Origin of the sequence: Flavobacterium sp. FlaQc-47 (genome assembly GCF_044006475.1) — a bacterium.
Taxonomy (GTDB): Bacteria; Bacteroidota; Bacteroidia; order Flavobacteriales; family Flavobacteriaceae; genus Flavobacterium.
This window is the reverse complement of sequence record NZ_JBIPCQ010000006.1, coordinates 115,343-173,013: the sequence shown is the minus strand read 5'-3', so window position 1 is coordinate 173,013 and position 57,671 is coordinate 115,343. Positions and strand designations below refer to the sequence as shown.

Annotated in this window: 34 protein-coding genes (2 of these 34 running past the window's edge); 30 read left to right on the top strand and 4 right to left on the bottom strand. The window is 35.4% G+C overall.

The annotated features are described in order from the left end of the window. Positions 1-810: the 3' end of a glycoside hydrolase family 3 N-terminal domain-containing protein gene (locus tag ACHRVX_RS19035; protein ID WP_395335092.1), read on the top strand. The gene continues 1,641 nt to the left of window position 1, outside the view; 810 of the gene's 2,451 nt are visible here — the last part of the coding sequence; the start codon falls outside the window, past its left edge; it ends in the stop codon at positions 808-810. Between the two features lie 379 nt (positions 811-1,189). Here the strand turns inward: ACHRVX_RS19035 and fucP are convergent, their stop codons facing one another. Continuing rightward, positions 1,190-2,491 (bottom strand): L-fucose:H+ symporter permease, encoded by a 1,302-nt coding sequence (gene fucP, locus ACHRVX_RS19030; protein WP_395335090.1) that lies wholly within the window; start codon positions 2,489-2,491, stop codon positions 1,190-1,192. Between the two features lie 477 nt (positions 2,492-2,968). Here fucP and ACHRVX_RS19025 point away from each other — a divergent pair, with 477 nt between their 5' ends. From ACHRVX_RS19025 to ACHRVX_RS19005, 5 genes are all read left to right on the top strand, one after another. Continuing rightward, entirely contained in the window at positions 2,969-3,733 is a 765-nt protein-coding gene (locus ACHRVX_RS19025; protein WP_395335088.1) for an SDR family NAD(P)-dependent oxidoreductase, read from the top strand. A gap of 182 nt (positions 3,734-3,915) precedes the next feature. Then, on the top strand, positions 3,916-4,770 hold the full coding sequence (locus ACHRVX_RS19020; RefSeq protein ID WP_395335086.1) for a fumarylacetoacetate hydrolase family protein: 855 nt from the start codon (positions 3,916-3,918) through the stop codon (positions 4,768-4,770). Between the two features lie 205 nt (positions 4,771-4,975). Beyond that, complete coding sequence (locus tag ACHRVX_RS19015) at positions 4,976-5,989, top strand: zinc-binding alcohol dehydrogenase family protein (protein WP_395335084.1); 1,014 nt, start codon at positions 4,976-4,978, stop codon at positions 5,987-5,989. 201 nt (positions 5,990-6,190) lie between these two features. Further along, positions 6,191-6,988, top strand: coding sequence for an SDR family oxidoreductase (locus ACHRVX_RS19010; RefSeq protein WP_395335081.1), 798 nt, complete (start codon positions 6,191-6,193; stop codon positions 6,986-6,988). Between the two features lie 3 nt (positions 6,989-6,991). Beyond that, entirely contained in the window at positions 6,992-7,822 is an 831-nt protein-coding gene (locus ACHRVX_RS19005; protein WP_395335079.1) for an amidohydrolase family protein, read from the top strand. Positions 7,823-8,094: 272 nt separating this feature from the next. Here the strand turns inward: ACHRVX_RS19005 and ACHRVX_RS19000 are convergent, their stop codons facing one another. Next, positions 8,095-9,783, bottom strand: a complete 1,689-nt coding sequence (locus tag ACHRVX_RS19000; RefSeq protein WP_395335077.1) for a glycoside hydrolase family 28 protein — start codon at positions 9,781-9,783, stop codon at positions 8,095-8,097. Positions 9,784-10,173: 390 nt separating this feature from the next. Between ACHRVX_RS19000 and ACHRVX_RS18995 the strand changes: the two genes are divergently transcribed. The 4 genes from ACHRVX_RS18995 (at position 10,174) to ACHRVX_RS18980 (ending at position 17,472) form a co-directional block, all read left to right on the top strand. Next, positions 10,174-12,690: an L-rhamnose mutarotase gene (locus tag ACHRVX_RS18995; RefSeq protein WP_395335074.1), complete on the top strand. Its 2,517-nt coding sequence runs from the start codon at positions 10,174-10,176 to the stop codon at positions 12,688-12,690. Between the two features lie 210 nt (positions 12,691-12,900). Further along, positions 12,901-13,965: a Gfo/Idh/MocA family protein gene (locus tag ACHRVX_RS18990; protein ID WP_395335071.1), complete on the top strand. Its 1,065-nt coding sequence runs from the start codon at positions 12,901-12,903 to the stop codon at positions 13,963-13,965. Then, complete coding sequence (locus ACHRVX_RS18985; RefSeq protein WP_395335068.1) at positions 13,962-15,542, top strand: sodium:solute symporter; 1,581 nt, start codon at positions 13,962-13,964, stop codon at positions 15,540-15,542. The genes ACHRVX_RS18990 and ACHRVX_RS18985 overlap by 4 nt, the downstream gene beginning before the upstream one ends. A 244-nt stretch (positions 15,543-15,786) precedes the next feature. Continuing rightward, positions 15,787-17,472, top strand: a complete 1,686-nt coding sequence (locus tag ACHRVX_RS18980) for a hypothetical protein (protein WP_395335066.1) — start codon at positions 15,787-15,789, stop codon at positions 17,470-17,472. A gap of 51 nt (positions 17,473-17,523) precedes the next feature. Here the strand turns inward: ACHRVX_RS18980 and ACHRVX_RS18975 are convergent, their stop codons facing one another. Then, complete coding sequence (locus tag ACHRVX_RS18975) at positions 17,524-17,730, bottom strand: helix-turn-helix transcriptional regulator (protein WP_194632539.1); 207 nt, start codon at positions 17,728-17,730, stop codon at positions 17,524-17,526. A gap of 162 nt (positions 17,731-17,892) precedes the next feature. Here ACHRVX_RS18975 and ACHRVX_RS18970 point away from each other — a divergent pair, with 162 nt between their 5' ends. Beyond that, positions 17,893-18,102: a SymE family type I addiction module toxin gene (locus tag ACHRVX_RS18970; RefSeq protein ID WP_395335064.1), complete on the top strand. Its 210-nt coding sequence runs from the start codon at positions 17,893-17,895 to the stop codon at positions 18,100-18,102. Beyond that, positions 18,074-18,367 (top strand): hypothetical protein, encoded by a 294-nt coding sequence (locus ACHRVX_RS18965; protein ID WP_395335062.1) that lies wholly within the window; start codon positions 18,074-18,076, stop codon positions 18,365-18,367. The genes ACHRVX_RS18970 and ACHRVX_RS18965 overlap by 29 nt, the downstream gene beginning before the upstream one ends. A 119-nt stretch (positions 18,368-18,486) precedes the next feature. Here the strand turns inward: ACHRVX_RS18965 and ACHRVX_RS18960 are convergent, their stop codons facing one another. After that, entirely contained in the window at positions 18,487-18,954 is a 468-nt protein-coding gene (locus ACHRVX_RS18960; protein WP_395335060.1) for an HAD domain-containing protein, read from the bottom strand. A 305-nt stretch (positions 18,955-19,259) separates the two neighbouring features. On the opposite strand from ACHRVX_RS18960, the gene ACHRVX_RS18955 reads away from it, so the two are divergent. From ACHRVX_RS18955 to ACHRVX_RS18870, 18 genes are all read left to right on the top strand, one after another. Beyond that, complete coding sequence (locus ACHRVX_RS18955) at positions 19,260-21,446, top strand: alpha-rhamnosidase (protein ID WP_395335058.1); 2,187 nt, start codon at positions 19,260-19,262, stop codon at positions 21,444-21,446. A gap of 208 nt (positions 21,447-21,654) precedes the next feature. Further along, a complete protein-coding gene (locus ACHRVX_RS18950) occupies positions 21,655-23,334 on the top strand; it encodes a hypothetical protein (RefSeq protein ID WP_395335056.1) in 1,680 nt (559 codons plus the stop codon). A 171-nt stretch (positions 23,335-23,505) separates the two neighbouring features. Further along, a complete protein-coding gene (locus ACHRVX_RS18945; RefSeq protein WP_395335053.1) occupies positions 23,506-24,627 on the top strand; it encodes a glycosylase in 1,122 nt (373 codons plus the stop codon). 425 nt (positions 24,628-25,052) lie between these two features. Continuing rightward, positions 25,053-28,397, top strand: a complete 3,345-nt coding sequence (locus ACHRVX_RS18940) for a glycoside hydrolase family 2 TIM barrel-domain containing protein (RefSeq protein WP_395335050.1) — start codon at positions 25,053-25,055, stop codon at positions 28,395-28,397. A gap of 136 nt (positions 28,398-28,533) precedes the next feature. Further along, entirely contained in the window at positions 28,534-31,947 is a 3,414-nt protein-coding gene (locus tag ACHRVX_RS18935) for a glycosyl hydrolase (protein ID WP_395335048.1), read from the top strand. Between the two features lie 182 nt (positions 31,948-32,129). Next, on the top strand, positions 32,130-33,563 hold the full coding sequence (locus ACHRVX_RS18930; RefSeq protein ID WP_395335046.1) for a sialate O-acetylesterase: 1,434 nt from the start codon (positions 32,130-32,132) through the stop codon (positions 33,561-33,563). Between the two features lie 255 nt (positions 33,564-33,818). Then, positions 33,819-36,149: a DUF5703 domain-containing protein gene (locus ACHRVX_RS18925; RefSeq protein ID WP_395335043.1), complete on the top strand. Its 2,331-nt coding sequence runs from the start codon at positions 33,819-33,821 to the stop codon at positions 36,147-36,149. 6 nt (positions 36,150-36,155) lie between these two features. Beyond that, positions 36,156-38,606 (top strand): polysaccharide lyase family 1 protein, encoded by a 2,451-nt coding sequence (locus tag ACHRVX_RS18920; protein WP_395335041.1) that lies wholly within the window; start codon positions 36,156-36,158, stop codon positions 38,604-38,606. Positions 38,607-38,932: 326 nt separating this feature from the next. Continuing rightward, positions 38,933-40,954: a glycoside hydrolase family 127 protein gene (locus ACHRVX_RS18915; RefSeq protein WP_395335039.1), complete on the top strand. Its 2,022-nt coding sequence runs from the start codon at positions 38,933-38,935 to the stop codon at positions 40,952-40,954. Between the two features lie 69 nt (positions 40,955-41,023). After that, positions 41,024-42,010 carry a pectinesterase family protein gene (locus ACHRVX_RS18910; protein ID WP_395335037.1) on the top strand — a complete coding sequence of 329 codons (987 nt, stop codon included), beginning with the start codon at positions 41,024-41,026 and terminating at the stop codon, positions 42,008-42,010. Positions 42,011-42,022: 12 nt separating this feature from the next. Further along, complete coding sequence (locus tag ACHRVX_RS18905) at positions 42,023-42,805, top strand: rhamnogalacturonan acetylesterase (RefSeq protein WP_395335035.1); 783 nt, start codon at positions 42,023-42,025, stop codon at positions 42,803-42,805. A gap of 647 nt (positions 42,806-43,452) precedes the next feature. Next, on the top strand, positions 43,453-46,836 hold the full coding sequence (locus ACHRVX_RS18900; RefSeq protein ID WP_395335033.1) for a SusC/RagA family TonB-linked outer membrane protein: 3,384 nt from the start codon (positions 43,453-43,455) through the stop codon (positions 46,834-46,836). A 19-nt stretch (positions 46,837-46,855) separates the two neighbouring features. Next, on the top strand, positions 46,856-48,841 hold the full coding sequence (locus ACHRVX_RS18895; protein ID WP_395335031.1) for a RagB/SusD family nutrient uptake outer membrane protein: 1,986 nt from the start codon (positions 46,856-46,858) through the stop codon (positions 48,839-48,841). An 89-nt stretch (positions 48,842-48,930) separates the two neighbouring features. Next, a complete protein-coding gene (locus ACHRVX_RS18890; protein ID WP_395335029.1) occupies positions 48,931-50,634 on the top strand; it encodes a polysaccharide lyase in 1,704 nt (567 codons plus the stop codon). Positions 50,635-50,739: 105 nt separating this feature from the next. After that, positions 50,740-51,411: a DUF3826 domain-containing protein gene (locus ACHRVX_RS18885; protein ID WP_395335027.1), complete on the top strand. Its 672-nt coding sequence runs from the start codon at positions 50,740-50,742 to the stop codon at positions 51,409-51,411. A gap of 112 nt (positions 51,412-51,523) precedes the next feature. Further along, entirely contained in the window at positions 51,524-53,224 is a 1,701-nt protein-coding gene (locus tag ACHRVX_RS18880; RefSeq protein WP_395335025.1) for a polysaccharide lyase, read from the top strand. Positions 53,225-53,617: 393 nt separating this feature from the next. Continuing rightward, the gene (locus tag ACHRVX_RS18875) at positions 53,618-56,722 is read left to right on the top strand and encodes a DUF6298 domain-containing protein (protein WP_395335023.1); all 3,105 of its coding nucleotides are present in this window, start codon (positions 53,618-53,620) and stop codon (positions 56,720-56,722) included. Between the two features lie 162 nt (positions 56,723-56,884). Further along, positions 56,885-57,671, top strand: partial view of a glycoside hydrolase family 140 protein gene (locus ACHRVX_RS18870; RefSeq protein ID WP_395335021.1) — the 5' portion only. 620 nt of this gene lie beyond the right edge of the window; only the first 787 of its 1,407 coding nucleotides appear in the window; its start codon is at positions 56,885-56,887; its stop codon lies off the right edge, out of view.

Below are 57,671 nucleotides of genomic sequence, written 5' to 3'. Positions count from 1 at the left end.
GAAGAAATCGAAATGCTGGATAAAATTTCGAACGCTTTTCACGCAAAAGGAAAAAAAGTTGTGGTGATTTTAAATATCGGCGGAGTAATCGAAACGGCATCCTGGAAAGATAAAGCAGATGCTATTTTGTTAGCATGGCAGCCTGGTCAGGAAGGCGGACATTCTGTTGCGGATGTTGTTTCCGGAAAAATTAATCCGTCAGGAAAACTGACAATGACTTTCCCTATGAAATATACTGATACACCATCGGCAAAAAACTTTCCGGGACTTCCCGCAGATAACCCAAAAGAGGTAACATACGAAGAAGGAATTTATGTAGGATACCGTTATTATAACACATTCAACGTAAAACCATCTTACGAATTTGGTTTCGGAAGTTCTTATACCACTTTTGATTATACAGCTGTAAAACTGAGTTCGCCCACTTTCAATGATAAACTGACAGTTACTGTAACAGTAAAAAATACCGGAAAAGCAGCCGGAAAAGAAGTAGTGGAGCTTTATCTTGCGGCACCATCAAAAACAATTGACAAACCAAAAGAAGAATTAAAAGCTTTCGCGAAAACAAAAGAATTAAAACCGGGTGAAAGTCAGACATTGCAATTGACTTTATCGCCTAAAGATCTTGCTTCGTTTTTAGAAAGTAAAAGTGCCTGGATTGCAGAAGCAGGAACTTATAAAGTTTTGGTTGGAGCATCATCTTTAGATATAAAAAAATCTGCTGAATTTTCTGTAGCAAAAGATATTACAGTCGAAAAAGTGAAGAAAGCTTTTGAATTAGATTCAAAGTTTACTGAGCTGAAACCATAAGTATTTTGTAATAATGTTGATTAATTATTGTTAGTGAAAAAGACAACTGAGATATTTTTTTCAGTTGGTTTTTTTGTTGTTAGGAAAGAATATAGAGGAAAGAATATAGAGGAAAGATTATAGAGGAAAGATTATAGAGAAAAGAATAAAGAAGAAAGAATAAAGAAGAAAGAAGAAAGATTATAGAAGAAAGATTATAGAAGATAGAATTATAGAGAAAAAATTATATCTGTGGGACAAAATCTATTGTTGATTATATTTTACTGACATTAATAAGTATCAGAAATAATCTTTTAGGAGTATATGTTGGTTGTATAAAAAAGGTTTGAATCAAAAATTATCTGATTCAAACCTTTTAATTTTTTATAATGATAAAATTTTATTTCACGGCTTTTACTTTGTGTCCGAAAACACCGAAATAAAGAATAATTACAAAACAAAGTAAAGGAATAATATATCCTGATTGTATATCATCGTGATTCATATCGATCAAAGTTCCCATTCCGTACGGAAGAATTGCGCCGCCCACAATAGCCATTACCAACCACGAAGATCCTGTTTCAGTATTCGATTTTAAACCCACTAATCCCAACGAAAAAATAGTAGGAAACATAATCGACATAAAAAATCCGATTCCGCCAAGAGCGTAAATCACATAAATTCCGGTTCCGTAAATCGCGACCAGACACAATAAAATACTGCAAACACAATAGATAGAAAGCAAAACATAATCTTTGACAAATTTCAAAAAGAAAGTCCCGATAAAACGTCCCGCCATAAACAAAAAACCGTAAATACCAAGGTAATATCCCGCTGTTTTCTCGTCTAATCCGGCGCCTTGCTGCGCAATTCTGATAAAGAAACTTGTAATGCAAACTTGCGCACCAACATAAAAAAACTGCGCTGCAACCGCCCAGGTTAAATGAGAGAATTTTAAAACAGAGAAAAAACCCGGTTTTACTTCAACCTCTTCATGTTGCGTTTTCATGGACGGTAAATGCATGAAATAAAATAAAATGGCTACTAAAACCAATACACTACCTAAAATAATATAAGGCAATTTTACTGATGAAGCTTCTTCTAATAAATACGACGCTCTTGTTGCATCAGGCATTGCAGCCATTTGTTCCGGAGTGTGATTTGTTCCCGAAAGTATAAATAAAGAACCCACAATAGGAGCAACCATTGCCGCTAAACCATTAAAAGATGACGCTAAATTCAATCGTTTTGAAGAGGATTCCGGAGGTCCTAAAATCGTAGCATACGGATTTGCACTGGTTTCCAAAATTGTTAATCCGCAGCCAATTACAAATAAAGCAAACAAAAATAACTCATAAGTTCTGGTATTCGCTGCAGGAACGAATAGAAATGCTCCCGTTGCAAAAACCAATAATCCGGTAATTATACTGTTTTTATAACCAAATCTTTTTATTAGCATGCCAGACGGAATTGCCATTATAAAGTAAGCAAAAAACACTGCCGTATCAATCAAAGTCGATTGACGATTGTTCAATTCGCAAGCCTTTTTTAAGTGTGGAATCAAAATAGAATCCAGATTGTGCGCCATTCCCCAAAGGAAAAATAAGCTGGTAACAAGTATAAATGGTAAAAGGTATTTTTTTGATGATCCTTTTTCTGTAACAATTTCGTGTTGGTCTACAGTTTGGTTGGTTGGTTGCATAGTTAGTATTTTGAGGTTCAAGGTTTTTTTAAAAAAGGTTCATAGGTTCAAAGGCGCATAGGTTCATAGGTTTTTTTTTAGATTTTCATAGAATTTAGGTCAAAGTCTCAAACCTTTTTTGCTTTGAGCCTTTGTCGCTTTGCACCTTTGTTGCTTTGTACCTTTGCCCCTTTGAACGAACCTTAAAAAAATAAATGTAAAATATACAATTACAAAAGTAGAAATAAGATTGAATTGAACAAGAAATGTAGCATTTATTAATAGTTAAAATTTACACTATATGAAATTACTGCTCGGTTTTTTTACAAAGGATATAAAAAATGTTATAATATTTTAAACTATGATTACTTTTAAGGGAATTAATTAAAATATTTCTCAGAATATTGAGATTAAAAATTATATTTGTAATTGTGTTTTTTACATTTATTAATTGAAAGAAACTCTAAACATACAATTAAGGACTAATACGAATAAAACATGTTTTCATTACAAAATAAAAAAGCGGTAGTAACCGGAGGCGGCAGCGGAATTGGCAGAGCAATCGCAACCCTTTTTGCCAAACAAGGCGCAGAAGTTCACATTATAGATTTAACACCAGAGAGTGCTCAGGAAGCTGTGGAGGATATCAAAAAACGAGGAGGAAATGTTTTTTCGCATGCGTGTAACGTAGCAAACCAAAAAGAGGTTGTTGCAACATTTGAAGCGATTGGAAATATTAATATCCTGATTAATAATGCCGGAATTGCGCATGTAGGTAAAGTAGATACAACACCGGAAGCTGATTTTGATCGTGTGATGGAAGTCAACGTAAAAGGAGTTTACAACTGTTTGTTTGCAGCGATTCCGCAATTAAGGCTTTCAAATGGAGGTGTAATTGTAAATATGGCATCAATTGCGGCCTGGGTAGGAATTCCGGATAGATTTGCCTATTCAACCGCGAAAGGAGCGGTTATGGCAATGACTTTATCTGTTGCAAAAGATTATATCAAAGAAAATATTCGTTGTAATTCTATTTCACCGGCGCGCGTTCATACGCCGTTTGTGGATGGTTTTATTTCGAAAAATTACGCAGGAAAAGAAGACGAGATGTTCGAAAAACTATCCCAGTCACAACCAATCGGCAGAATGGGAAAACCGGATGAAATCGCATCACTAGCGTTGTATTTATGCAGTGACGAAGCAGGTTTTATCACCGGAAGCGATTACCCAATTGACGGAGGATTTATTAAATTAAATAACTAGCACAAAGTTCCTAAGATGCTAAGATTCTGAGATACTAAGTTAAAAACTTAAAACCTCAAAATATGGGTGTCTTACCATCTTAAAAATAAATAATTAATTAACAAAGTTGATAAGTTTTCAGGTAGCTAGGATTAAAAAAACTTAGTATCTCAGAATCTTAGCAACTCAGCAACTTAAAAAAAATGAAATTAATACGTTTTGGAGAAATCGGAAAAGAAAAACCAGGTGTTTTAATAGGAGAAAAAAGATATGATGTTTCGGGAATTGTTTCAGATTATAACGAAAGTTTTTTTGAAGAAAACGGTTTGGAGAAATTACAAAAAGCATTAGACGGCAATCCAAATTTACCGGAAGTGGATGCGAATGTTCGTTTGGGATCGCCGGTGGCGAGACCTTCAAAAATAATTTGTATTGGATTAAATTATGTAGATCACTGCAAGGAAACCGGAGCGCCAATCCCAACAGAACCCATCATCTTTTTTAAATCTACGACTTCATTATGCGGTCCTGATGATGATGTGATTATCCCAAAAAACAGTGTAAAAACAGACTGGGAAGTTGAACTGGCATTTATTGTAGGCAAAAAAGCAAGTTATGTTGAAGAAGCTGAAGCTTTGGACTATGTTGCGGGATATGCTTTATTGAACGATTACAGCGAAAGAGAATTTCAGATCGAACGTGGCGGACAATGGGCAAAAGGAAAAGGCTGTGATACATTTGCGCCTCTTGGACCATTTTTAGCTACTAAAGACGAAGTAAAAGATGTCGATAATTTATCGATGTGGCTTACTGTAAACGGAAAAAAATATCAGGATAGCAATACGTTGAATCTGGTTTTCAAAATTCCGTATTTACTGCATTATTTAAGCCAGTTTATGACCTTGCTTCCTGGAGATATTATTAGTACAGGAACGCCTCCGGGAGTTGGATTGGGAATTAAACCAGAACCAATTTACCTAAAAGCTGGAGATGTTGTAGAATTAGGAATTGAAGGTTTGGGTACAAGTAAACAAACTGCAGTGGCTTACCAAAAGTAATTATAAACTTCGTTGAGCATAATTATTTTTAACACATAGAAATATAGATTTTGGATTCTCAAAAAAGGCGTTTCACTAGTTTTTAATACATATCTATGTGTGGAAACTAGTTTCTATTATCTTCTTTTTATAATAAAAAACTATGTTTCTATGTGTTTGAATTTTCATGAATTGTGCTCAATCAGGTTCGCTAAAAAAATCGAAGATGAAATTTATAGTATGTGAAAAACCACAGGAATTTATATTAAAAGAAAAGGAAATACCGGAACCAAAAGAAGGTGAAGTATTACTAAAGATAAAAAGAATAGGAATCTGCGGAACTGATATTCATGCTTTTGGAGGAACGCAGCCTTATTTTGAATACCCAAGAATCTTAGGTCATGAACTGGCAGCAGAATACGTAAAAGGAAATGCAAAAGGTTTTGAGGCCGGAGATAAAGTAACTTTTATTCCGTATTTCAATTGCGGAAAATGTGTGGCCTGCAGAAATGGTTTAACCAATTGTTGTGTGAATATCAAAGTTTTTGGAGTACATATTGATGGCGGAATGGCTGAATATGTGACCATTCCGGAACAATATTTATTGCACGGTCAGGGATTAGATTACGATCAATTGGCATTGGTTGAACCATTGGCAATTGCTGCCCATGGAGTCAGAAGAGCCAGTGTTGGACCAAATGATACCGTTTTAGTAATGGGAGCAGGGCCAATTGGGATTGGATTAATCCAGTTTGCTAAAATTGCAGGAGCAAAAGTTATCGTAATGGATATCAACGAATACCGATTGGGTTTTTGTAAAAATGAACTAAATGCCGATGCGACCATCAATCCGTTAAGTGAAAATGTAGCCGAAAAACTGGCTGAAATCACCAATGGCGATATGGCAAATGTGGTTATTGATGCCACAGGAAACAGAAATGTGATGAATGATGCTTTCAATTACATTTCGCATGGCGGAAGATTTGTTTTGGTTGGACTTCAAAAAGGCGAATTAACGTTCAGTCATCCTGATTTTCATAAAAGAGAATCGACCTTAATGAGCAGCAGAAATGCGACGATTCAGGATTTTGAATATGTAATGGAATGTCTGAAAACAGGAAAAATTGATCCAAAAAAATACATTACCCACAGAACCAGTTTTTCAGAAATGATTACCGATTTTGGACAATTAATTGATCCGAAAAACAATGTAATCAAAGCATTGATTGAGATAGATTAGCTCTTTACGTATAATTTTTTTAACACATAGGAACATAGATTTCATAGATTTAAAATTAAGAATTTTGGAGAAAATCAAGATTTTTTCACATAGTAAAAACTATGAGTTTTATTTGAAGTGAAACGACTTTTACAACTATACAAACTATGTTTCTATTTGTTTAAATATTATCTTTTGATTAACCTCAAATAACCACAAAAAATGGATTTACATTTAAAAAATAAGATAATTGTTGTTTCAGGTTCTGCCGGAAAGCAGGGAAGTATCGGCGAAACAATAATAAACAGGATTGCAGATGAAGGCGGTATTCCGGTTTTGATTGACAGAAATAGTAGAGGAGCAGATTATGCCTCAGGGTTTCAAAAACAAGGAATCGATTCATTATTTGTTCAGACAGATGTTACTGATCCCGTAGAAATAGAAAATGCAGTAAAAAAAATAATTGAAAAATATGGCAGAATTGATGCCGTAATAAACAATGTTGGTGTTAATGACGGAGCAGGTTTAGACGCTACTTATGAGCAATTTATGGATTCGCTAAAGCTGAATGTTGTAAGTTACTTTTTAGTGGTAAAATACGCACTTCCGTACTTAAAAGAATCTAAGGGAAATATCTTAAATATTGGTTCTAAAGTCGCTTTAACAGGACAAGGCGGAACTTCAGGTTATGCTGCGGCCAAAGGCGGTGTTTTAGGTTTAACAAGAGAATGGGCGGTTGATTTAGTTCAGTTTGGGATACGTTCGAACGCGATTATTATTGCAGAAAGTTACACTCCCGCATACGAAGACTGGATTAAAACCTTGCCGGACGGTGAAACTGTTTTAAAGAAAATCAACAAAAGCATTCCGTTTGAAAGCAGAATGACCGAAACAGAAGAAATTGCAGATACAGCACTTTTTATCATTTCAGATCGTTCCTCGCATACCACAGGACAATTTGTTTTTGTTGATGGCGGTTACGTGCATTTAGATCGTGCTTTGATTAGCGATGTAAATTAAAGCATGAATACGCGTATTGATTCACATCAGCATTTTTGGAAATTTGATCCCGTAAGAGACAGTTGGATTGATGATTCGATGCAAAAAATTCAGAGAGATTTTTTGCCCGAAGATCTTTTTCCATTGCTTCAACAAAATCAGTTTTCAGGGTGCGTAGCAGTTCAGGCAAGCCAGTCTGAAGAAGAGACTAATTTTCTTTTGAATTTAGCTTCAAAAAATGATTTCATAAAAGGAATTGTAGGCTGGGTTGATCTCCGGAATAAAAACATTACAGAACGATTAGAACATTTTTCAACTCATAAAAAGATAAAAGGTTTTCGTCATGTTGTTCAGGGCGAATCTGATAATTTTATGTTTAGAGAAGATTTCCGTAACGGAATTTCGGCTTTAAAACAATTCGATTATACGTATGATATTCTTATTTTTCATCGCCAATTACCTGCTGCGATAAGTTTGGTTCATGATTTTCATGATCAGCAATTTGTGATCGATCATATTGCAAAACCGGATATTAAATCGGGTGATATTGCAACCTGGAAAAAAGGAATTGAAACCATTTCAAAATATGAAAATGTAAGCTGTAAAATCTCAGGAATGGTAACAGAAGCGAATTGGAATACTTGGAAAACATTTGATTTAAAACCTTATCTGGATGTGATTTTTGAAAATTTCCCAACCAATAAATTAATGTTCGGGTCAGATTGGCCGGTTCTTAATGTAGCTTCAGATTATTCAGAAGTGGTGCAGACTTTAGAAGATTATATTTCGCAGCTTTCACTAGAAGATCAAAATAAGATTTGGTTTGAGAATGTAAATGCTGTTTATCAATTATAGATTTTATCGCCATTTTTTCATTGTGATTTCTACTATTAAACCTGACAGGTTTACGTCGCAGAATGAATTGCGAATAATTGATTACGTAAAATGTATTGCGTTGAATTAAAATCCATCCCTACAATATAATTCGTTCCTATGGAACTCTTTCTCGAAAGCGCAATCTTTGGTGATTATCGAGTGTGATCCTTTCTCCGTCATGATGACAAAACTGACAATAAAAAAGCAGGCTTTCCTATGGAAAGCCTGCTTTTTTATCAATTAGATTAAATCTAAAACTTCACTGCCCCTTTAGGAACAGTTTCCCCAATAGTAGTTCGTTTAGAAAAATTCAAACCATTAGAAGAAACAAATTCGATATTTTGAGAAGCTTCTCCATTAACAGAAATTGCTTTTGCCGATGTAGAATTAAACTCAACGTTTTTTAGGGATAAATCTTTAGCATTGTAAATTTCGAATACATTACTTGCTGCAATATCCAGTTTTGCATTACTGATTTTGATTCCTTTAGCATCAATGATAGAAAAACCTTTTTCGGCTGTAGCAATCAGGTTGGATATTTCGATATTCTCTAAATTCATTTCCGGCAAACCTTGTAAAAATACCGCTTGTTGCGCTCCTTTTATTGTTACATTTTTGATTGATATATTTTTAAATTGTGGCGTTTCTATCGTTACAGGCATTGCTTTATTGATGATTTTATCGCCGCCTTCTTCCAGAGTTTCCGCAATAGATTTTCCTCCATAATACAAATTAAAAGAAATTGCCTGAGATGGAATATCAGTCATAAAAATATCTGATATAAAAATATTTTCAACCACACCGCCACGTCCGCGATTACTTTTAAAACGAAGTCCAACATCAGTTCCCATAAAAGTACAGTTCGATACGTGCAGGTTTTTTACACCGCCGGACATTTCACTTCCTACCGTTACGCCGCCATGTCCGTGATACACGATATTGTTTTTTACGATAATATTTTCGCAGGGAACGCCACGATCACGACCATCTTTATCTTTTCCTGATTTGATACAAATGGCATCGTCACCAACATCAAAACTAGAATTTTCGATGATTACATTTTTGCAGGATTCCACATCAAGACCGTCTCCGTTTTGAGAATACCACGGGTTACGAACCGTTATATTACGAACAATTAAATCTTCAACCATTAAAGGATGAATGTTCCATGCCGGAGAATTCTGAAATACAGGACCGTCAAACAAAACTCTTTTACTATTCTGGATACTTACCAATACGGGACGTAAAAAGTCATGGATTTTTTCAAACTCTTCTTTCGTTTTTAAATCCGGACGTACATTTTGATCTGCACCTTTTGAGGCATTCATAAAAACTTCAGATGGGTACCAACTGTCTTTTTTATCGTTTAAAACACCTCCGGAAGCAACAAACTTTTTCCATTGGCTATCTGTTAATTTACTCTTTTTTACCTGTCTCCAAACTTCGCCTGAGCCATCCCAAACGCCATTTCCGGTAAAAGCGATATTTTCAAGATTTTTACCATAAATAGGAGAGATACAGCGCCATGTATTCAAACCTTCAAAACTTGTTTCAATAATGGGGTATAAACTTTTATCGGGTGAAAATTTAATTAAAGCTCCGGTTTCAGCATGAAGTTCAAGGTTGCTTTTTAGGATAATTGGACCCGTAAGCCAGATTCCCGGAGGAATAATTACTTTTCCGCCGCCTTTTTTGGAAATCGCATCAATAGCATCGGCGAAAGCCTTTGTATTCAGGATATAACCGCCATTTATAGCTCCAAAATCTTTAATATTTACACTATTTTTAGGAATTACAGGTTCTTTGACCTTTGCCATTTTAAATTCAATGTTTGCATAAGTGTCATACGGCTTAGAATTTTGGGCTATACTGCTTTGCGAAAAACTTGTAATCACAATTGCCAGAGCAATTCGAAAAAGATTGATTGGATTAGTTTTCATTGGTATTGTATTATGGTTAAAATTAGATAGTCAATTGAATCTCAGAATTATGAAATAAATTTTGAGCGAATTCTTTTTTACGAATCCGAAAAAAATGATCGAACATTAATAGCAAAACTTAAATGTAATCGATTACACAAATCTATAAAAAAATATTTTAAAAACTTCAATTACTTCAACCATTACCACAAAAGAAAAGTTAAAAGTTAGAAAATTGTATTTATTTTTTTCATTGTGCCAATAACAGGAAGGTACAGGATGCTTTTATTTTCTCGTTCTTTTAAATTGTGCGTCATATTTAAGATAAATGTTAAAATAGTTTAAGATGTAGAATATTTATTACTTTAAATTACATCCTTAATTATTTTACAACCAAAAAAGTTAAAAATAATGCGTTTAAATTCCTTTACTAAATTCCTGACCATTTTTCTGATTATTTGTACCATTTGCTCTATAAATGCTGCTGAAATTTGGGTTTCTCCAAACGGAAAAGATTCCAACATCGGGACAAAATCTAATCCGTTGGCAACCGTGCATATGGCAATGAGAAAAGCCAGAGAATTGCGCCGCCTCAAAGATCCAACTATAAAAGATGGTATTCATATTATAGTACAAAACGGAACGTATTATTTAAACGAACCCTTATTTGTAAGACCGGAAGATTCAGGAACTCCTGAAAGTCCAACCACAATTGAAGCCGATGTAAATGCAAAACCTATAATCAACGGCGGATTTGAAATAAAAAACTGGAAAAAAGGTGCCATTATAAACGGAATAAAAAAAGCAAATGTCTGGGTAGCCGATGCACCTCAAAAAGCAGGCGAATTAATCCATTACCGACAATTATGGGTAAATAATAAAAAAGCAGTTAGAGCCAAAAGCACCGCCGGAAACCAAATGGACAGAATTCTTTCGTGGGATGCCGCAACAGAAACGTGTTGGATTCCGTTCAAGGATAAATCTATAAAATACGAACCAGGAATGGAAATGTTTATCATTCAATGGTGGTCGACAGCTAATCTCCGTATCAAAAATATCGAAGTTAAAAAAGACAGCGCAAGACTTTCGTTTGAACAACCGGAAAGCCGTATTCAAAGTGAACATCCTTGGCCAGCGCCGTGGATTTCAAAAAATAACGGAAATTCTGCCTTCTTTTTAAACAACGGAATTTCGATGCTGAACGAAGCCGGAGAATGGTATTTGGATAAAAAAAATGCTAAAATTTATTATATTCCCAGAGAAGGTGAAGATTTAACTTCGGCAAAAGTAACGGTTCCGGTTTTAGAGAATTTAGTCGAAATTAAAGGAACAATCGATTCTCCCGTACACCACTTTAATTTTAAAGGAATTTCATTTCAATACAGCAATTGGCTTCGTCCTTCGCAACAAGGTCACGTTCCATTGCAGGCAGGAATGTATTTATTGGATGCTTATAAATTGAAAATTCCCGGAACCCCAAATCAGGCGAATCTGGAAAATCAAGGTTGGGTGGGTCGGCCAAGAGCCGCGGTTGAAGTTAATTATTCGAATAATATTCAGTTTGAATCGTGTCGTTTTGAACATTTATCCTCAACAGGATTAGATTTAAATAAAGGGACGAATCACAACAGCATCAAAGGAAATTTATTTAAAGACATTGGCGGAAACGCGATCACTATTGGAGTTTTCTCTGAAGAAGCTTTTGAAGCACATTTACCATTAGTTGTAAAAGATGAAAGAGAAATTTGTTCTTATGAATTAATTGCAGATAATTTAATCACAAATGTTGCCAATGAAGATTGGGGATGTTTAGGAATTGCAGCCGGATTTGTAAAAAATCTAACGATAGAACACAACGAAATTTCGGATGTTGCCTATAGCGGAATTTCAATGGGATGGGGTTGGACGCACACCAAAAATGTGATGGAAAACAACAAAATCATCGGAAATAGAATTCATCATTACGCCAAACACCTACACGATGTTTCCGGAATTTATACGCTTTCGTCACAACCAAATAGTAGCATCGAAGAAAATTATATAGATAAAGTATACAATAGTCCGTATGCGCACGATCCGTTTTTGTGGTTGTATTTGTATACAGATGAAGGAAGTCAGGGTTTTACCATCAAAAATAACTGGATTGCAACGGAGAAAATCTTAAAAAACAATAACGGTCCGGAAGGAAATATTTGGGAAAATAATAATCCGTACGTAAACACAAAAATTAAAGAGGCGTCAGGAATCAGAGCACCTTATAAAGATTTAACCAAAGAAGCTGTAATTGATGAAAAATGGGGATTGCAAGAATTACCAAAAGCGGTTGTTATCGAAATGATAGGTGCTGATTTTGATATCGAAAAAGTAAAATCAACCATAAAAGGTTTCAGAATTGTAGGCGAATCATTGTACCAATGGAAAAATCATTTGGTGATTTACGGAAAAATGAATCAGCCGGAAAGAACGAAAAAGAAGTTGGCTCTTGCTTATCCATCGGCACAAATAAAAATTTACGAAAACCCTATTTACGATTTCCAGAATTTTGAAAGATGCAAAGATTCCAAACCCGCATCAGAATGGGAAAATGTTGTTTTGACCGTCAATTTAGTCGATGATCCAAAATTGCAAAAAGAATATGTTGATTATCACACGACACAATTCGAAAAATGGCCCGAAATAGCAAAAGGATTCTGCAACGCCGATTTTCAGCAATTACAGGTTTTCAAAAACGAAAAACAATTAATGTTGATTATCAGTATTCCGAAAGGAGAAAATCTGGACAAACTAAATCCAAAAACAACTCAAAATAATACACGTGTAGACGAATGGAACGCCTTAATGAAAAAATACCAAACCGGAATTGAAGGCGCAAAACCCGATGAAACCTGGATATTTTTGAATAAAGTGAGTGAAGAAGAGAAGAAATAGAAGAGAAGAAATAGAAGAGAAGAAATAGAAGAGAAGAAATAGAAGAGAATAAATAGAAGAAAGAAACAAGAAGAAAGAATGGATAGGAGAATCAACAAGAAAGAAAATCTGCTAGATCTGCTTAATCTGCGTGAAAAATAAAACTAACCTCAAAGTAGGTTTCAGAAATAATCTAAAATCTAAAATCACAATCTAAAATAACCACAACCAATGTTAAAAATCGCCATTTTAGGACTCGGAGAAGGTCGAAGCACAATGTCGGCAGCTTTAGGAAGTTCAAAATTAGAACTCGTAAAAGTATGCGACAGAAACGAAGATTTGTGTAAACAAAGAGCAAAGGAATTTGATTTCCATTCGTATACAACCAATTATGATGATTTATTGAATGATGCGACAATCGATATCATTGCGATTTATACACCGGATCATTTACATGCCAATCATGTTAAACAAGCATTATTGCACGGAAAACATGTCGTTTGCACAAAACCTTTTATTGATGATCTTGCCGATGCAAAAGAGCTATTAGCCTTGAGCCAGAAAACAGGCAAAAAAGTTTTCATAGGTCAGAGTTCACGATTTTTTGAACCTGCAAAAAGACAGCGAAAAGATTATGAAGAAGGTTTAATAGGCGATTTAATTACAATCGAAGCCCAATATCACGCCGATCACAGATGGTTTTTAAAGAAAGAATGGTCGCTGTTGCAATCTTTTAAATGGTTGTACGGAGGTTTGAGTCATCCTGTAGATTTCATCAGATGGTATTTGCCGAATATAGAAGAAGTAATGGGTTACGGAATGATCAGCAGTAACGGAAGTGCCGCCGGATTAAAAAATGAAGATACGATGCATTTTATCTTCAAAGCGACTGATGGAAGAATTGCCAGAGTAAGCGGGGTTTATACATCACCAACGCAACCTGCGCAACGTGACAGCGGAATGAGCACAATTTTAAGAGCAACCGAAGGCGCAAGCCAGGCCGATTATCACGAATTGCGTTACGCTATAACAGATAAAACTGGAGAAGAAAAAGTAATAACCTGGGGAGATGCGACCATAAAACATTATTTCCGTTTTGAAGGGCAAAGCCATCATGCAGGAGAATATCAAAATTATCTGGAATATTTTGCAGACAGCATCGAACTCAATTTTACCGCGTATCCGGATATGGAAGAAGGAATAGGAACCGTAGCATTATTGCAGGCGATGGATAAAACTTTAAAAACCGGACTGCCAGTAAAGATTGCTGACGTTCTTAAAGAATACGGACTATGAACAGCATCTATGATAAATTAACAACGCTTGATTTTATAATTGTTGCCGTTTATCTGGTCGCATTATTAGTGATTGGCTGGGTTGTAAGTGTGAAACAAAGCAAGAAAAACGAAACACTTTTTCTGGCGGGAAATTCACTTAGTTGGTACAGCATTGGGTTTAATATGTGGGGAACAAATGTTGGTCCGTCATCGTTATTGGCGTTTGCGAGTATTGGTTACGCAACCGGAATTGTAGCAGGAAATTTTGAGTGGTACGCCTTTGTTTTTTTACTGCTTTTGGCAATGGTTTTCGCACCGCGTTATATTGCGAGTAAAGTAAGCACGATGCCGGAATATATGGGAAAACGTTATGGCGACAGCACCCAGAATATTTTAGCCTGGTACGCTTTGGTCAAAATATTAGTAAGCTGGTTATCTCTCGGATTATTTAGCGGAGGTGTTTTAGTACGTCAGATTCTGGGAATCCCGATGTGGCAAAGCGTTACCGTTTTAGTGATTTTTTCAGGAATTTTTACTTTCGCAGGCGGATTAAAAGCGATTGCAAAAGTCAATGTTTTTCAGATGATTTTATTGATTGTGGTTTCGCTGACGCTGTCTTATTTAGGTTTGCAAAAACTAGGCGGAATCGATGTTTTAATTGCAAAAACACCTTCTAATTTCTGGAATTTAGTGCAGCCCGCAAACGATGCACATTATCCGTGGCCGGCTATTTTATTAGGATATCCTGTTGCTGCTGTGGCATTCTTTTGTACCGATCAATCGATGGTACAAAGCGTTTTGGGGGCAAAAAATCTGGAACAGGGACAATTGGGCGTTAATTTCATAGGCTGGCTAAAAGTCATGGCTTTGCCTTTGTTTATTTTACCCGGAATTCTTTGTTATGCTTTATATCCAGAATTGGGTAAAAACTCTGATTTAGCTTATATGACAATGGTAACCAACTTATTCCCAAGCGGAATGAACGGTTTGGTTATTTGCGTTATGATTGCCGTTTTGGTCGGAACTATTGGTTCATCTTTAAACGCATTAAGTACCGTTTTTACGAATGACATTTATGTAAAGAAAATAAACCCAACAGCAACTATTAAAGAGCAAATTAAAATTGGACGTATCACCATTGCAGCCGGATGTTTACTGGCGATTCTTATTGCAATCGCGATTGATAATATAAAAGGACAAAATTTATTCAATATTTTTCAGGCCGTTTTAGGTTTCTTGGCGCCTTCATTATCGGTTGTTTTCCTGTTAAGTATTTTCTGGAAACGCACGACAAAAAAAGCCGTAAACGCAACTTTATCCTGGGGTTCAGCATTTAGTTTATTTGTGGGCGTTTTATATTTATGGATTTTTCCTGCCGATAAATATCCAGTCTGGCCACACTTTTTATTAATCTCATTTTACATTTTTGCTACGTTATTGGTATCGGCTATAATTATTTCTTTAGCAGATAAAAATCCCGAGATTAATTTTTCTGATGAAACTGATATTCCTAAAACTAGTAAACGTGTGAAGATTTTATTTGGGTTGTTGGGATTGGTGATTTTGAGTTTGTATTTTATTTTTAATGGGAATTAATAATTTAGAGCATACTGTTTGTTTCAACGTTTTCTTTGATAAGGAAGTATTTTTTGTATTAAAATATTTAAAAATTAATGATGTTGAAAATGGTTTTAATCAACTATATTTGAAATAAATAAACAGGAAAAACCTTCTGAATTATATTTGACTTTATACTGATCAAATTTTTAGTTATAAAAGGGAATTTGATTATTTAATTTTTAATTTAAATGTTTTACAAATAATTTTTAAATGTGTTAAAATGGTGAAAGTATTACAAAGATTGCAGTTTGAAAATGTTTTTCCAGATGAAAAACCTAAAGAAATATTAGATTATTTGAAAAATGTATCTAGAGAATCTTTATTAATGTCAATTGGATTTTGTAGTAAGAATCCAGATACGAATTTTGATAATTTTTTTTCTAATCCTGATTTGCATAATCAAGTTATTCAGAGAGTTATGGATTATTCAAAAGCAAATAATATAGTACAAAAACCTAGGGTAATTTCTAAGTACGCTGGTTTAAAATTAGCTGAACATATTTTATCTAATAAAGAAATTTTGAACAACAAGCGGATTTCAGTTGACGAAGACGAAATGAATTTGTTCAAAGCATTTCTTATTATTAATACTCAACTTAATGCTCATCAAAAATTGAATAATTTAAATGATGATAATTTTGAAAAGCTTGTTGATTTTAATTTAGTTCTTAAATTTCCTGAATCTGATTTAGCATTATTTGAAGAAGATGGAATAGAATTTTTAAAACTAGTTTTTTGTACAATTCACAAGGTTGAGGAATTATTTAAATTTTTGAATTCTAATCTAGATTTTGAAGAAATAAAAAATGAATTTTTGAATAGTTTTAGTGTAGGTTCAGAACAAGAATTTATTGTTCAAATGAAATATTTATTTGGTCAATTGTTAATGTCTATTATTTCAAAAGGATATGCTTTTGAAGTTCAAGATGAAGCTACATTGAAATTTTTACTTTCAATGACATCAGATAACATTATGCTAGATGAAGATTTTACACATTTGAAAAATAATCCCATTTATTTTTTAGGTGAGAATAGATTCTCAGTAGTAAATTATTTTTTTGTAGTTGATAAATTTTATAGAAGTACAAAATTTAAACTTAAAGAAATTTATGAGAGTAAGGATGTTATAAAGAAAAAGTATGGTAACTTTTTTGGTTTTTTCAATAAAGAGTTTTCTGAGAATTTTTTGATGAAGAATGTTCTAGATGATATTTTTGATAAAGAAGATTTTTATAAAAAAAGAGTTGCTGATCGTGAGATAGATAGGGAAACAGACTACTATATTCGTCATGGAAATACAGTATTTCTTTTTGAGAATAAAGATGTGTTGATTTCAAAGGCTGTAAAATCTTCAGCCAATATAGATGAAATTAATGCAGTATTGCATGAGAAGTTTGTTCATGACGGTAAAAAAGCTGTTGGCATTGGACAGTTAGTAAATTCTATTGAAGAAATTGTGAATAAAAGCTTCCAGCTAGATGAATACGTAAATTCAGAAAATGATCTAAGCATTTTTCCAGTTTTAATAATTCAAGATAGGATTTTTCAATCTCCGGGAATAAATTATAGATTAAATAGTTGGTATTTGAATATTGTAAGAGATAAACTTAAAGACAAGTATGACCCTAATATTATTAAAGGATTAACTATAATTGATATTGATACTTTAATTGTTTGGACACCATATTTGAAAGAAATAAACAATAGATTTGAAGAAATTATTACCGATCATTTATTTCGTATGCAAAGTCATAAAGAGATAAATGCGTCTACTTTTGAGGAAGCGAGAGATCAGACAAATAATAATTTATATGAACAAATTAGTCCTATTTCCACCCGAAATATTCCTTTCCAAATTTCAGTAGATTCATTAGCTCAAAAATTTAAAGAAATTATTGTTAACTAAAAACCAATATCACTATTAAGAAACGTTTTCCTTTAAAAGTGAAAACGTTTTTTATTTCGTAGAAACCAGCAACTCCCGAATATCAACCTTCAAAAATTTAGAAACCTCATAAAGCGTTTCAATAGAAGGCTGAGCTTCATTCGTACACCAACGCGAAACAGTTGATACAGTTTTACCTAAGTGATTAGCTAATTCCTTACTAGTTCTATTGTTTTCAACTAAAACAACTTTTATTCTATTTAATTTAAGTTTCGACACAATGTTGATTTATTGATATTTTATGCAAATATCTTATAAATTAAATATAAGAAAAAGAATATTTGAAACACTTATAATTGCCATAAAAATATAATTTAATATCTTTAAAGTATTCTTTGTAGTATTATTTTTACTATTTTTGTTGTTTAAAAAAATATTAAAATGAAACAATCAGGAAAACGACAATTAAAAATACAAAGCAAGCATATTACAAGGGCATATAGACGATATATAGTATTTCCTGAAATCCGACTTTCTGGAAGGTGGCTGTTTGATATGGGTTTTAGATGCGGAGAATCTGTGACAGTTTTACATGAGAAAAATAAAATAATAATTACGGCGAATGATGAAAGTATTGAAAACAAATTTTGACATAGAAAAAATAGTTCAAATGGGTATCATCACAAATGAATTAGATTATGAAAGATCGCTTATAGCCCATAGAAAACTTAGACTTCTTGCAAAAGAAAATCCTTGTTTTAAAAGTTTAAGGTTAAAATTACGTGATATAATTGAAAAGTATGAAAGTGCAGAATGGAGTGATATTGATAAAATAGATGATAATAAAATTTTAGAAAGTGACAACGCAGAACTTATAGCTGAATTAGAAAGATTAATGAATAAAGATGAAACATAACTGGATTAAGTTTAATGATGGTAGAGAAAGAAAAAGCTTTGAATAAATTTTTTAAAAAGAAATCTAAAACAAAAAAAGCCCCCAAATATGGAGACTTCAATTTATATTATAATTAATTTTTAAGCCGAAATAGATTCTTTTTTTCTTAAAATATCAATTGCAACTTCTGCCTGTTCACTAATTAAACCAACAGTTCCACTAGTAATAATAGTTTTATTTTTGATAAGTTCAGGTAAACCGTTTAGCGATTTATCATCATCAAGAATTACAAAACTTTCTAAAATAGTAGTTTTAGTAAACCAGTGCAGTATTTCTTCTTTTCTATTTAAATTATCGTTATTAGGTTCAAGAGAATCAATATTTGCGATAATTCCTCGGGTTTTAAATATTTTTTCCCATTCAGAGTTGCTATATCTTGACTTATGAGATGTGGTTAATAAAATATTTGCTCCAGTACTATTAATAATAGTTTGAAGAGTATTTACGGCTTTGATACTAAAGTTGGCAAACCCGTCAGATAATATTTCTGTTGGTTTCCAGGATGTAGTAGGAACCATAACGCCATCTATGTCTAATAATATTAACATTAAATAATTTTCTTTAAATTTTTCGTACGTAATTTAAATCATTCGGTAATATTATAAAAAGTTTTCAATCATATGTCTTAAAAAGTAGGATTATTTTTATTTAATATTCGTTTAAGAGGATTGTAAGTTTCATACTCCATTATCTATTTGAAAAATATTCAAACAAAATTTAATGAATTATATAAAATAATATCATTAAAATTATAGTCCCTATATTTTATTAGTTAAAAAAACCAAAGAAACAGGACACTACAGGTTGTGAAATGTAAAAATAACACTTATCTTTAGCTCCAAAAAAAAGATAAATGCAAAGCCGATTTTCCATTTTTAGATTTTTGTTTGTTTGTGTTATTTTATTCTCAACGACTTTTTTATTCGCTCAGGAAAAACCAAAAGAAGCGACATGGATTTGGTATCCAGGTGATTTCGAAGTTTGGTTAAGCAATAAAATGCAAGTAAAACGTACGGAACGCGAAGCAGTATTTCCGCCGCTTTGGCAATATTACAGTCCTTATGCTTTGGTAACTTTTCAAACAGAAGTAGATATTCCGGAACCAGACGAGGCAAAAATCTATTCCGAAGGATCTTTTCAATTACTTTTAGATGGTGTTCAGGTTTACGGACAGCCAAAATCAATAAAAATTCCTGCCGGAAAACACAAAATCTCCTTTAAAGTATACAATCAGGAAGTGTTGCCTGCCATTTATATAGATGGTAAATATGTTAAATCTGATCCATCATGGAAGGTCACCAATGAAGATAAACTTTGGATTGATGAAAATGGAAAAGCACAACAATCAGGAACGCCATGGGTACCTGTTGGTTCCTGGAATTTTGACGCACCGGAGAATAAACCTTCCGGATTTAAGCTAACAACCAAACCTTTAAGCGCAAAAAAAACAGAAAAAACAGGAACTGGTGAATTGGTAGATTTTGGCAAAGAAACTTTTGGTTATATTAAAATTCACGGTTTAAAAGGAAAAGGTAAAGTCGCACTTTATTATGGTGAATCTCGTGAGGAAGCGCTCGATTCTGCCAAATGCGAAACTTTAGATCATTTATCTTTTGATGGAAACCAGCCTGAAACCTACACACATGATGGATCAAAAGCATTCCGATATGTTCAGGTACAAGCAGATCCAACGGTAAAATACGATTCTATTTCGATGCTTTATGAATATTTGCCATTAGACTATCGTGGCGCATTTAAATCTTCAGACGAACAATTGAATCAAATTTGGGATGTGTCGGCTTACACGATGCATTTAACAACCCGCGAATTTTTTATAGACGGCATTAAACGCGACCGTTGGGTTTGGTCTGGTGATGCTTATCAAAGTTACTTAATGAATTATTATTTGTTCTTTGATTCGGCTTCGGTAGAACGCACGCTGTTGGCACTTCGTGGTAAAGAACCTGTAACGGCTCATATTAATATCATAATGGATTATTCGCTGTACTGGTTTGTAGGTGTTTACGATTACTATTTGCACACAGGCGATACCAAATTTATCAAAACTTTTTATCCAAGAATGAAATCACTTATGGAATTCTGCTTAAAAAGAAGAAACGCAAACGGATTTCTGGAACCGTTAGAAGGTGATTGGGTTTTTATTGATTGGGCAAACGGATTACCAAAAACCGGCGAGGTGAGTTTTGAGCAAATGCTTTTAGCAAGAAGTCTGGAAGCCATGGCAGTTAGTGCTAAAATTGCAGGTGAAAATGAAGACCAAAAACAATATCAAAAATTAGCGGATGATTTAAAAATAAAATTATTTGAGGTGTTTTGGGATAAAAAAGAAAACGTCATGAAGCATCAGCGTATAGACGGTAAAATGCAGGATATTGTAACGAGATACGCTAATATGTTCGGTATTTTTTTCAATTATTTTAATGAAGAACAAAAACAAAGTATAAAAAAGAAGGTATTGCTCAATGATAATATTCTTAAAATCACGACACCATACATGCGTTTTTACGAGTTGGAAGCGTTGTGCGCGATGGGCGAACAAAATTATGTGTTGAAAGAAATGAAAGACTATTGGGGCGGAATGTTAAAAGAAGGCGCAACATCTTTCTGGGAAGAATACAATCCAGCCAAAAAAGGAACAGAACATTTAGCAATGTACGGACGCCCGTATGGAAAAAGCCTTTGCCACGCTTGGGGCGCAAGTCCGATTTATTTATTAGGAAAATACTATTTAGGCATAAAACCAACTGCACCAGGATATTCAGAATATGAAATCAAACCAAATTTAGGTGGTTTACAATGGATGCAAGGAAAAGTACCAACACCAAACGGTGAAGTATCATTGTATTGCAATACCAAAGAAATCAAAGTAAAAGCAGCGGAAGGCGAAGGGAAATTGATTTTTGAAAGTTTAAGTAAACCAAAAACAAATTCAGGAACGATTACGGAATTATCGAAAAATAAATATCAATTGATTGTGAAACCAAATGTGGAATATAAAGTGAGTTATAAAGCGATTTGAGTTTTTAGTCCTTAGTAATTAGTCCTTAGTAATGGGCCCATAGTTTGTAACGTCTAGTTTGTCATTTCGAGGAACGAGAAATCCTCGCGAGAAGCTCGACAAAGATTGACCGCTTTTCTGTGCGGAGTTAGTTGCGAAGATTTCTCCTCCGTCGAAATGACAAGATTGTAGATATTCAGTTGCCATTAGAAATAAAATAAAAAAAATAATGTTTTCAAAAATTACAAAATACAATTTCAAATTAAATGCAGTTTTTTTCGCATTGTTTTCACTATGCTTTCAGTTTTCAGTTTCAGCTCAAAGCCAAGCTTGGAAACCCGCTTCTTTTGAAGTTGTAAACAATTACAAAACATTCAAAACAACACAATACGCACATGTTTTCTCAGGAAGCAAACACAATATTGTTCGTTTAGCTTCGGAATTGGAAGGATTACAAGGAATTGAACTTCTGCTAGAAAGTTATAAAAACGGAACAAATCAACCACTAAAATTAAAATTCAAAGAAAATGTTCAGGTTTTAATTGGCGTTTTTCAAGAAAAAGAAAACCCAGATTATCTTCAATTTAATAATTCGGCGAAAGCCAAATTAATCTTAGAAAACGCAGCAACAATTACAGGTTTGCCTCCGGTAAATGTGTATGCAATTTCATATTCAAAAGGAACTCAAACAATAAATCCCGGAAAGGGATTATTTGCCGTTTTAGGAATTGTAAAGCAAAATCAAAAACTGGCATCCAGAAACGCAGAACTTCCAGATGGAAAACTTTGGAATCCAACTTTCATAGTCGAAGGATTTTCGGATGAAAAACCACTTTTCGAAATTATAGGCGGAGAAAACAAAGCTGTTGTCGATGAAGGAATGTCTGGAACCGAAGAAATTCAGGGCGGTTTTGAAGGAGGTCGCGTAGTAAAAGTGGGAGATACCTATCATATGTTTCCAACGGAAAGAGCCGGAGAAAAAGGAGTAGATTATTATTACGATCGTGTAAAAACCCGAATCGGACATTGGACAAGTAAAGACGCGATTCACTGGAAAAGAGAATCAACGATCTATCAGGCAAGCGGAACTTACGCCATAACCGACGACGATAACCCAATGAATGATCGCCGTTCTGCCATTTGGTCGTATATGCCCGTTTTTAACGAAAAGGCAAACAAATGGTACGGCTATTATTTAGCGTATACAGTTAGTAAAACGATAGAACCAAATCATTCATTCGGTAGAATCTGGCGTTGCGAATCAACGGTTGATGGAATTGACGGAATTGGCGGTCCGTACAAAGATATGGGAATCATCATGGAACCGGGATTAGACTCAGAACCGTGGGAAGGACGTCAGGGCGTAGCATCATTTTTTCCGTATAAAGTTGGAGATAAATACTTCGGATTTTACAGCGGAGCATATCCCTTCAATTCTTGGGCAGATTATCCGAAGAAAACCTCAAAAGGCTGGTCTGTGGCTTTGGCCGAATCAAATAGTTTAGAAGGTCCGTGGAGTAGAATAAAAGATGGAAGTAATCCGATTAAAACAATGCATCCTTTTTTTGTAGAAAACCCAATTGTGAGCCAGTTACCAAACGGTTTATACATCGCCGTTTTTGATGGAGGCCCGGACGGTTGGGGACATCATTTACCGAATATGATAGGATATTCTCTATCAAAAGACGGGAAAAACTGGGGTGAAGCAAGATATCTTCCTATAGAAATAAAGGTCGATAAATGGTGGGATATTATGCGAACACCTTTGTGTTTAATCCCCGAAGGAAATGATGTTTACACAATAGTATACAACGCCATCGATCTGAAAAGAAGATTTCACCCAACAGGAATGGTAAAAGTAAAACTAAATAAAGACGTAATGGAATCTCGATTGAAAGAGTTGAAGTAGAGTTAAGAGTCAAGAAGCAAGATTAGAGATTATAGAAAAACTTGTGACTTTGTGCGATTATTTCACTAATTCAAATTCACAAAGAGAAAGAAAAAATCCGTTTTTATCCGCCACTTTACGAAGTAAATCCGTTTCATCCGCGTTCAAAAACGTACCAAAATTACATAAAGAATGAAAATTAAACACCTAATCATCGCGATTACAACGCTTTTCATAAGCAGTTGCACAGCTCAAAAATACAAGAAAAGAGAAATCAACGAAACCGTAATGCAGGAGATTTACAACGAAATAAAAACGCCTTACAAATACGGTTTGGTGATGGTGCCAACAGACAACTCATATAAAATGGATTGTCCGAGTGTATTCAGAAAAGACGGAAAATGGTTCATGACCTATTTAATTTACGGCGGAAGAGGTTACGAAACATGGCTGGCAGAAAGTGACGATTTATTGCATTGGAAACATTTAGGAAAAGTAATGTCTTTCTCAGAAAATGAACAACATTGGGATGTGAACCAAAAAGCAGGATATATTTCGCTGCAAGATCCAACCTGGGGCGGAAGTTACGAATGGGAAAAATACGATAATAAATATTGGATGAGTTATTTTGGCGGAGACAGCAAAGGTTATGAAGCCGGAGTTTTATCAATCGGAATGGCGTATACCAAAGAGTCGCCAACGAAAGCACATGAATTTGAGCGTTTAGAAAAACCGGTTTTATCTCCAAAAGACAAAGACGCTAAATGGTGGGATAATAGTACAATGTATAAAAATAGTGTGATTCGTGATAAAGATAAATTGACAGGACACAATTTTATCATGTATTACAATGCTCGTGGCGATAGTATAAATCCTGCTAAGGGTGCAGAGCGTATCGCTATGGCTGTTTCAAACGATATGAAAGAATGGAAACGTTATGGCAATAAACCGTTAATCAATCATCATAAAGGAATCTCAGGAGATGCCTATATTCAGCGAATTAATGATACTTGGGTGATGTTCTATTTTGGAGCTTTTTGGACGGGTTGGAATCAAGGTGCATTTAACCGTTTTGCAGTTTCAAATGATTTGCAAAACTGGACCGACTGGAAAGGCGAAGATTTAATTAAATCCTCTGAACCGTATGATAATTTATTTGCACACAAATCATTTGTCGTAAAATATAACGGAGTAGTATATCATTTTTATTGTGCTGTAAACAAAGCAGAACAAAGAGGAATTGCTATTGCAACTTCTAAAGATTTAGGGAAAAGTGAAATGAATTTTGTTGCACCGCCGGAGAAGAAGAAATAGTTTTTAGTTTTCAGTCGCAGTCTCAGTTTTTTCAGTGGTAGTGATAAAAATGTAGTCCCTATGGGACATTTTGACTAAAAAGGGACGCTTTGTGTTACCAACATTTAATTTCTGCGAGATATTCTGTTAGGAGTTTAATGTCGGTAAGAATCAATAATTAATCTCTAGGAGATATTCCGTTAGGAATTTAATATTGGAATTAAGGTTACGAATATTAATTTCTACGAGATATTCTGTAGGGATTTAATGTTGGTAAGAATCAATAATTAATCTCTAGGAGATATTCCGTTAGGAATTTAATATCGGTAGAAATCAACATTTAATCTCTGAAATATTCCGTTAGGAATTAAATGTTGGTAGCCAAAAAAAAATATTCGCAAAATCAATTTTGTCCCGTAGGGACTACACAATATAATAAGGTAATAATGAATAATATAAAAATAATGTCCATTCATATTCATCCATTTTTCAGGTTTCGATTTTCGAATCCCATTTTACATTTCACATTTCACATCTTACTTTCAACAATTAACATTCACGCCCAATCCGTAACCGGTGAACCTGCAGGAATTCCTGAGGTTCCAAAAAAATACGAATTTGCTCCGTGGGAAGATCCAACGGTAACAAGCATCAACAGACAACCTTCAAGAGCAACGGGATATTCGTACACTAATATTGAAGATGCGCTAAAAGGCGACAGATCAAAAAGCCGATTGCAAATGCTAACCGGCAATTGGGATTTTAAATATGCATCAAATCTTAAAGAAGCTTCAAAAGATTTCTATAAAGGAAGAGTTGCAGGTTGGGACAAAATCGAAGTGCCATCCAATTGGGAATTAAAAGGCTATGATATTCCCATTTATAAAAGTGCGGTTTATCCTTTCAGACCTATAAATCCGCCTTTTATTCCTAAAGATTATAATGGTGTTGGTTCGTATCAGCGTAGTTTTACAGTACCTGAAAATTGGAAAGATATGACGGTGACCTTACATTTTGGTGCCGTAAGTTCAGGGTTTCAGGTTTGGTTAAACGGCGAATTTCTGGGTTATGGCGAAGACAGTTTTCTTCCGTCAGAATTTGATATTACACCTTATTTGAAAGAAGGAGAAAATGTAGTTTCAGTTCAGGTAATTCGCTGGACTGACGGTTCGTATCTGGAAGATCAGGATCATTGGCGCGTAAGTGGAATCCAACGCGAAGTTTTCATCATGGCCGAGCCAAAACTGCGCATTCAGGATTTCTTTTATCAAACTAAATTAGACAAAGAATATAAAGATGCTTCTTTTCAATTGAGACCAAAAGTTGAAAATTTGACAGGCGAAAAAATCAAAGATTATACTTTTCAGGCACAATTGTACGATGCCAATAATGTAGCATTATTCAAAGAACCGCTTCAAAAACCGGTTATTGATATGATTAACGAAAGTTATCCTCGTCTGGATAATGTGCGTTTTGGGATGTTTAAAGAAAATATTACGAATCCAAAAAAATGGAGTTCAGAAGAGCCAAATTTATACACTTTGGTAATGTCCATTAAAGATGCAAAAGGAAATATTACAGAAGCAAAAAGCTGTAAAGTTGGTTTTCGATCTATCGAATTCTCTAAAGAAAACGGAAAAATGCTCATCAACGGAAAAGAAACGTATGTGTATGGCGTAAACCGTCACGATCAGCATCCCACAAAAGGAAAAGCGGTAAATCGCGACGATATCAAACAAGATATAACCACGATTAAAAAATTCAATTTTAATTTTATCAGAACCAGTCATTATCCAAACGATCCTTATTTTTATGAGTTATGCGATCAATACGGAATCATGGTGATGGACGAAGCCAATCAGGAAACACACGGAATTGGCGGGAAATTAGCTAATGATCCAAAATGGACAAATGCTTATTTAGAGCGCATGACCAGAATGGTAGAAAGAGATAAAAATCATCCATCGGTAGTTTTTTGGAGTTTAGGAAACGAAGGTGGAAAAGGACCAAATCACGCAGCAATGGCGGGTTGGGTTCATGATTTTGATATTACGCGTCCCGTACATTACGAACCGGCGCAGGGAAATCCGAGATTAGACGGATATATTGATCCGCTTGATCCGAGATATCCTAAAACGATCGATCACGCTTATCGATTTGAAAATCCACAAGACGAACCGTATGTAGATATGGTAAGCCGTTTTTACCCGGGCATTTTTACACCTAAATTTTTAGTAGATCAAAAGAAAGATACACGACCAATTATTTTTGTCGAATATTCTCATGCGATGGGAAATTCAGTTGGAAATCTAAAAGAATTATGGGATGAATTTCGTTCGCTTCCAAGAGTTATCGGCGGTTGTATTTGGGAATTTAAAGACCAGGGATTGTTGAAAAAAGATCCTGCAACAGGTCAGGAATTTTTTGCTCACGGAGGAGATTTTGGCGAAAAATACCACGATGGAAATTTCAATACAAAAGGAATTGTAGATTCTAACGGAAAACCAAAAGGATCAATTTTTGAAAATAAATGGATTTATCAGCCAGCGACAAGTACTTTAAAAGACAATTTTCAATTAGAAATAAAAAATCGTCAGGCGGTAAAATCTTTGGCGGAATATATTCCGGTTTTAAAAATATTGGAAAACGGAAACGTGATTAAAACTCAAGTTCTAAAACCGTTCAATATAGAAGCTGGACAATCTACCATTTTAGATGTAAAACAGTATTTACCAAAATTGAAAAAAGATGCCGAATATTTTCTGAATATCGAATTCCAGCTTTCAGAAGATAAACCTTGGGCTTCTAAAGGTTACGCTGTCGCGGAAGATCAATTTCTGTTGAAAAAATCAGAAGCAGTTTTAGATTTTACAAAAGATAATGTTGAGGTAAAAACTTCTGAAACCGATTCAGATTTTAAAATCAAAGGAAAAACTTTTGACATCAATATCAGCAAAACAAACGGTGCTTTGAATTCATATGTTTTCAATGGCGAAGAACAGGTTTTTGCTCCGTTGATGCCTAATTTTGTTAGACCACTTACCGATAATGATAAAAGAGGATGGAAATCGTTTAAAGTTTTAAAACCTTGGTACCAGGCGAAGCCAAAATTGGTAAATACTAAAATGGAAACAACAATTGCCGGAACAACAATTACAAGCGATTATGAAGTGATAAAAGACAGCGCACAAGTTCAGGTCGTTTATAAAATCAATAAAAACGGAATCATTAAAGTCGACTATAGTTTGAAAGCCACAAACAAATTACCAAACATTCCAAAAATCGGAATGCAAATGGGTGTTCAGAGAAAATTTGATCAGATTTCCTGGTACGGAAAAGGAGAATTGGAAAACTATATCGACAGAAGTTTTGGTTCTTTCGTAGGGAAATATTCGTTGCCAATAAATGATTTTCTGGAACACTATGTAAAACCTCAGGAAAATGCAAATAGAACAGAGGTAAGATGGATGGCTTTTACAACGCCTCAAAAAAATAAAGGTTTATTGGTTGTTGATGATGCAAAAGTTTTAAGCATGAGCGCATGGCCGTATACACAGGAAAATTTAAGCGCTGCCAAACATACTTTTGACTTAAAAGACCCGGGATTTTTAACCGTAAATATCGATTTGATTCAAATGGGAGTGGGAGGAAATGACAGCTGGACAGCAGTTGCGCAACCTTTAGAAAAATATCAGATTAAATCAGGAGATTATCAATATAGTTTTTATCTGGTTCCGTTTTCAGCAACGAAAAATGGATTGGAAGAAAGCTTAAAGAAATTTAAATATTAGACAAAGAATATCAAAAATAATCTGCCAAATCTGCTAAATCTGCGAGAAAAATTTACTCACGCAGATTTGGCAGATCAAGCAGATTAGAAAAGCATAATTAATGATGTTTCAAAAAAAACAATTTTTTCTTTTTAAAATGGACTTTCGACTTTCGGCTTTCCGACTTTTGACTGTATTGCTACTTATTGTGGGATTCGTTTCCGCACAGGAAATTCATAAAAAAGAAACAACCGAATTTCAACCCACAATCGAATCCTCAAAACCCTGGTTATATTGGTATTGGATGAAATCGGCCTATTCTAAAGCCGGAATTACTGCCGATTTAGAAGCCATGAAACAAGGCGGAATTGCAGGCGCGTATTTAATGACGATCAAAGGCCCGGCAAATCCGCCATTAATCGATCCTCCGGTTTTGCAATTGAGTCCTGAATTTTGGGATATGATTCATTGGGCTTTTCAGGAAGCCAACCGATTAGGTTTAAAAATCGCTTTTCACGGAGCTGATGGTTTTGCCGTTGCCGGCGGCCCTTGGATTACGCCCGAAATGTCGATGCAAAAAGTAGTTTGGTCTTCAATAGAAACTGAAGGAGGAAAATTAATTAATACAAAATTACCCGTTCCGGAACATTACAAAGAGTATTATAAAGACATTGCGACTTTTGCAATTCCCGTAAAAGAATTTCAAACCAACTCACAATTACAACTACCAAAAGTTACGACTTCAAATAATACAGACGCCTCATTTTTGGCAGATCCTAAAAAAGAGGAGAATTTTAAGTTTGCCGAAAAAGGCTGGATTCAATATGAATTTGAAAAGCCTTTTACTTGCAAATCTATTGTGATTGAAACAAAAGGAAGGGATTTTCAGGCACAGCGTTTAATTGTTGAAGTAAGCGATGACGGAATTCATTTTAAATTTCACGAAAGAATGGTTGCACCGCGTCACGGCTGGCAGGACATGGATTTCGCCCACACACATACCATTACACCCGTTACGGCAAAATATTTCAGATTTGTTTACGATCCTGTTGGTACAGAACCCGGTGCCGAAGATTTGGATTTTGCGAAATGGAAACAAAATTTAAAAGTGAGTAAAATTACACTTTCAAATCAGGCATTGGTTGACAATTTCGAAGGAAAATCTGGAGCAGTTTGGCGTTTGAGTCCGGAAACTTCTGCAAAACAAATTCCAAATTCGGAGTCTTTCAAAAAATCTGAAATTATCAATATTTCAAATTTAGTGGATGCCAACGGAAATTTGAACTGGAAAGCACCAAAAGGAAAATGGAAGATTATCCGAATGGGACATACTTCGACCGGACATGAAAATGCTACGGGCGGAGCCGGAAAAGGTTTAGAAGTTGATAAGTTTAATCCCGAGTTAATTCGTTTTCAGCTCGATCATTGGTTTGGAGAAATGGTTCGTACTATCGGACCTGATTTGGCTGCAAAAACGTTAGAAATTTTACATTTTGATAGCTGGGAATGCGGAAGCCAAAACTGGTCTTCGGTTTTTCAGGCCGAATTTCAAAAGAGACGCGGTTATAATTTGGTAGATTATTTGCCAGTTATGGCAGGAATTCCAATTGAAAGTGCTGATGTTTCAGAGAAAGTTTTATACGATGTACGCAAAACAATTGCCGAATTGGTTGCTGATAATTTCTACGGAACAGTTGCTCAAATTGCCAAAGAAAACAATGTCAAGTTAAGTTCAGAAAATGTGGCGCCAACAATGATGAGTGATGCATTACTGCATTTTAAATATGTCGATTATCCAGGTGGAGAATTTTGGCTAAAAAGCCCAACGCACGATAAACCTTTTGATATAATCGATGCCATTTCCGGCGGACATATTTACGGAAAAGATATTATTCAGGCAGAATCTTTTACCGCTTTACGAATGGATTGGGACGAGCATCCGGGAAATTTAAAAACGCTGGCAGACCGAAATTATGCTTTAGGAATAAACCGATTGTTTTACCACGTTTTTGTACATAATCCGTGGAAGGATAGAAAACCGGGAATGACTCTGGACGATATCGGAACTTTTTTCCAAAGAGACCAAACCTGGTGGAAACCCGGAAAAGCATGGTTTGAATATTGCGAAAGAGTGCAGTTTCAATTACAAAAAGGAAAACCGGTTATTGATTTAGCGGTTTTTATTGGCGAAGATTTTCCTTCACGCTCTTTTGTGCCGGATCGTTTAGTGCCTTTTATTCCGAATGTTTTTGGAAAGGAAAGAATCGAAAGCGAGAAATTACGTTTAGAAAATGAAGGTCAGCCAACGACAAAAATGCCTAAAGAAGTTACGTATTCTAAAAATAATACCGATTTGTCGCAATGGATAAATCCATTAAACGGTTATCAATACGATTCTTTTAACGCCGATGTTTTTGTCAATAATGCCAAAGTCGAAAACGGAAAAGTATCTTTTGGTGGCGGAATTGAATACGGCGCTTTATTGTTTCCCGGAAGTCATAAAATGGCACCCAATAAAATGATTTCTTTGGCTGCAGCCGAAAAAATATTTGAACTACTAAAAAACGGAGCCACTATTTTTATTGATGAAAAACCGGATTTACAACCGGGAATGCAATCTCTGGAAAATCACAAAAAATGGCAGAATGTGATTGATGAAATTTGGACAAATAATGCTAATTCATCAACCTGGAAAATCGGAAAAGGAATTGTAATTAAATTGCCGTATTTAGGAAATGATTTCACGTTAATCGGTATCGAACAAGATGTTTATCTTCCGAAATTAAACAGAGCCGATTCAGAAACAATTGCATGGACACACAGAAAATCTAATGAAGAAGAAATCTATTTTCTTTCGAATCAAAAAGAAGAAAAAAGAAATGTTGAGGTTTCCTTTCGCATAAGCGGAAAAATACCGGAATTGTATAATCCTGTAACCGACGAAACTAATGTTTTATCAGATTGGAAAATCGAAAACGGAAGAACTATTATTCCGATTACACTAGAGGCAAACGAATCTTGTTTTATCATTTTTAAAGAAGAAACTAAAGAAACTATTTCGGATAAAAAACAAAATTATGCTGAAGTAGAAACCGTTCAAACTTTAGATGAAAACTGGGAATTACAATTCAATCCTGAATTTCACGGACCAAAAGAAATTGTAAAAACAGATAAATTGTTTGATTGGAGTACTTCATCTGAAGAAAAAATTAAATATTATTCAGGAACAGTTATCTATAAAAAAGATTTTATCTGGAAAGGAAAAATTAATGAGAAATTGTGGCTTGATTTAGGAATAATTGCAAATATTGCAGAAGTTAGTATTAATGGAAAAAACTGCGGAACAATCTGGACATTTCCATACAAAACAGCTATTTCTGAAGCCTTAAAAAAAGGAAAAAACACGATAGAAATTAAAATCACAAATACCTGGGCAAACCGATTAATTGGTGATGATAAATTACCAAAAGAAGAAAGGTTAACTTGGACAACAGCACCGTTTAGATTACAAGAAGGGATTTTATTAAAAGCCGGATTGTTAGGGCCGGTTAAGATCGTTAAAGAAAAATAATGTGCCTTGTAGACTGGACTAAAGTCCAGCCCTACAATATGGTTCGAGCCGATGGTTCTTTTGCGTAACGTAAAAGTTCCGGAGGAACGATTCATATTGTAGCGTCGGGTTTTAACCCGATGAACGATTAGTATAGCAGCGTCGGGATTTCCCCGTTAGATATAGATTAAAAATAAAAAAGAATGAAAAATTTAAAAGAATATATAGTTGTGGTTTTCTTGTTTTTAGCAAGTTTCCAAATCAATGCAAAAATCAAATTGCCGGCTTTATTTACCGATAATATGATGCTGCAGCAAAAGTCGAATGCGCCAATGTGGGGTTGGGCAGAAAAGAATGCCAATGTTGTGATTAAAACGTCATGGGATTCTAAGATCTATAAAACCAAAGCAGATAATTCCGGAAAATGGAAAACAGATTTACAAACACCCTCTTTTGGCGGACCATTTACAATTGAAGTTGTTGAAGGAACAGAAAAAGTAATCGTAAAAAATGTCTTGATTGGCGAAGTTTGGTTGTGTTCAGGACAATCAAATATGGAAATGCCTTTGAAGGGTTTTCAGGGTCAGCCCGTGAAAAACGGAAACGAAATCATTGTAAGATCAACCAATAAAAACATTCGATTAATTACGATTCCGCGTGCAACGGTTTTAGAACCTTTAACTGATTTTGAAGGAAAATGGGAAATGGCTTCGCCAAAATCAACTTCAAATTTTAGTGCCACGGCCTGGTATTTTGGTTCGCTTTTACAGGAAGTTTTAGATGTTCCGGTTGGGTTGATTCATGTTTCGTATGGAGGTTCAAGCATGGAAGCGTGGATGAATCAGGAAATGCTGAAAGATTTTGCAAGTGCTAAAATTCCAACCACAAAAGAAGAATTGGCAAAAGATCCAAATCGTGTTCCGACAACTTTATTTAACGGAATGCTTTCGCCTGTAATTGGTTACGGAATCAAAGGTTGTATTTGGTATCAGGGAGAATCAAATTACGAGAGAGCTTCAGAATACGCAGCTTTAATGAAAAAGATGGTAAGCAGTTGGAGAACTTTGTGGAAACAAGGCGATTTCCCTTTTTATTACGCTCAGATTGCGCCGTTTAATTATGCATCATTTCATCCAAAAGATTATCTGGAAAAGTACAATTCGGCTTATTTAAGAGAAGCACAATTGAAAGCTTCAAAAGAAATTCCGAATTCAGGAATGGCAGTTTTGATGGATGTGGGCGAAGAAAACAGCATTCACCCAATGGACAAGGAAAAAGGCGGAAACCGATTGGCTTTTCAGGCTTTGGCAAGAACTTACGGAATTGAAGGTTTCGAATTCGAGAGCCCGAAATATAAATCAATGGAAATAAAAGACAGTTCGGTAACCGTTTCTTTTGATGATGTTGCCAACGGAATTACATCTTATGATAAAGAGGTTTTAGGTTTTGAATTAGCGGGAGAAGACAAAGTTTTTTATCCGGCGAAGACCGTAGTAAGAAGAAAATCGGTGGTTTTAACTTCTGATAAAGTAGCGAAACCAGTTGCAGTACGATATTTATGGAAAGACTTTGCTAAAGCAGAATTGTTTAGCGCGGGCGGTTTGCCGGTTTCGTCATTTAGAACGGATGAGTGGTAGGTTTTTTTACCATCTAAGTGATATAAGGTCATTTAAGCTTGGTGTTTGCTGAAGTCTTTAGAAGATATAAGTTTTAGGGATTTTAGACCTTACAGGTCTAACAATGTGGGGAGTTTTGTCATTTCGACGAAAGGAGAAATCTTCGCAAGAAACTCGACAAAGATTGGATTTTCGTTGCGGAGCTACTTGCGAAGATTTCTCCTCTGTCGAAATGACAAACTAGGTATTGAAAATGAAACAAACAAAATAATAAACTTGAAAAAAACAATTTACATATTATTTCTTTTCATTACGCTTTTCGCGAAAGCGCAAATCCCTGTGCTTGAAAATTACAATCAAATCTGGAATACACAAAGCAATAATGCATCAGAATCAATGCCGTTGGGTGGCGGCGATATTGGATTGAATGTTTGGGTAGAAAAAGGAGATTTGTATTTTTATTTTTCCAGAAGCGGCACTTTTGATGAACATAATACGTTAATGAAATTAGGCCGCGTAAAAGTTACCTTAACACCAAATCCGTTTAAGGATAACGAAGGTTTTAAACAGGAATTGGTTTTAAAAGACGGTTATATTTCGATTGCTCAAAATAATACCAAAATCAAACTTTGGGTGGATGTTTTTAAACCTGTAATTCATTTCGATTTAGAAAGTAAAACAGCTTTGAAAATGACAGCTTCTTATGAAAGTTGGCGTTATAAAAATCGGGATTCAAAAGGAAAAGCAAACAATGCCAATTCTTATAAATGGGCTCCGCAAGGTGAAATTATTACCTATAAAGATTCCGTTTCTTTTGAGAATAATGGAGTGAAATTCTATCATAGAAACAGAGAACAAACCGTTTTTGATGTTGCGGTAAAACAGCAAAAAATGGAATCGGTAAGTGATCAAATGCTAAATCCTTTGGCAAATTTGACTTTTGGAGGTTATATGCAGGGAACTAATATGAAATCTGATGGAACTTATGAAGGTAAATATCAAAATACTGATTTTAAAGGGCATTCAATTTCGAGTATAAAACCTTCAAAGAAACAATCTTTAGAAATCTATTTAAATACAGGTCAATCTGATGTAGAGGTTTGGAATAAAGATCTTAAAAATCAAATTGCATCAAATAAAAATACTTCAAAACAAGCAGAAAAAAATACCATAAAATGGTGGAATGATTTCTGGAACCGCAGTTTTATTTTTACGCAAAAAAATCAATCGATTGAGAAGGATTCGGTTTACCAAATCGGACAAAATTATCAATTGTTTCGTTATATGTTAGGCTGTAATGCGTACGGAAAATATCCAACAAAATTCAATGGCGGATTATTTACGGTTGATCCGGTTTTTACGAACCCCGATTTAAATTTTACACCCGATTTCAGGAATTGGGGTGGCGGAACAATGACGGCGCAAAACCAGCGATTGGTTTATTTTCCGATGGTCAAAAGCGGTGATTTTGATATGATGAAATCGCAATTGGATTATTATTTAAGTCTTCAGAAAAACGCCGAATTAAGAAGTAAAGTGTATTGGAATCACAACGGCGCATCATTTACAGAACAATTGGAAAATTTTGGTTTACCAAATCCTGCCGAATACGATTGGAAACGTCCCGCGGATTACGATCCGGGAATGGAATATAATGCATGGCTTGAATATCAATGGGACACGGTATTTGAATTCTGCCAAATGATGCTGCAACAGAAAGAATATGCCGGAGAAGACATTCAGAAATACAATCAATTCATTATTAGTTGTCTTCGTTTTTTTGATGAACATTATCAATATTTGGCAAAACAAAGAGGCAGAAAAGCGTTGGACGGAAATGGAAAATTAATTTTATTTCCGGGTTCAGGTGCCGAAACCTATAAAATGGCGAATAATTCTAATAGTACGATTTCGGCTTTAACTATAATTGCAAGAGATCTTTTAAACCTTTCTACGGAACAATTATCAAAAGAAGAACTGGAATATTTAAAAGGTTTTCAAACCAGAATTCCGCCTTTAAATTTTGGTACAATCGAGAATCGAAAAGTACTAGTTCCGGCAAAATCGTGGGAAAGAATTAATAATTCTGAAGTGCCGCAATTGTATCCGGTTTATCCGTGGGGAATTTTCGGCGTTGGAAAACCAGATTTAGAAACCGCTTTGAATACCTGGAAATACGATACGGATGCCATAAAATTCAGAAGTCATATTGGCTGGAAACAAGACAATATTTTTGCCGCAAGATTAGGTTTAACTGAAGAAGCCGCAAAATACAATTTATTAAAAATGAGTGATTCCGGACGACGATTTCCCGCATTTTGGGGTCCGGGTTTCGATTGGGTTCCGGATCATAATTGGGGAGGAGCAGGAATGATTGGTATGCAGGAAATGTTGTTACAGGAATCTGATGGTAAAATTTATCTTTTTCCCGCCTGGCCAAAAGACTGGAATGTACATTTTAAATTACATGCAAAACAGAATACAACTGTTGAAGCAGAACTTATAAATGGCGAATTGAAAATTTTGAAGGTAACTCCCGAAGAAAGAAAAAAAAATATAATCAATCTTCTGAATAGATCAGAAGAAGAAAAAATACAATTAAAATAAAAAAACATGACCAAAAAATTATTTAGTTCATTTGCTTTGGCATTACTTTTTGCCGCAAACGGACAAGCACAATCAACGGAAAAACAAATCGTAAAAGTTGATTTTGATTTTTTTCAAAGAAGATTAGAAGAAGTTCACGATCCTAATTACGATTCGTGGGTAATCAACGACGCAAAAGAAGCCGAGAAAACCTTCAATAATGTAACTTTTAAACTCAAAGGAAACTTTACTTCAAAATGGTATAAAGTTGGGATGAATGCGCCTTTTTATAACAGATTAGGAAGTGATGGTTTGGTTACAGCTGAAAATTTAGAACTAAAAATAAGCGGACTGAAAGCAGGAAAACATACGCTTTTAACTTTTCACAATGCTTTTGATGTTATTACAGGAAAAACATTTTCTCCCATAAAAATTTACATCAACGGAAAGTTGGCAGAAACCGTAAATGCAACTCAAAGAGCAAATGCTAAGATCGATGCAGCAATGGTGTATCTCAGTTTTAATGCCGTAAAAGGTAAAGATGTAGTTATTCGGTTTGAAATTGATCCAGTAACAAATCCTGATGTTGTAAAACAAATTGTGATTAACGGTTTCGAAATTGATACACCCAATTTAATGAATCAGGCGCGTTCACCGGAACCTAAAAATGGCGACGAACATTTTGTGACAGAGAAAAATTCAGTTTTAAAATGGGATGCTTCAAAAAATGCAGTAACGCATAAATTGTATTTTGGGGAAGATGCAGCAGCGGTTGGAAACGCAACGGAAGCTTCGAAAGAATTTAAAGGAAAATTGACAGAAAGATCATTTCCTCTTTCGGATTTATACAGCGGCTCAACCTATTACTGGCGTATTGACGAAGTTGATGCAAAAGGCGATGTGACTTTAGGAAATGTCTGGTCGTTTAAACCGGCGCAATTGGCTTTTCCAGGAGCTGAAGGTTACGGACGTTTTGCAGTTGGAGGACGTGGAGGAAAAGTTATTGAAGTAACAAATTTAAACGATGATGGTCCCGGGAGTTTGCGAGATGCTGTAAATCAGCAAATTGGTCCAAGAACGATTGTGTTTAATGTATCGGGAAATATTAAACTGGCATCAAGATTAGTGGTCAATCAGCCTTATATCACGATTGCCGGACAAACTGCTCCGGGAGAAGGAATTACATTGAGCAGAGCCCCAATTGGACTTACCGGAAATGATGGTGTGGTTCGGTTTTTAAAAGTAAGAATTGGCGGCGGAACTACTTTTGACGGAATGGGATTAACGGGAGCAAATTACAGCATAATCGATCATTGCTCGATAAGCTGGACAATCGATGAATCATTTAGTTCTCGTGGCGCGCATCATATCACGTTACAGCGCACTTTAATTTCTGAAGCTTTAAACGTGGCGGGACATGATAAGTACGAAGCAGGAAAAATGCACGGATATGCGGCAACAATTGGCGGTGATATTGGTAGTTTTCACCACAATTTACTGGCGCATAATTACGGTCGCAACTGGAGTATTGGCGGTGGTTTAAACGGAGACGGATTTTATTCCGGTAAAGTAGATATTACCAATAATGTAGTTTATAACTGGGGACATCGCACGACAGATGGCGGAGCTAATGAAGTAAATTTTGTCAATAATTTTTACAAACCGGGAGCTTCTACAGATATTTTTGTTGCCTTAAATGCACAACATGAAGGAGTTGGGAAAGGAATGCAGCGTTATTATTTTAACGGAAATGTAATGCCGGGTTATTTTGATGAAAAATCTCAGGAAAAAGGCAGAAAAATGACGGTTTCAAATAAGGAAATAGTGGAATATGAAACTTTTGTTGACAAACCATTTTTTGAATCATATGTTGAAACACAATCGGCGAAAGCGGCATATAAAAATGTACTTTCAGATGTTGGTGCCAATCAGCCTTTTTTTGATAAACACGATAATCGAATTGTCGATGAAACCTTAAAAGGAACTTTTACCTATAAAGGAAGCAAAAGCGGTTTAGGCGGAATGATCGATAACGAGCAAGACGCAGGCGGATGGCCTGATTTTGCCACAGAAACCCGTCCGGCAGATTTTGATACAGATCATGACGGATTACCAAACTGGTGGGAAAAAGCGTTTGGTTTAAATGAAAATTCTAAAGCAGGAGATTTCTCTGACGCCAATTCTGACACTGATAAAGATGGTTTTACGCAACTGGACAATTATTTAGACTGGATGGCACAGCCACATTTCTTTATTAATTCGGGAGATAAGGCGGTACTTTCGGCAGCTGATTATTTCAAAGGATATGAGAATAAACCGGTTTACAATTTCTCGGATCTTAAAAATGGAAAAGTAGTTTTAAAAGGAAAAGAGATTCAGTTTACAGCAATAGAACCAGGATTTGCATCCTTTGTACTAACAGTAAAAGATGCCGATGGAGATTCAATGAACCGAACCATAAATTTCTTTGTGAAGTAAAAAATTGCCCACAGATTATACGGGTTAAACTGATTAGCACAGATTTTATTATAAATAGTAATTCTTTGTCAGGTAAAAAAGGTTTGCCACGAATTGCACGAATCTTCGCGAATTATTTTTTTTTGGACTATTTCATCAAAAAAAAATTAGTGCAAATTTGTGAAATTCGTGGAAAGAAAAAATCTGCTCAGTCTGCAAAATCTGCGTGCTGATTTTTTCACGCAAATTGAGCAGATCAAGCAGATAAAAAATCCGCGATAATCCGCGTTTTGCTTTAGCAATCCTCGTCATCCTCGTACAAATCATCACAACAAAAAATCATCAAAATGAAAAAGCAAGTCATACTATTATCAACGATACTTTTTTCAACTGTGATTATGGCACAGAATAAAGGTTTAGTAGCCAATTCAAACAGTCCCTATTCTAAATTGCAAAGTGTAGGTCTTGAAGATGTAAAATGGACAAATGGTTTCTGGAAAGAACAATTTGATGTTGAAACCAAAAACACACTTCCGTATATGTGGGATTTGTATCATAACGATACCATTTCGCACGCTTATAAAAATTTCGAAATTGCAGCAGGTTTGATGAAAGGAAAATTTAGCGGACCTTCTTTCCATGATGGCGATTTTTACAAAATTTTTGAAGGAATGGCAGCAACTTATGCCGTAACAAAAGACAAAAAACTAGATGTCGAAATGGATAAAGCTATCGCACTTTTTGCGAAAGTACAACGCAAAGACGGTTATATTCATACGCCGGTTTTAATCGACGAACGCTGGGGAACTTTGGGACCGGAAGAAGTAAAAAAACAATTGGGTTTTGAGAAATACAATATGGGACATTTGATGACCGCTGCCTGCGTACATTATCGTGCCACCGGAAAAACCAATTTTCTGGATATTGCAAAAGGAGTTGCCGATTATTTGTATGATTTTTATAAAAAAGCTTCACCTGAACTGGCTCGAAATGCTATTTGTCCATCCCATTATATGGGAATTGTTGAAATGTACCGAACCACCAAGAATCCAAAATACTTAGAATTAGCCAATAATCTTATTGATATTAGAGGAACCACAAACGACGGAACAGATGATAATCAGGACAGAATTCCGTTTAGACAGCAAACCACGGCAATGGGTCACGCTGTTAGAGCAAATTACTTATACGCCGGAGTTGCAGATTTATATGAAGAAACCGGAGAAAAGAAATTACTGGACAATCTTGAATCGATTTGGGAGGATGTAACATACCGCAAAATGTACATTACCGGAGCTTGCGGTGCTTTGTACGATGGTGTTTCGCCAGACGGAACTTCTTACGACCCAACTGTGGTTCAGAAAATTCATCAGGCTTACGGACGTCCTTTTCAATTGCCGAATGCGACGGCTCACACCGAAACCTGCGCCAATATTGGAAATGTTTTATGGAATTGGAGAATGCTGCAAATTACCGGAGACGCCAAATATGCAGATATTGTAGAACTAGCTTTGTACAACAGCGTTTTATCAGGCGTTAACCTTCAGGGAGATAAATTTTGTTACAACAATCCGTTGAATGTTTCTGATGATTTGCCTTTTCAACAACGATGGGGAAATGAGCGTGAGGGTTATATAAAATTATCGAATTGCTGTGCGCCAAATGTCACCAGAACCGTAGCTGAAATTGGAAATTATGCTTATAATCTTTCCAAAGAAGGATTGTATGTCAATTTATACGGAAGCAATACTTTAAAAACTAAAACATTAAACGGAGAAGTTCTTGAAGTTGAGCAACAAACCAATTATCCGTGGGACGGGAAAATTGTATTAAAAATTGTAAAAGCCCCAAAACAAGATCAGGCATTTTTTTTAAGAATTCCGGGATGGAGTGAAAACGCAACAGTTACAATCAATACAAAAAAAATTAATGATAAGGTTGAAGCTTCTTCTTATTTGAAAATAAACCGGAAATGGAAAAAAGGAGATGTTATAGAATTGGATATTCCGATGAAAATCGAATTAATGCAAGCCAATCCGTTAGTGGAAGAAGTGAAAAATCAGGTTGCCGTAAAAAGAGGTCCAATCGTATATTGCTTAGAATCGAATGAACTTCCGGCAAATACAAGTGTAAATGATGTTATTTTAAATGTCAATTCTATATTCACAACAGCTTTTATTGAATTAGATAGTAGAAAATTATTGAGTATTACTGCAACTTCATTTATTAGTGATGATAATGCCTGGAATAAAAAATTATACAAACCATTATCAGATAAAAAAACAAAAGAATACAGCGTAAAACTAATTCCGTATTTTGCATGGGGAAATAAAGGCAAAGGTGAAATGACCGTTTGGATGTCGCATTAAAAAGGGAATAAGTTAGTTTCTCCTTCGTCAAGATGACAAAAAAAAGGCAATAATTAAAATTAAAAAATAATGAAATATATTCTAAGCTTATTTTTATTGGCAACGACATTTTTGTCCGCGCAAACTATTGATAATAAGTTCGAATTAACGGTTGCGCAAGACGGTTCCGGTAATTTTAAAACGATTCAGGAGGCGGTAAACAATGTAAAAGATAACTCAGATAAACGTGTCATCATTACCATTAAACCCGGAATTTATGTGGAAAAACTAGTGATTCCTTCATCAAAAACCAACATTACACTGAAGGGAATTGACAGAGATAAAACAATAATTTCTTATGATGATTATTCCGGAAAACCGTTAAGAGAAGCTGATCCGGCTGGCAAAACAGCTTTTGGAACTTCGACTTCTTATTCATTTTTAATTGAGGGAGATAATTGTACTTTAGAAAATCTTACAGTACAAAATACTGCCGGAAGAGTAGGACAGGCAGTGGCTTTGAACATTAAAGCCGATCGTATTATCGTGAAAAATTGTGCTATTTTAGGCAATCAGGATACGCTTTATTTGTCAAAAGATAGTGTCAGGGCTTATTTTGAAAACTGTTTTATCAACGGGACAACTGATTTTATTTTTGGCTCGTCGATCGCTTATTTTTATAAATGTACGATCGAAAGTTTAACCAATTCCTATATTACTGCCGCTTCGACGGTGCAGGCAGATAAATATGGTTTTGTATTTGTGGATTGCAAATTGACTGCAAAAGACAGCACAGTTGATAAAGTTTTTCTAGGCAGACCATGGCGACCATATGCTCAGACTGTTTTTATCAATACTGAAATGGGTTCGCATATCATACCAGAAGGATGGAACGCATGGATTGATACCAGATTTCCTGATAAAGACAAAACGGCTTATTATGCAGAATACGGAAGCAAAGGCCCAGGTGCCAAAAATATATCTCAAAGAGTGGCCTGGTCGCATCAATTAAAAAAAGATGACCTGAAAAAATATAAAATAGAATTGGTTCTTAATGGCTGGAATCCAAATAAATAAAATCTAAATGCTATGAATAAATATAAAATTTTCTCACTCACTTTAATTTCAATATTGGTTTTAAGTGCTTTTAGTTTTAAATCAAAAGTGACCACAATTTATCTGATTGGTGATTCGACAGTTGCAGATTATTCGTTAGAGGAAAATTATCCAACTAAAAAGTTTCCGCAAGTGGGCTGGGGGCAAATGTTTCCCTCTTTTTTTAAGAAGGACAGTTTGAAACAGGTCGCATCTATTTTAGGAAATGCTACTGAAGTTAAAATTGATGACAGGGCGAAAGGAGGAAGAAGTACCAGAACTTTTTTTCAGGAAGGACGTTGGGCTTCGGTTTATAATTCGCTTAAAAAAGGTGATATCGTAATGATGCAATTTGGACATAACGATGCATCGGTAGAAAAAACGGAGCGTTATGTAAACATTGAAGGTTACAAAGAATTTTTGCGTCTTTTTAGCAATCAAACCAAAGAAAAAGGTGCAATACCAATCTTGATGACTCCGGTGGCGAGAAATTATCCATGGAAAGAGGGCAAACTATCAAATGTTCATGGCGAATATCCGCAAGCGGTTAAAGATGTAGCAAAGGAATTAAACGTAAAATTGATCGATTTAAACGAATTATCTATGGAATTCTTTTCCTTAAAAGGACAGGATTTTGTTACCACAAATTACTTTATGAATTTTGAAGCAGGCAAATTTGAGGCTTATCCTGATGGACAAAAAGATAATACACATTTTCAAACCGCCGGAGGAACTGAAGTAGCAAGGTTAGTGTTTAATGCCATGAAAAAATTGTAGTTTCTTAGTTTATTTTTATTCTTTTAATAATTAAAAAACTTTTTACCATTAAACAAAATACAAGAATTTAGTTTCAAGGTTTAGGAAAAAAAACATTTGGTCAGAATTTACGTTTAAAAAAATATATTTTTTTTAAAATGTTTCGTAAGCTTTTATCTTTAGTTTTAAGATATGTTGTGCGTATTTTATGAATTAATAAGTGTAGTTTTTACATCAAAAAGTAAATCTTGTCAACTTACGGCATCATCTTTAAATGATTATGTATCAATATACAACTTGAACATTTTGCGAATAAAACAGTGTAGAATTGGTTTTACTTATTTTTTATCTTTTTTTTATAAAAAAGCACTTTTGTATTGGATTATACTCAATGTTATTCTTCATTTTTTCTGATACATATATTTTTTCTTTCATATTTTTATTAATATTGTTTTTTTAAGTGTAATTTTTTAGCATAATACTATTGAAGCAGGATAGCACAGGACGGTTGTAATACGCAATCGTTATATTTTTGGATCAAGATTAATAAATGTGTATTTAACATTTAATAAATAATTTAAGTTTACTTTAAATTTTGTTGATGTTTTAGAACCACATTAAACATGACTAACACTTATATTACTAACCTAACCAAAACAAAAACATTTATGAAACAAGCACTTATAAAAAGATGTAGTTTTCTTTTGTTTGCATTAATGACTGTTATGAGTTATGCTCAGAACTCAACCACTCAAACTATTGTGTCAGTATCAGGAACTGTAACGGATAATTTTGGAAGTCCATTACCAGGTGTAAACGTAACGGAGAAATCCAGCAAAAATGGTGTTACAACAGATTTCAACGGAAAGTATCAAATTAAAGTAAAAAGTGGAGCAACTTTAGTATTTTCTTTTATCGGAATGAAAAAAAGTGAACTTCCATTAAACGGTCGTAACGTTGTTGATGCAAAATTAGCCGAAGATTCAAATCAACTGGATAATATCGTAGTTGTAGGTTATGGAACTCAGAGAAAAAGAGAACTTACAGGTGCAATTGCTACTATTAAGCCAGATGATTTAATGGATCTGCCTGTAACTAATTTATCCGATGCCTTAAAAGGATTAGTTCCGGGGCTTTCTGTTTCTGGAGGTTCAGGACGTCCTGGAGAAGCTTCAAATATTCAAATTCGTCAATCTTTTGGTTTTTCAAAAGATGGAAATTCAACAATACCTTTAGTTATTATTGACGATATGATTCAGGTGGATCCTACGAATGGAAAACCTACATTGGAACAGTTTAACAGATTAGATCCTTCAGAAATTGAAAGTATAACTGTACTAAAAGATGCTTCTGCTGCAATTTACGGAGCTCGTGCTTCGCAAGGTGCAATCGTTGTAAAAACAAAAAGAGGAAAAACGGGTAAAGCAAAGTTTTCTTATAACAGTCAATTTGCAGTAAATGATGCTGTTAGCCATAGTAAAGTAATGAATGCTTACGAGTTTGGCGTTTTCAGTAATAGATTCTTGCTCAATCAAACTCCTACTATTGATCCAATTAAATTGTATTCTGCTGCAGAATTGGAACAAATGAAAGGACTCAATAACGATTGGTTAGAGGAAGCCTGGAAACCGGCTATTCAGCAAAAACATTCATTTAATATAAGTGGAGGTAGTGAAGATATAACCTATTTTGCAGGAGCAACTTACCTTACTCAGGATGCGAATTTAGGATATCAAAAATATGATAAATGGAATTATCGTACCGGACTTAATGCTAAAATCGCAAAAAATTTAGAGTTATCTGCTTCCATTTCTGGAACTTCAGGCACTATCGATAAAACTTTTAGTAAGGCATCGGCAAATATTAGTGATGGTAGTTTTGCCTCTGCTTCTGGTGGAGAACAGGCTGATTATGGGTTCCTATTACATATGCCGCAACATGTGCCTTGGCAAACAACTATTGGAGGTCAGCAATATTATGTATCGCCATTTCCTAATTCAAATAAAAACTTAGGAAGTGCAAATGCAAATAATACAATCGCAGGATGGAACTATTTTGCCAATTTAAATAATGGTTCACATCAAATTAGTGATGACAATTCGACTAACGTAAATGCTTCGTTGAACTATAAAGTAGCTGCTGTAAAAGGACTTTCTGCTAAAGTTACCTATTCAAGAACACAAAGTTCTAATTATACAGAGCAAATTCAATTGCCTTATGACTTGGTAAGAATCAGAAATTATGAAACACAGGACAATCACCTTGCAAGCGCAGCTGATCCAAGTTTTTATAATCTGAATACAAATCCTCAGGGGGATTATCTTTTAGAAACTAACGTAAGAAACTCAAGAGTTTATTATAATAATAGTGACAGTAAAAGTACCCAGGGTGACTTTATGATCAATTACGACAGAACTTTTGGGAATCATCAAATTGGTGCAATGGTTGGTGGTGAGGCATCTGAAATCTACAATACGACTACACGTCTGGCTTTTGAAAACACATCAAAAGATTATTTAGGAAGTGCTGCTACAGCTGGAACTTTAAATCAGGCTAACAGTCTGGCATCTAAAGTAGAGGGAGGAACACTTTCCTATTTCGGACGTATTAATTATAGTTATAAATCAAAATATCTGGCACAATTTCTTTTCCGTAGTGATGCATCTACAAAGTTTGCTCCGGAGCATTACTGGGGCTATTTTCCATCGCTTCAATTGGGTTGGGTAGTATCTAAAGAAGAATGGTTTTCAAGAAATGTATCATGGGTTGATTTCTTTAAAGTTCGTTATTCTATTGGTAAAACCGGAAAAGATAACCTTCAGCCTTGGAAATGGGTTCAGTTTTATGATGTCATCGTTGACAAAGGCTTCCAATTTGGTTCAAATGGAGGAACCAATGCTTCGGGTTTGACGCCCAGAGTTAACCCAAACCGAGATGCAACATGGGATACAACGGTTAAAAACAACCTTGGTTTTGACTTAAATGTGCTTAAAAACAGATTGAACTTTACAGCAGATTTCTATTATGATAAAACTACAAATATGTTAACAGATATGAGTAGTGCTGCAGGTGTGCCAATTTCTATTGGAGGTGCTTTTGCAGAACAAAATTATGCTGCAGTAGATGCATGGGGAGCTGAGTTTAGCTTAAACTGGAGTGATAAAATAAAAAGTGACGTTAGTTATGATATAGGAATTAACTTTAGCTATGCTGATAATGAAGTTAAAAAATATCCAACACAGGCCATTGTCGCTCCCTCTAATAATGCAACAAGAGAAGGACAGTCAGTAGGATTTAATCCGGTATGGGGATTTGCCACCTGGAAAGGAACTTCTACAGGTGATGGTATTTTACGTACAGATGCAGATATTGCTAACTATTGGGCGTATTTAACAGAGCGTGCAACAGCCGCAGGAACTGTACCAAGATATTTTGACATCAATGCTCCATCAGGAATTTCAAAAGGATCTTTAGCGTATCAGGATGTTGCAGGACAACTTAATCCTGACGGAACTTTAGGAGCACCAGACGGTCAGATTATGAAAGAGAATGATTATATAAAATTAGCCAATAGCAGCAGAACGTATGGGTTTACAACAAATTTAGGTTTTAAAGCAAAAGGATTTTATTTAAGAACTCAAATTTCAACTTCATGGGGTGGTGCAACTTTTGTAGATTTAGTACAACAAGGAACTTCGTCTGCGGCAAGTATGTGGTCGCATGAAACATTCTGGAATGATATGTACGGAGCTGATAATCCTAACGGAAAATATCCTAACCTGGCACAATGGTCGAATATATCAAGCCCTTCTGATTTTTGGCAATTGAACACTTTTAGATGCTTTGTCAGAAATTTAAGTATAGGATATGATATCCCTAAAAAAGTTTTTGCAGATACTAAAATAGCAAGCATAACATTAGGATTAACAGGTAATAATCTTTGGGATTTATACAACCCATATCCGGATCATTATCGCAATATGTATGACAATTCTTCTGTGGGATATCCTACACTTAGAACGTGGTCGTTTAATTTCAACATATCATTCTAATTAAAATTCGATGACAATTATGAAAACAAAAATTAACAGATATATAGCCCTGACACTTTTAATTGTTTTAGGTGCTTCATGTAGTGACGACTTTCTGGAAGATAAAAAAAATTACGGTTCGTATGATGATACTTTCTACCAAAGTCAGGAACGTACACAAGCGTATGTAGACAATCAGTATTATGAATTTTTTAGTGCTTATAAATCTCCTGTAGCAACATTAGTGGGATTGTATACAGATACAAATTCCAGACTTACTGAAGAGTTGGGAGGAACACAGGACTATATTAATCCTAACAAAACCCTTGTCAATGCGGCAGATGCAAATGCGTATTATGGTGCAAAAATAGGAACTGGTATTGTCAATAGTCCTTATAACAGAATAAGAGAATGTAATAATTTACTCGAAGATATTGATATAAAAGGAGCAACTCTTGATAAAACATTTCGAGATCAGGCAAAAGGGCAAATGTATTATTTACGTGCTATTCAGTATTTTGATTTAATGCGTACTTATGGAGGCGTTCCTATTGTAACAACAGTTCAGGATGCTGCTGCAGATAACCCTGCAATCCAGCTTCCAAGAGCAAAAGTTGCTGAAGTTGTAGATCAAATCGTAAAAGATCTGGACATGGCAGCAAGTTTATTACCGGGTAACTGGGCTGCTGCAGGTTCAAATTACGGTCGTGTTACAAAAGGTGCAGCTATGGCGCAAAAATCCCGTGTTCTATTAACCTTTGCCAGCCCTTTGTTCAACAAAAACTGGGACGGATCAAATGATCGCTGGAATGCCGCTTTAAAAGCAGGATTAGAAGCAGAAGCGCAATTAACAGCAGATGGTTACGGATTAGTGGGAAGTAATGCCAAACAATGGGAACAAATGTTTCTTGTAGACAATGCTTTTTGTCCGGAAGCAATCACAGTGCAATTTTGTGGTCCGGGTAATACAGCTCAAACTACAAATAATTCCTGGGAAAAAGCAATTCGTTTGCAGGGTCAGGGTGGATCTGGCGGAGGAACACCAGCTCCAAAAGAAATGATCGATTTATTCCCGCTGGCAGATGGCAGAAGACCAACCGCTGCTAACGGATATAATGATTTCACCTTTTTTGTAAATCGTGATCCAAGATTTTACAGAACATTTGCTTTCTCAGGTGTGAGATGGGCATACAAAGAAAATGCTACAGCTGCATTATGGACGTACCGCTGGGTAGATGGTGCAAGTAAAATAGGATTTGCTGATGGAAATAGCTCAGCTTCAAGTCCTGCTTTTGTTCGAAAAATGACAAATCTTACCGCTACTAATGCAACAAATTTCCAGTATTCAGGAACTGATATCTTTGAATATCGCTATGCCGAATTATTATTGAATATTGCAGAATGTTATGCCGCTTTAGGACAAACAGGTAATACTTTAGCGTATTTGGGGAGAATTAGAAACCGTGTTGGAATTCCATCTGCAAATAATTACGGAATTGGCACATTAACAGATAAATATACTGCTATCGAAGCCGTATTATATGAGCGCAGAGTAGAACTTGCCTACGAAGGAAAACGCTATTGGGATGTTCAGCGATGGATGCTTTATGACAATGAAACACTTCCGGGCGTAACAGGCGGTACAGTTAGTAAATTAGGTTTAGCACCAATAAACGGAACTCAGCGTACAGGAAACTTTTTGCAATATAAAAATACAGCTGCTTCAGAAAAAACAGATCCTATTTCAGCCGCCGCCCGTACAGCGGTTGTAGCAGATCCGGATGCTGCAAATTTCACAGCGCAATTAGCAACTTTGGCTACTTTTTATAACAATAACTTTATACGCACATCTTTAGTTACACCAATGGATAACTTCAATGGTGCTGCCGTTAAAATTAAATTTAATCCTAATTATTATATAAGCGGATTAAATAATACAGCCTTAACCCAAAATACATGGTTATTGCAAACGATAGGGTGGAATGACGCAACCGGTGGTAGCGGAACTTTAAATTATCAGGAATAAAAAAATATCAAAACATATAAAAACGATCACCTGTATTGCTAAAATACAGGTGATTTGTTTAAAAAGAATTACCAAAATTAAAAATTAACATGAAAAATTCCGTATTATTTATTCTATTTCTCTTTATCGTGGGAAATTTCGAGTGTTTTGCCCAATATCCAAAACTAAGTAAAGAAGTTCAGGAACAGGAAAAGGCAATAAAAGACGAAGCTTCAAAACTTTCTGACGAAGCCTGGGAAAAAGCACTTGTAATTATCGAAGAAGAAGCCAAACACGGCAAACCTTATATCCCATGGGCATCAAGACCAAATGATTTACCACAAGCAGAAATTCCTGCTTTTCCTGGAGCAGAAGGAGGAGGAATGTTTACTTACGGAGGTCGTGGTGGTAATGTTTACACCGTTACAAGTCTTGAAGATCGCGGACCTGGAACTTTACGTGAAGCCTGCGAAAAAGGCGGAGCCAGAATCATTGTATTCAACGTTGCCGGAATTATCAAAATCAAAAGTCCGCTAATTATACGAGCGCCTTATATTACAATTGCAGGTCAAACTGCACCCGGAGACGGAATTTGTATTGCCGGAGAATCCGTTTGGATTGATACTCATGATGTAATTATCAGACATATGCGTTTCCGCAGAGGAGAAACTTTCGTAGGCCGTCGAGATGATGCTATTGGAGGAAATCCTGTTGGGAATATCATGATCGATCACGTTTCTGCAACTTGGGGATTAGACGAAAATATGTCCATTTACAGACATATGTACAGCCCGGGCGCAGGTTATCCGGACGAAAAGAAACCAACTGTAAATATCACAATCCAAAACAGTTTATTTGGTGAAGCCTTAGACACTTATAATCATGCTTTCGGAAGTACTCTAGGGGGAGAAAATTGCGCTTTTGTTAGAAATATGTGGGCAAATAATGCCGGTAGAAATCCGTCAATTGGATGGAACGGAATTTTTAATTTTGCAAACAATGTGGTTTTCAACTGGTACAACAGATCGACAGATGGAGGTGATTATACAGCCAACTACAACATCATCAATAACTTTTACAAACCAGGACCGGTTACAGATTTAACGCAACCCATTAGTTACAGAATTTTAAAACCGGAATCAGGAAGAAGCAAATTATCTTATATGGTTTTTGGAAGAGCGTATGTAAACGGAAATATTGTGAACAACAACGAAAAAGTAACAAAAGACAACTGGGATGGTGGAATTCAGATCGAAAACAAAAAAGGCGAGTTAATGACGTATGACGAATCCAAAGATTTTTTTGCTAAAATGAAATCAGACAGACCTTTCCCAATGCCTTGGTTTCATCCTTTCATGAAAGCTGATGAAGCATATGAATATGTATTGAAAAATGTTGGAGCAACTTTACCAATCAGGGATAAAGTAGACGAAAGAATTGTAAGAACCGTAAAAACAGGAGTTCCTGAATATGCAAAAGGATTAGAGAAAAAAGAATTCTACCAATTCGAACACAGACGTTTACCGATGGATTCTTATAAAAAAGGAATCATTACAGATATCTCTCAAGTGGGCGGATATCCGGAATACAAAGGAAAACCTTATGTTGATACAGATAAGGATGGTATGCCAGACAAATGGGAGAAAAAACACGGTTTGAATCCAAATGATCCATCTGATGCAAAAGGAGATTTAAATGGAGACGGATATACAAACATAGAAGATTATATCAACGGAATTGATCCAACTAAAAAAGTAGACTGGAAAGATTTAAAAAATAACAACGAGACTTTAACAAAGTCTCTACAAGATTAAAAAAGAAAAAGTCTCCTAAATTTGCCCAATCTGCGTGAGAAAATTTAGCACGCAGATTGAGCAGATCAAGCAGATTTAGTGATGGTAATTTATAATTTATTAAAAATGAAATCAATTAAAAAAATAAGCTTGTTGATCATGGTATTGGTTTTCTTTACCAGCATCGCACAACAACATTTAGATCCCGAATACATAAAAGTAACCAACGAAAGAGCTTCAAAAATTGTAGTAAAACTAGAGTTGGCAAACCCTGCAAAAGAAAAAGCAGTAACCGAAATTATTGCGCAGCAATTTAGAGATCTTAGCGAAATTCAGGATGGAAGAGACGCCGAAATCAAAAAAATAAAAGAGAATTCCGCTTTAGCGAAAGAAAAACAAACCGAAAAGATTGATAAACTAAAATCAAAAGCAGACGAATCAATTGCCAAATTGCACAAATCTTACCTTAAAAAATTAGGCAAAGAATTATCAGAAGACAAAATCACCGAAGTGAAAGACGGAATGACGTATGGTGTTTTACCAATTACAGTTGCAGGTTACAACGACATGTTACCCAATTTAACTGAAGCACAAAAAGAGTATATCTATAAAGCTTTGGTTGAAGCCAGAGAACATGCAATGGACGGAGGATCATCTAAAGAAAAACACGGTTGGTTTGGAAAATACAAAGGAAGAATCAATAATTATTTGTCTAAAGAAAGCTATGATTTAAACAAAGAAAGTGCCGATTGGCATAAACGCCTTGAAGAACGAGAAAAGGAAAAAGCAAATAAATAGTCAGGGAGTTTTCAGTCGCAGTAACAGTTTTCAGTCTCAGTTTTAATTGTCTACTGAGACTGAAAACTGAAAACGGAAACTGAATACCATAAAACTTTACATACCAACTCTCATGCAAAATATTTCCCCAAATAGAATTCTAAAAAGAACAATGATGATGATTTCATTTTGTTCCTTCTTCACTTCAGCATATGCACAATATCCGCAAATTCCAAAACCGCTTCAGGATAAAACTGATGCAATTTTGGCTGATGAGGAAAAAAGATTAGCTGAAATCTGGAATGCCAATTATAACACTATTCAGGCTGAAGCCAAATTAGGCCGACCTTATTTACCGTGGGCTTCTTATCCCAAAGATTTTGTGCATGCCGATATTCCTGCTTTTCCGGGAGCCGAAGGCGGTGGCGCTTTTACACCCGGAGGAAGAGGCGGAAAAATATTCGTTGTTACTAGTCTGGAAGACAGCGGAAAAGGAACTTTCAGAGAAGCTTGTGAAGCCGTTGGAGCAAGAACAATTGTATTCAACGTTTCCGGAATTATTCAGTTAAAAAACAGAATTAGCATGCGTGCGCCTTACGTGACTATTGCAGGACAAACTGCTCCCGGTGACGGAATTTGCATTGCAGGAGAAACCTTAGAAATCGATACACACGACATAATTATCAGACATATGCGTTTTCGCAGAGGTTCTACAGATGTTACCCGCAGAGACGATGCGCTTGGCGGAAACCCAATTGGCAATATTATTGTAGATCACTGTTCTGTAAGTTGGGGATTAGACGAAAATATCTCCTTATACAGACATCAGTTTGCGGCAAATGATAAATCGAAATTAGAAAAATTGCCAGCTTGTAATATTACCATTCAAAACACTATTTCGTCTGAAGGTTTAGATACTTATAATCACGCTTTCGGAAGCACAATTGGCGGATTAAACAGCACTTTTATGCGTAACTTGTGGGCAGATAATATTTCAAGAAATGCTTCTATCGGAATGTATGGTGATTTTAATTTTGTGAATAATGTGATTTTCAATTGGTGGAATCGTTCTTTGGACGGAGGTGATTATCGTTCGATGTTTAACATCATCAATAATTATTTCAAACCGGGACCAATAACGCCAACAGATCAGCCAATTCGTTACAGAATTTTAAAACCGGAATCTGGATACATGAAACCTAAAACATATGGAAGAGCTTATGTTGACGGAAATTATATCGTAGGTTCTCCAGAAGTAACAAAAGACAACTGGAATGGCGGAGTACAATTAGAAGATCAGTCGGCAGAAGAAACAAAAGAATATTTGGAACTGATCAAACAGCCAAAACCGTTCTCGATGCCTGATATTAAAATTATGAAAGCAGAAGAAGCGTATGAATTTGTCTTGAATAATGCCGGAGCAACGCTCCCAAAAAGAGATGCCGTTGATGAAAGAGTAATCAAACAAGTTCGCACAGGTAAAATTGAAGTAAAAGATGGTTTGGAAAATGCAATTGGTAAGGAATTTATTAAAAGAAGATTACCTGCTGATTCGTATAAAAGAGGAATTATCACCAATCCAAATCAGGTTGGAGGATATCCGGATTATAAAGGAAAAGCCTATAAAGATGCTGATAATGATGGAATTCCGGATGCCTGGGAAAAGAAATTTGGTTTAAATCCAAATGATGCTTCAGACGCCAATAAGGATTCAAACGGTGACGGTTATACAAATATTGAAAAATATTTTAACGGAATCGATCCAAAAGGAAAAATAGATTGGACAAAATTTGAAAATAATACCGATACGTTGTTGAAAGCATTATTGCAGTAAATTTAGAAGATAGAATAAAGAATATAGAGAATAGAATAAAGAGTAAAGATTCTCAAAAAGAGAAACTAGCTTCAAAAAATCTAAAGTCTAAACTCTGAAATCTAAAATTAATAAGTTCAAAGTTTGTCATTTCGACGGAGGGGACTCGAGCGATAGCGACTGGCGAAGCAAATCTCCGCGAGATGCTCGACAAAGATTGGAATTTCGTTGCGGAGTTACTTACGAGGATTTCTCCTTCGTCGAAATGACAAGATTGTGGGAATTAGGAATGAAATGATAAGCCTGAAAAGCATAGAACTGATAAGGTGTAATTTTAAAGTCTAAAAAAATAAAATTAAGGTGAATTTTAACCAACTGAAAAATATAATCCCTCTTCAAAAAAACAATCTCTTTTTGTTATGTTCCGCCTTGTTTTTAATAGCAAACATCGGAACAGCACAAACCAATTTCCCAGACATCATAAAAAGCAAAGAAGGAAAACTTTCTTTTACAGCAGACGCAAAAGGAAACCAAATTCCTGATTTTTCATACGCAGGATATATGGCATCGGAAAAAGCGATTCCGAATGTAGAAAATAAAATTTTTGTTCCGAAACAAGAAGAAGATGCAACTCAAAAAATTCAGGCTGCGATTGATTATGTGAGTAATCTAAAACCAAATAAATCAGGTTTTCGCGGAGCCGTACTTTTAGACAAAGGAACATTTAAAATCAGCGGAACCTTATTCATCAAAAAATCAGGAGTTGTTTTACGCGGAAGCGGAAACAATGAAAACGGAACGATCCTGTTAGGAACCGGATTAAAAAGAGAAGCTGTCATTACAATTTTGGGAATTGATGATAAAAAACTGGGTGAAACTTTAGAATTCAATATCAATTATACACCACTCGGAACAAAAACAATTCAGCTAAAAAATGCCTCAAAACTAAAGCCATCCGATGAAATTATCATTACCAAACCTTTAACAGATAATTGGATTAAAGAGTTAAAAATGGATGATTTTGGTGCAGAAACCGGATGGATTGGCTGGAAAAAAAATGATTGGAATATTACCTGGAACAGAGTGGTAACCAAAATCAATGGGAATGCAGTGACATTAAACGCACCATTAACTATGACTTTGGATGACGTTTACGGAACTGCAAAAGTAACAGCATATTCCTGGCAAGGAAGAATTGAGCAAATCGGAATCGAAAATATTTTGATGAAATCAACTTATCATACTTCAAAACCAAAAGACGAAGAACACAGATGGTTGGGAATCAGCATCGAAAACACAAAAAATGCCTGGGTAAAACAAGTTAGTTTTAAACATTTTGCCGGCGGTGCCGTTTCGGTACTAAAATCGGCACAGCAAATTACAGTTGAAGATTGTATCGCAACCGAACCCGTTTCTGAAATTGCCGGTTTTAGACGCCACACTTTTTATACAGAAGGGCAACAGACTTTGTTTCAGCGTTGTTACTCCCAATACGGTTACCACGATTTTGCAGTAGGCGGATTTGGAACAACAGGTCCAAATGCGTTTATTCAATGCGAATCGTATTTGCCTTTCAACAATAGCGGAGCCATTGGAAGTTGGGCAACAGGAGTTTTATTTGATGTTTCTTATGTAGACGGACACGCTTTGAGTTATAACAACCGAGAACAAAACGGAAGAGGCGCAGGCTGGACGGCCGCAAATAGCGTTATTTGGGAAACTTCAGCATCAAAAATAGAATGTTACAATCCGCCAACGGCACAAAATTGGGCTTTTGGAACTTGGGGAGGAATAATGGCCGGAGACGGACATTGGAAAGAGGTAAACGGACATATCAGTCCAAGAAGTTTATTTTATGCACAGTTAGAAACTCGTCTTGGAGAACTTCCTTTAAAACCATTTATTTATGATTTAGGTTCAGAACCTTCATCAAGTCCCGCTGTTGAAGTGGCTGAGGAATTAACTAAAAATTCAGTTTCACCAAAAGAAAGTTTATTAGAATGGATTGCAGAAGTTTCAAAAGCAAATTCAACTGACACGAATAATTCAGGTCTTAAAAATGCGAATGATTTAAAAATAAATTCGGCACAAAATAATAGTTCAGACCATAAAGTAATCACAAAAAACGGCTGGCTTACTTATGATAATAAAGTAATTGCCGGAAACAGATTAAGCGTGCCGTGGTGGCGAGGAAGTCTTAGAGACAGCGATATTTCGAAATCAGTGCCGGATGTTACCAGATTCGTTCCCGGCAGAACAGGAACAGGATTTACAGATAATATCAGCGAAGTTTCAGACTATTTGACGACCAATAATATGATCGCGTTAGAACATAATTACGGATTATGGTACGAAAGAAGAATGGACGATCACGAACGCGTTCGCCGTTTTGATGCCGATGTCTGGCCGCCGTTTTACGAACAGCCATTCTCCAGAAGCGGACAGGATTTTGCCTGGGATCAATTAAGTAAATACGATTTAACAAAATTCAATGATTGGTACTGGGATCGTTTATCACTTTTTGCTGATTTAGCAGAATCGAAAGGACAATTGTTAGTCAACCAGCAATATTTTCAGCACAATATTATCGAAGCCGGAGCACATTGGTCAAGTTCACCATGGCGTTCTGCAAACAATATAAACAGCACAGGTTTTCCGGAACCACCGCCGTATGCAGGAGACAAACGTATCTTTATGGCAGAACAGTTTTATGATGTTAACAATCCTGCGAGACGAAAATTACACCAAGGTTTCATCAGAAAATCATTGGAAAATTTTGCAGAAAACAGCAACGTAATTCAGTTAACAAGTGCCGAATATACTGGACCGCTGCACTTTATGGAATTCTGGCTGGATGAAGTTCAAAAATGGAAAGAAGAAACCGGTAAAAAAGCAATAATCGGTTTAAGCGCTACAAAAGATGTTCAGGATGCCATTTTAAATGATGCCAAAAGAGCAAAAACTGTAGACGCAATAGATATTAGGTATTGGTATTATAAAGAAGATGGTTCAGCATATGCACCAGAAGGCGGTAAAAATTTAGCACCAAGACAACACGCGAGAAAACTAAAAACCGGAAAAGAAACGGACAATCAGGTGTATCGCGCCGTTCGTGAATACCGCGAAAAATATCCGGATAAAGTCATTTTATATTCAACAGATGCGTCGTCAAAATTTGGATGGCCAGCTTTAATGGCGGGAGCTTCATTACCAAATATTCCGAAAATTGAACTTCCTGAGTTTTATTCCGCTTTAAGCGAAATGAAATTAGTTGACGGCAATACGTTTTCAGATAATCTTTGGAAACTGGAAAATAAAGGAAAAAGTTACCTTTTCTATTTAAAAAACGATAAGGATATTACAATCGATTTATCAAATGAAAAAGGAACTTTCGAAGTATACGCAATAAACGCAGTAACAGGAAATTTTACTAAAAAAACAAATATCAAAGGAGTAAAAACAGTAGTAATTCCTCAATCTGAAATAAAAGAAAAAGTACTTTTTATAATTAAAAAATAATTGCCCACGGATGACACAGATTAAACGGATGAACACAGATAAAAATTAAAGATTAAAAATTAGAAATTAAATCTGCACAATCTGCCAGATCTGCGTGAAACAAAAAAGAACCAGTGTAAACCAGTTCAATCCGTCAAATCCGTGGCCCAAAACTAAACCAAAATGAATCTGAAAATTAAATATCTATACGCCTTCTGTATAAGCTTTTTGCTAACAGCGCAAAGCGGATATTCTCAATCTGCAGAAAAAACAAAAGGGTCTTTGCCTCAAATCAAAGTTTCAAAAAATCAGCATTATTTCGTAAACGAAGACGAAAAACCATTTTTCTGGCTTGGTGATACAGGCTGGCTGACATTTGGAAAATTAGACCGCGCAGGAGTAGACAAATATTTTAAAGACAGAAAAGACAAAGGATTTAACGTTGTTCAGGTGATGGTTTTGCACAATTTAAACGCCGTGAATGTGTATGGCGATGCAGCTTTGATAAACGAAGATGTATCAAAACCATTCATTACTTCAGGCAATAATTTCAATAATTCGGCCGAATATGATTATTGGGATCATGTAGATTACACATTAGAAGTGGCTCGCAAAAACAGGATTTATTTAGCAATGGTTCCGGTTTGGGGTACAAACGTTTCAAAAGGAAATAAAGTAAGCAAAGAACAGGCAATTGTATACGCTAAATTTTTGGCTGACAGATACAAAAACAAAACCAATGTAATTTGGTTAAACGGAGGCGATACACACGGAAATCAATTTATGGATGTCTGGAACGCCATTGGGAACACTTTAAAAACAAACAATCCAAATCAGTTAGTGACTTTTCACCCGTTTGGAAGAACCGATTCTTCAGAAAATTATCATAATGCGAGTTGGTTAGATTTCAACATGTTCCAGTCAGGACACAGAAGATACGATCAGGATTCAGTAAAAACGAATTTCAAAG

Excerpts from the sequence above, each read along its gene's own strand:
- ACHRVX_RS18910 (WP_395335037.1), top strand. The coding sequence starts at position 41,024 with ATGAAATATATTCTAAGCTTATTTTTATTGGCAACGACATTTTTGTCC.
- fucP (WP_395335090.1), bottom strand. The coding sequence starts at position 2,491 with ATGCAACCAACCAACCAAACTGTAGACCAACACGAAATTGTTACAGAA.
- ACHRVX_RS19010 (WP_395335081.1), top strand. The coding sequence starts at position 6,191 with ATGGATTTACATTTAAAAAATAAGATAATTGTTGTTTCAGGTTCTGCC.
- ACHRVX_RS18950 (WP_395335056.1), top strand. The coding sequence starts at position 21,655 with ATGTTTTCAAAAATTACAAAATACAATTTCAAATTAAATGCAGTTTTT.
- ACHRVX_RS19025 (WP_395335088.1), top strand. The coding sequence starts at position 2,969 with ATGTTTTCATTACAAAATAAAAAAGCGGTAGTAACCGGAGGCGGCAGC.
- ACHRVX_RS18895 (WP_395335031.1), top strand. The coding sequence starts at position 46,856 with ATGAAAACAAAAATTAACAGATATATAGCCCTGACACTTTTAATTGTT.
- ACHRVX_RS18970 (WP_395335064.1), top strand. The coding sequence starts at position 17,893 with ATGAAACAATCAGGAAAACGACAATTAAAAATACAAAGCAAGCATATT.
- ACHRVX_RS18980 (WP_395335066.1), top strand. The coding sequence starts at position 15,787 with ATGGTGAAAGTATTACAAAGATTGCAGTTTGAAAATGTTTTTCCAGAT.
- ACHRVX_RS18940 (WP_395335050.1), top strand. The coding sequence starts at position 25,053 with ATGAATAATATAAAAATAATGTCCATTCATATTCATCCATTTTTCAGG.
- ACHRVX_RS18965 (WP_395335062.1), top strand. The coding sequence starts at position 18,074 with ATGATGAAAGTATTGAAAACAAATTTTGACATAGAAAAAATAGTTCAA.
- ACHRVX_RS18920 (WP_395335041.1), top strand. The coding sequence starts at position 36,156 with ATGACCAAAAAATTATTTAGTTCATTTGCTTTGGCATTACTTTTTGCC.
- ACHRVX_RS18955 (WP_395335058.1), top strand. The coding sequence starts at position 19,260 with ATGCAAAGCCGATTTTCCATTTTTAGATTTTTGTTTGTTTGTGTTATT.
- ACHRVX_RS18985 (WP_395335068.1), top strand. The coding sequence starts at position 13,962 with ATGAACAGCATCTATGATAAATTAACAACGCTTGATTTTATAATTGTT.
- ACHRVX_RS19000 (WP_395335077.1), bottom strand. The coding sequence starts at position 9,783 with ATGAAAACTAATCCAATCAATCTTTTTCGAATTGCTCTGGCAATTGTG.
- ACHRVX_RS18915 (WP_395335039.1), top strand. The coding sequence starts at position 38,933 with ATGAAAAAGCAAGTCATACTATTATCAACGATACTTTTTTCAACTGTG.
- ACHRVX_RS18990 (WP_395335071.1), top strand. The coding sequence starts at position 12,901 with ATGTTAAAAATCGCCATTTTAGGACTCGGAGAAGGTCGAAGCACAATG.
- ACHRVX_RS18880 (WP_395335025.1), top strand. The coding sequence starts at position 51,524 with ATGCAAAATATTTCCCCAAATAGAATTCTAAAAAGAACAATGATGATG.
- ACHRVX_RS19015 (WP_395335084.1), top strand. The coding sequence starts at position 4,976 with ATGAAATTTATAGTATGTGAAAAACCACAGGAATTTATATTAAAAGAA.
- ACHRVX_RS18930 (WP_395335046.1), top strand. The coding sequence starts at position 32,130 with ATGAAAAATTTAAAAGAATATATAGTTGTGGTTTTCTTGTTTTTAGCA.
- ACHRVX_RS18890 (WP_395335029.1), top strand. The coding sequence starts at position 48,931 with ATGAAAAATTCCGTATTATTTATTCTATTTCTCTTTATCGTGGGAAAT.
- ACHRVX_RS18905 (WP_395335035.1), top strand. The coding sequence starts at position 42,023 with ATGAATAAATATAAAATTTTCTCACTCACTTTAATTTCAATATTGGTT.
- ACHRVX_RS19020 (WP_395335086.1), top strand. The coding sequence starts at position 3,916 with ATGAAATTAATACGTTTTGGAGAAATCGGAAAAGAAAAACCAGGTGTT.
- ACHRVX_RS19005 (WP_395335079.1), top strand. The coding sequence starts at position 6,992 with ATGAATACGCGTATTGATTCACATCAGCATTTTTGGAAATTTGATCCC.
- ACHRVX_RS18995 (WP_395335074.1), top strand. The coding sequence starts at position 10,174 with ATGCGTTTAAATTCCTTTACTAAATTCCTGACCATTTTTCTGATTATT.
- ACHRVX_RS18900 (WP_395335033.1), top strand. The coding sequence starts at position 43,453 with ATGAAACAAGCACTTATAAAAAGATGTAGTTTTCTTTTGTTTGCATTA.
- ACHRVX_RS18945 (WP_395335053.1), top strand. The coding sequence starts at position 23,506 with ATGAAAATTAAACACCTAATCATCGCGATTACAACGCTTTTCATAAGC.
- ACHRVX_RS18885 (WP_395335027.1), top strand. The coding sequence starts at position 50,740 with ATGAAATCAATTAAAAAAATAAGCTTGTTGATCATGGTATTGGTTTTC.
- ACHRVX_RS18935 (WP_395335048.1), top strand. The coding sequence starts at position 28,534 with ATGGACTTTCGACTTTCGGCTTTCCGACTTTTGACTGTATTGCTACTT.
- ACHRVX_RS18960 (WP_395335060.1), bottom strand. The coding sequence starts at position 18,954 with ATGTTAATATTATTAGACATAGATGGCGTTATGGTTCCTACTACATCC.